Annotated in this window: 48 protein-coding genes and 1 tRNA gene (1 of these 49 cut by a window edge); 40 read left to right on the top strand and 9 right to left on the bottom strand. The window is 69.4% G+C overall.

What is annotated here, in order from left to right; translation table 11 throughout:
* The 17 genes from rpsE to VJ693_RS21935 all read left to right on the top strand — a co-directional run.
* Positions 1 to 480 (top strand): 30S ribosomal protein S5 (gene rpsE, locus VJ693_RS22015; protein ID WP_324157750.1); only part of this gene is annotated, 480 nt, incomplete at its 5' end.
* A 22-nt stretch (positions 481 to 502) separates the two neighbouring features.
* The gene (gene rpmD / locus VJ693_RS22010; protein ID WP_324157748.1) at positions 503 to 688 is read left to right on the top strand and encodes a 50S ribosomal protein L30; all 186 of its coding nucleotides are present in this window, start codon (positions 503 to 505) and stop codon (positions 686 to 688) included.
* A 25-nt stretch (positions 689 to 713) separates the two neighbouring features.
* Positions 714 to 1,145 carry a 50S ribosomal protein L15 gene (gene rplO / locus VJ693_RS22005; protein WP_324157747.1) on the top strand — a complete coding sequence of 144 codons (432 nt, stop codon included), beginning with the start codon at positions 714 to 716 and terminating at the stop codon, positions 1,143 to 1,145.
* A gap of 43 nt (positions 1,146 to 1,188) precedes the next feature.
* Complete coding sequence (gene secY / locus VJ693_RS22000; protein WP_324157745.1) at positions 1,189 to 2,499, top strand: preprotein translocase subunit SecY; 1,311 nt, start codon at positions 1,189 to 1,191, stop codon at positions 2,497 to 2,499.
* A gap of 32 nt (positions 2,500 to 2,531) precedes the next feature.
* Positions 2,532 to 2,750, top strand: a complete 219-nt coding sequence (gene infA, locus VJ693_RS21995; protein ID WP_089416251.1) for a translation initiation factor IF-1 — start codon at positions 2,532 to 2,534, stop codon at positions 2,748 to 2,750.
* Positions 2,751 to 2,791: 41 nt separating this feature from the next.
* A complete protein-coding gene (gene rpmJ / locus VJ693_RS21990) occupies positions 2,792 to 2,905 on the top strand; it encodes a 50S ribosomal protein L36 (RefSeq protein WP_058933616.1) in 114 nt (37 codons plus the stop codon).
* Positions 2,906 to 2,940: 35 nt separating this feature from the next.
* Positions 2,941 to 3,306, top strand: a complete 366-nt coding sequence (rpsM, locus tag VJ693_RS21985; RefSeq protein WP_324157741.1) for a 30S ribosomal protein S13 — start codon at positions 2,941 to 2,943, stop codon at positions 3,304 to 3,306.
* A gap of 35 nt (positions 3,307 to 3,341) precedes the next feature.
* Positions 3,342 to 3,746, top strand: coding sequence for a 30S ribosomal protein S11 (gene rpsK / locus VJ693_RS21980; protein ID WP_324157739.1), 405 nt, complete (start codon positions 3,342 to 3,344; stop codon positions 3,744 to 3,746).
* Between the two features lie 212 nt (positions 3,747 to 3,958).
* Positions 3,959 to 4,582 carry a 30S ribosomal protein S4 gene (gene rpsD / locus VJ693_RS21975; protein ID WP_324157737.1) on the top strand — a complete coding sequence of 208 codons (624 nt, stop codon included), beginning with the start codon at positions 3,959 to 3,961 and terminating at the stop codon, positions 4,580 to 4,582.
* A gap of 149 nt (positions 4,583 to 4,731) precedes the next feature.
* On the top strand, positions 4,732 to 5,718 hold the full coding sequence (locus tag VJ693_RS21970; protein WP_324157735.1) for a DNA-directed RNA polymerase subunit alpha: 987 nt from the start codon (positions 4,732 to 4,734) through the stop codon (positions 5,716 to 5,718).
* 71 nt (positions 5,719 to 5,789) lie between these two features.
* Positions 5,790 to 6,185 carry a 50S ribosomal protein L17 gene (gene rplQ / locus VJ693_RS21965; protein WP_324157734.1) on the top strand — a complete coding sequence of 132 codons (396 nt, stop codon included), beginning with the start codon at positions 5,790 to 5,792 and terminating at the stop codon, positions 6,183 to 6,185.
* Positions 6,186 to 6,348: 163 nt separating this feature from the next.
* The gene (gene dsbD, locus VJ693_RS21960; RefSeq protein WP_324157732.1) at positions 6,349 to 8,241 is read left to right on the top strand and encodes a protein-disulfide reductase DsbD; all 1,893 of its coding nucleotides are present in this window, start codon (positions 6,349 to 6,351) and stop codon (positions 8,239 to 8,241) included.
* A gap of 31 nt (positions 8,242 to 8,272) precedes the next feature.
* A tRNA-Met gene (locus VJ693_RS21955) sits at positions 8,273 to 8,349 on the top strand.
* 182 nt (positions 8,350 to 8,531) lie between these two features.
* Positions 8,532 to 8,855, top strand: a complete 324-nt coding sequence (gene yajC, locus VJ693_RS21950; RefSeq protein WP_324157730.1) for a preprotein translocase subunit YajC — start codon at positions 8,532 to 8,534, stop codon at positions 8,853 to 8,855.
* Between the two features lie 90 nt (positions 8,856 to 8,945).
* Positions 8,946 to 10,841 carry a protein translocase subunit SecD gene (secD, locus tag VJ693_RS21945; RefSeq protein WP_324157728.1) on the top strand — a complete coding sequence of 632 codons (1,896 nt, stop codon included), beginning with the start codon at positions 8,946 to 8,948 and terminating at the stop codon, positions 10,839 to 10,841.
* 36 nt (positions 10,842 to 10,877) lie between these two features.
* Positions 10,878 to 11,924, top strand: coding sequence for a protein translocase subunit SecF (secF, locus tag VJ693_RS21940; RefSeq protein ID WP_324157726.1), 1,047 nt, complete (start codon positions 10,878 to 10,880; stop codon positions 11,922 to 11,924).
* 45 nt (positions 11,925 to 11,969) lie between these two features.
* Entirely contained in the window at positions 11,970 to 14,549 is a 2,580-nt protein-coding gene (locus VJ693_RS21935) for a DUF1631 family protein (RefSeq protein WP_324157724.1), read from the top strand.
* Between the two features lie 4 nt (positions 14,550 to 14,553).
* On the opposite strand, the gene VJ693_RS21930 is transcribed toward VJ693_RS21935, so the two are convergent.
* The 3 genes from VJ693_RS21930 to VJ693_RS21920 all read right to left on the bottom strand — a co-directional run bounded on the left by VJ693_RS21930 (position 14,554) and on the right by VJ693_RS21920 (position 17,517).
* The gene (locus tag VJ693_RS21930; protein ID WP_324157722.1) at positions 14,554 to 15,033 is read right to left on the bottom strand and encodes a DUF494 domain-containing protein; all 480 of its coding nucleotides are present in this window, start codon (positions 15,031 to 15,033) and stop codon (positions 14,554 to 14,556) included.
* An 89-nt stretch (positions 15,034 to 15,122) separates the two neighbouring features.
* Positions 15,123 to 16,280 (bottom strand): DNA-processing protein DprA, encoded by a 1,158-nt coding sequence (gene dprA, locus VJ693_RS21925; protein ID WP_324157720.1) that lies wholly within the window; start codon positions 16,278 to 16,280, stop codon positions 15,123 to 15,125.
* 73 nt (positions 16,281 to 16,353) lie between these two features.
* Positions 16,354 to 17,517 carry a LysM peptidoglycan-binding domain-containing protein gene (locus VJ693_RS21920; RefSeq protein ID WP_414652342.1) on the bottom strand — a complete coding sequence of 388 codons (1,164 nt, stop codon included), beginning with the start codon at positions 17,515 to 17,517 and terminating at the stop codon, positions 16,354 to 16,356.
* A 292-nt stretch (positions 17,518 to 17,809) separates the two neighbouring features.
* Between VJ693_RS21920 and def the strand changes: the two genes are divergently transcribed.
* From def to pyk, 10 genes are all read left to right on the top strand, one after another.
* A complete protein-coding gene (def, locus tag VJ693_RS21915; RefSeq protein WP_324157717.1) occupies positions 17,810 to 18,325 on the top strand; it encodes a peptide deformylase in 516 nt (171 codons plus the stop codon).
* Positions 18,322 to 19,287: a methionyl-tRNA formyltransferase gene (gene fmt, locus VJ693_RS21910; protein WP_324157715.1), complete on the top strand. Its 966-nt coding sequence runs from the start codon at positions 18,322 to 18,324 to the stop codon at positions 19,285 to 19,287. The genes def and fmt overlap by 4 nt, the downstream gene beginning before the upstream one ends.
* A 79-nt stretch (positions 19,288 to 19,366) precedes the next feature.
* Positions 19,367 to 20,233: a zinc metalloprotease HtpX gene (gene htpX / locus VJ693_RS21905; RefSeq protein WP_324157713.1), complete on the top strand. Its 867-nt coding sequence runs from the start codon at positions 19,367 to 19,369 to the stop codon at positions 20,231 to 20,233.
* A 97-nt stretch (positions 20,234 to 20,330) separates the two neighbouring features.
* A complete protein-coding gene (locus tag VJ693_RS21900; RefSeq protein ID WP_324157711.1) occupies positions 20,331 to 20,735 on the top strand; it encodes a hypothetical protein in 405 nt (134 codons plus the stop codon).
* 141 nt (positions 20,736 to 20,876) lie between these two features.
* Positions 20,877 to 21,551: an AzlC family ABC transporter permease gene (locus VJ693_RS21895; RefSeq protein ID WP_324157709.1), complete on the top strand. Its 675-nt coding sequence runs from the start codon at positions 20,877 to 20,879 to the stop codon at positions 21,549 to 21,551.
* Positions 21,551 to 21,880: an AzlD domain-containing protein gene (locus VJ693_RS21890; protein ID WP_324157708.1), complete on the top strand. Its 330-nt coding sequence runs from the start codon at positions 21,551 to 21,553 to the stop codon at positions 21,878 to 21,880. The genes VJ693_RS21895 and VJ693_RS21890 overlap by 1 nt, the downstream gene beginning before the upstream one ends.
* Before the next feature lie 56 nt (positions 21,881 to 21,936).
* Positions 21,937 to 23,133 carry a phosphoglycerate kinase gene (locus VJ693_RS21885; protein WP_324157706.1) on the top strand — a complete coding sequence of 399 codons (1,197 nt, stop codon included), beginning with the start codon at positions 21,937 to 21,939 and terminating at the stop codon, positions 23,131 to 23,133.
* A 16-nt stretch (positions 23,134 to 23,149) separates the two neighbouring features.
* Positions 23,150 to 24,274, top strand: coding sequence for a glycoside hydrolase family 5 protein (locus VJ693_RS21880; protein ID WP_324157704.1), 1,125 nt, complete (start codon positions 23,150 to 23,152; stop codon positions 24,272 to 24,274).
* A gap of 123 nt (positions 24,275 to 24,397) precedes the next feature.
* Positions 24,398 to 26,701, top strand: coding sequence for an NADP-dependent malic enzyme (locus VJ693_RS21875; protein WP_324157702.1), 2,304 nt, complete (start codon positions 24,398 to 24,400; stop codon positions 26,699 to 26,701).
* Between the two features lie 102 nt (positions 26,702 to 26,803).
* A complete protein-coding gene (gene pyk, locus VJ693_RS21870) occupies positions 26,804 to 28,234 on the top strand; it encodes a pyruvate kinase (RefSeq protein ID WP_324157700.1) in 1,431 nt (476 codons plus the stop codon).
* On the opposite strand, the gene VJ693_RS21865 is transcribed toward pyk, so the two are convergent.
* On the bottom strand, positions 28,231 to 29,250 hold the full coding sequence (locus VJ693_RS21865; RefSeq protein ID WP_324157698.1) for an STAS-like domain-containing protein: 1,020 nt from the start codon (positions 29,248 to 29,250) through the stop codon (positions 28,231 to 28,233). The two genes, pyk and VJ693_RS21865, sit on opposite strands and share 4 nt — an antisense overlap.
* Before the next feature lie 243 nt (positions 29,251 to 29,493).
* Here VJ693_RS21865 and fba point away from each other — a divergent pair, with 243 nt between their 5' ends.
* The 3 genes from fba to VJ693_RS21850 are packed head-to-tail and all read left to right on the top strand — an operon-like array spanning position 29,494 to position 32,668.
* Positions 29,494 to 30,558, top strand: coding sequence for a class II fructose-bisphosphate aldolase (fba, locus tag VJ693_RS21860; RefSeq protein WP_324157696.1), 1,065 nt, complete (start codon positions 29,494 to 29,496; stop codon positions 30,556 to 30,558).
* A gap of 60 nt (positions 30,559 to 30,618) precedes the next feature.
* A complete protein-coding gene (locus VJ693_RS21855; RefSeq protein ID WP_324157694.1) occupies positions 30,619 to 31,530 on the top strand; it encodes a phosphoribosylaminoimidazolesuccinocarboxamide synthase in 912 nt (303 codons plus the stop codon).
* A gap of 19 nt (positions 31,531 to 31,549) precedes the next feature.
* On the top strand, positions 31,550 to 32,668 hold the full coding sequence (locus tag VJ693_RS21850) for a hypothetical protein (RefSeq protein ID WP_324157692.1): 1,119 nt from the start codon (positions 31,550 to 31,552) through the stop codon (positions 32,666 to 32,668).
* Positions 32,669 to 32,698: 30 nt separating this feature from the next.
* Here the strand turns inward: VJ693_RS21850 and VJ693_RS21845 are convergent, their stop codons facing one another.
* Positions 32,699 to 33,667: a tetratricopeptide repeat protein gene (locus tag VJ693_RS21845; RefSeq protein WP_324157690.1), complete on the bottom strand. Its 969-nt coding sequence runs from the start codon at positions 33,665 to 33,667 to the stop codon at positions 32,699 to 32,701.
* A 118-nt stretch (positions 33,668 to 33,785) separates the two neighbouring features.
* On the opposite strand from VJ693_RS21845, the gene purE reads away from it, so the two are divergent.
* The 6 genes from purE (at position 33,786) to VJ693_RS21815 (ending at position 39,513) form a co-directional block, all read left to right on the top strand.
* A complete protein-coding gene (gene purE, locus VJ693_RS21840; protein ID WP_324157758.1) occupies positions 33,786 to 34,250 on the top strand; it encodes a 5-(carboxyamino)imidazole ribonucleotide mutase in 465 nt (154 codons plus the stop codon).
* A gap of 44 nt (positions 34,251 to 34,294) precedes the next feature.
* Positions 34,295 to 35,431, top strand: coding sequence for a 5-(carboxyamino)imidazole ribonucleotide synthase (locus VJ693_RS21835; RefSeq protein ID WP_414652344.1), 1,137 nt, complete (start codon positions 34,295 to 34,297; stop codon positions 35,429 to 35,431).
* 7 nt (positions 35,432 to 35,438) lie between these two features.
* A complete protein-coding gene (locus tag VJ693_RS21830) occupies positions 35,439 to 36,437 on the top strand; it encodes an L-threonylcarbamoyladenylate synthase (protein ID WP_324157686.1) in 999 nt (332 codons plus the stop codon).
* A 47-nt stretch (positions 36,438 to 36,484) separates the two neighbouring features.
* Entirely contained in the window at positions 36,485 to 37,453 is a 969-nt protein-coding gene (locus tag VJ693_RS21825; protein ID WP_324157684.1) for an SGNH/GDSL hydrolase family protein, read from the top strand.
* 201 nt (positions 37,454 to 37,654) lie between these two features.
* Entirely contained in the window at positions 37,655 to 38,797 is a 1,143-nt protein-coding gene (locus tag VJ693_RS21820; protein WP_324157682.1) for an SGNH/GDSL hydrolase family protein, read from the top strand.
* A gap of 35 nt (positions 38,798 to 38,832) precedes the next feature.
* On the top strand, positions 38,833 to 39,513 hold the full coding sequence (locus tag VJ693_RS21815; protein ID WP_324157680.1) for an OmpW/AlkL family protein: 681 nt from the start codon (positions 38,833 to 38,835) through the stop codon (positions 39,511 to 39,513).
* 42 nt (positions 39,514 to 39,555) lie between these two features.
* On the opposite strand, the gene VJ693_RS21810 is transcribed toward VJ693_RS21815, so the two are convergent.
* On the bottom strand, positions 39,556 to 41,163 hold the full coding sequence (locus tag VJ693_RS21810) for a D-alanyl-D-alanine carboxypeptidase/D-alanyl-D-alanine-endopeptidase (RefSeq protein WP_414652341.1): 1,608 nt from the start codon (positions 41,161 to 41,163) through the stop codon (positions 39,556 to 39,558).
* 96 nt (positions 41,164 to 41,259) lie between these two features.
* Between VJ693_RS21810 and tsaB the strand changes: the two genes are divergently transcribed.
* Genes tsaB through VJ693_RS21795 form a run of 3 tightly spaced genes read left to right on the top strand, consistent with a single transcriptional unit; the run spans position 41,260 to position 43,317 of the window.
* Entirely contained in the window at positions 41,260 to 41,997 is a 738-nt protein-coding gene (tsaB, locus tag VJ693_RS21805) for a tRNA (adenosine(37)-N6)-threonylcarbamoyltransferase complex dimerization subunit type 1 TsaB (RefSeq protein ID WP_324157676.1), read from the top strand.
* Positions 41,994 to 42,518, top strand: a complete 525-nt coding sequence (gene rimI / locus VJ693_RS21800) for a ribosomal protein S18-alanine N-acetyltransferase (RefSeq protein ID WP_414652340.1) — start codon at positions 41,994 to 41,996, stop codon at positions 42,516 to 42,518. Before tsaB ends, rimI begins: the two co-directional genes overlap by 4 nt.
* Positions 42,505 to 43,317 carry a uracil-DNA glycosylase gene (locus tag VJ693_RS21795; RefSeq protein WP_324157674.1) on the top strand — a complete coding sequence of 271 codons (813 nt, stop codon included), beginning with the start codon at positions 42,505 to 42,507 and terminating at the stop codon, positions 43,315 to 43,317. Before rimI ends, VJ693_RS21795 begins: the two co-directional genes overlap by 14 nt.
* Here the strand turns inward: VJ693_RS21795 and VJ693_RS21790 are convergent.
* Together VJ693_RS21790 and VJ693_RS21785 are read right to left on the bottom strand one after the other, a co-directional pair.
* Positions 43,298 to 43,789, bottom strand: a complete 492-nt coding sequence (locus VJ693_RS21790) for a GNAT family N-acetyltransferase (RefSeq protein WP_324157672.1) — start codon at positions 43,787 to 43,789, stop codon at positions 43,298 to 43,300. The genes VJ693_RS21795 and VJ693_RS21790 overlap by 20 nt on opposite strands.
* 50 nt (positions 43,790 to 43,839) lie before the next feature.
* Complete coding sequence (locus VJ693_RS21785; RefSeq protein WP_324157671.1) at positions 43,840 to 44,532, bottom strand: cytochrome b/b6 domain-containing protein; 693 nt, start codon at positions 44,530 to 44,532, stop codon at positions 43,840 to 43,842.
* Positions 44,533 to 44,655: 123 nt separating this feature from the next.
* Between VJ693_RS21785 and VJ693_RS21780 the strand changes: the two genes are divergently transcribed.
* Positions 44,656 to 45,108, top strand: coding sequence for a cytochrome c (locus tag VJ693_RS21780; RefSeq protein ID WP_324157669.1), 453 nt, complete (start codon positions 44,656 to 44,658; stop codon positions 45,106 to 45,108).
* On the opposite strand, the gene egtD is transcribed toward VJ693_RS21780, so the two are convergent.
* A protein-coding gene (gene egtD, locus VJ693_RS21775; protein WP_324157667.1) for an L-histidine N(alpha)-methyltransferase crosses the window boundary here: on the bottom strand, positions 45,093 to 45,592 show its 3' portion. The gene runs 445 nt beyond the window's last position; the window shows 500 of its 945 coding nt (coding positions 446-945); its start codon lies off the right edge, out of view — the gene reads right to left on this strand; it ends in the stop codon at positions 45,093 to 45,095. The genes VJ693_RS21780 and egtD overlap by 16 nt on opposite strands.

The raw sequence follows: 45,592 nt of genomic DNA, 5'->3' as shown, positions 1-45,592 counted from the left end.
GACGACGGCCTGAAGGAAAAGATGATCGCGGTCAACCGCGTCACCAAGGTCGTCAAGGGCGGCCGCACGCTGAGCTTCGCGGCGCTGACCGTCGTCGGCGACGGCGACGGCCGCATCGGCATGGGCAAGGGCAAGGCCAAGGAAGTGCCGGTGTCGGTGCAGAAGGCCATGGAAGCGGCGCGCCGCAACATGGTCAAGGTCAGCCTGAAGAACGGCACCATCCACCACGTGGTGGAAGGCGAGCACGGTGCGGCCAAGGTGCTGATGGCGCCGGCGCCGGCCGGTACCGGCATCATCGCCGGCGGCCCGATGCGCGCGGTCTTCGAGGTGATGGGTGTGACCGACATCGTCGCCAAGAGCCACGGCTCGACCAACCCGTACAACATGGTGCGCGCCACGCTGGACGCGCTGAAGCGCTCGACCACGCCGGCCGAGGTCGCTGCCAAGCGCGGCAAGTCGGTTGAAGAGATCTTCAACTGATCGGCCACGCAGGAGAACTTCGATGACGGATGCCAAGAAGACCCTGAAGGTCAAGCTGGTCCGCAGCCCGATCGGCTGCAAGGCCTCGCACCGCGACACCGTGCGCGGCCTCGGCCTGCGCAAGCTCAACAGCGAGCGCGTGCTGGAGGACACCCCCGCGGTGCGCGGCATGATCAACAAGATTGCCTACCTGGTGCAGGTGCTGTAAGGCACCCACCGACGAGGAACAGCAAATGCAACTCAACTCGATCAAGCCGGCCACCGGCGCCAAGCACGCCAAGCGCCGTGTCGGCCGTGGCATCGGCTCGGGCCTGGGCAAGACGGCCGGTCGTGGCCACAAGGGCCAGAAATCCCGCGCCGGCGGCTTCCATAAGGTTGGCTTCGAAGGCGGCCAGATGCCGCTGCAGCGTCGCCTGCCCAAGCGCGGCTTCAAGTCAGCCCAACTGAAGTTCAACGCCGAAGTTACCTTGCAGGAACTGCAGGCGCTGGGCGCGGACGAGGTCGATCTGCTGACGCTCAAGCAAGCCGGCCTGGTCGGCGAACTGGTGAAGAACGTCAAGGTCATCAAGTCGGGCGAACTGAGCAAGAAGGTCACGCTCAAGGGCATCGGCGCGACCGCCGGCGCCAAGACGGCGATCGAAGCCGCCGGCGGCTCGCTGGCCTGAAGCGGCTGCAGCCTCGCTAACGACTCGAAGGACACCCACCCTCGTGGCAACCTCCCCGAATCAGCTGGCCAAGACGGGCAAGTTCGGCGACTTGCGTCGCCGGCTTGTCTTTCTGCTGCTGGCGCTCGTGGTCTACCGCCTTGGCGCGCACATTCCCGTACCGGGCATCAACCCGCAACAACTGCAGGCGCTGTTCCAGGGCCAGCAGGGCGGCATCCTGAACCTGTTCAACATGTTCTCGGGTGGTGCTCTGTCGCGGTTCACGGTGTTCGCGCTGGGGATCATGCCGTACATCTCGGCCTCGATCATCATGCAGCTGATGAGCTACGTGGTGCCGTCGCTCGAGGCGCTGAAGAAGGAAGGCGAGTCGGGCCGTCGCAAGATCACGCAGTACACGCGCTACGGCACGCTGCTGCTGGCCTTGTTCCAGTCGCTGGGCATCGCGCTGGCACTGGAAGGGTCGGCGGGCCTCGTGATCAACCCGGGCTTCGGCTTCCGCATCACCGCAGTCGTCAGCCTGGTGGCTGGCACGATGTTCCTGATGTGGCTGGGTGAGCAGATCACCGAGCGTGGCCTCGGCAACGGCATCTCGATCCTGATCTTCGGCGGTATCGCGGCGGGCTTGCCCAATGCGATCGGCGGCCTGTTCGAACTGGTGCGCACCGGCGCGATGAGCATCATCGCCTCGCTGTTCATCATCGCGATCGTGATCGGCGTGACCTTCGCTGTCGTGTTCGTCGAGCGGGGCCAGCGCAAGATCTTGGTCAACTATGCCAAGCGCCAGGTCGGCAACAAGGTGTATGGCGGCCAGTCGTCGCACCTGCCGCTGAAGCTGAACATGTCGGGGGTGATCCCGCCGATCTTCGCGTCGTCGATCATTTTGCTGCCGGCCACGATCGTCGGATGGTTTGCCACCGGCGAGGGCTTGCGCTGGCTGAAAGACATCTCGTCGGCGCTGTCGCCGGGGCAGCCGATCTACGTGATGCTGTATGCCGCGATGATCGTCTTCTTCTGCTTCTTCTACACGGCGCTGGTGTTCAACAGCCGTGAGACGGCGGACAACTTGAAGAAGAGCGGCGCGTTCATCCCCGGCATCCGCCCCGGTGAGCAGACCGCACGGCACATCGACAAGATCCTTTCGCGGCTGACGCTGGCGGGGGCCATCTACATCACGGCCGTGTGCCTGCTGCCTGAATTCCTGGTGCTGAAGTACAACGTACCGTTCTACTTCGGCGGAACCTCGCTGCTGATCATCGTGGTCGTCACGATGGACTTCTGGGCGCAGGTGCAGTCGTATGTGATGAGTCAGCAGTACGAGTCTCTGCTGAAGAAGGCGAATTTCAAGGCCAGCTGAACCGACTCGAACAGCTGCCAGCAAAAGAAACAATGGCGAAAGACGACGTCATCCAGATGCAGGGCGAGATCCTCGAGAACCTGCCCAATGCCACCTTCCGTGTGAAGCTGGAAAACGGGCATGTGGTCCTCGGGCACATCTCCGGCAAGATGCGCATGCACTACATCCGCATCCTCCCTGGTGACCGGGTGACTGTCGAGCTGACGCCATACGATTTGAGTCGCGCTCGGATCGTTTTCCGCGCAAAGTGATCAACGTTCCGTAAGCGTTTGGACCCCTCCAGGAGAAGACCATGAAAGTCTCGGCCTCGGTCAAGAAGATGTGCCGCAATTGCAAGATCATCCGCCGTAACGGCGTGGTTCGCGTGATCTGCACGGACCCCCGCCACAAGCAGCGTCAGGGTTGAGCCACGACGGCTGACAGCGAATCGAAGGAAGCACAATGGCACGTATTGCTGGTATCAACATCCCGCCGCACAAGCACGCGGAGATCGGCCTGACGCACATCTACGGCATCGGCCGCACGACGGCGCAGAAGATCTGCGACGCGGTCGGCATCGCCTACTCGAAGAAGGTCAAGGACCTGACCGACAACGACCTGGAGAAGATCCGGGAAGAGGTGGGCCGGCTGACGATCGAGGGCGACCTGCGCCGAGAGATCTCGATCAACATCAAGCGCCTGATGGACCTGGGCTGCTATCGCGGCTTCCGCCACCGCCGCGGCCTGCCGCTGCGCGGTCAGCGCACCCGCACCAACGCCCGGACCCGCAAGGGCCCGCGCAAGGGTGCTGCCGCGCTGAAGAAGTAAGCGTCGCCCCACGGACCTAGGAAAGAGAACACAACATGGCCAAAGCACCTGCCAACACCGCCGCGCGGCGTGTGAGCAAGAAGATCCGCAAGAACATCGCGGACGGCATTGCCCACGTGCATGCCTCGTTCAACAACACGATCATCACGATCACCGACCGCCAAGGCGGGGCGCTGTCGTGGGCCTCGTCGGGCGGTCAGGGCTTCAAGGGCTCGCGCAAGTCGACCCCGTTCGCTGCGCAGGTCGCCGCCGAAGTGGCCGGCCGTGCCGCGCAGGAACAAGGCATCAAGAACCTCGACGTCCGGATCAAGGGCCCCGGCCCCGGCCGCGAGTCGTCGGTGCGCGCGCTCGCTTCGCTGGGCATCCGCATTAACTCGATTTCGGACATCACCCCGATTCCGCACAACGGCTGCCGCCCGCAAAAGCGCCGCCGCATCTGATGCAGCGCGGGGTCGATGCGACCCTGCTACAATGGAGAGTTTCCCGAATGCCGACCGCGGATTGTCTCCGCGGTCGGCTTATTCACTCCGAAGACCACCGTCTGAGCGCATTCGACAACACCCGCCAGACTCGCGCGCCGGCCCGGCGGCACCCTCGTGGTGCCGCAACGAGCAAATGGGCGCGTCAGCAACACACCTAAGAAGGAAGCAACGTGGCACGTTACCTTGGACCCAAGGCCAAGCTGTCTCGCCGTGAAGGCACTGACCTGTTCCTGAAGAGCGCCCGCCGCGCCATCAGCGACAAGGCCAAGTTCGATTCGAAGCCCGGCCAGCACGGCCGCACTTCCGGCTCGCGCACCTCCGATTTCGGCCTGCAACTGCGCGAGAAGCAGAAGGTCAAGCGGATGTACGGCGTGCTCGAGCGCCAGTTCCGCCGCTACTTCGCCGAAGCCGACCGCCGCAAGGGCAACACCGGCGCCAACCTGCTGTTCCTGCTGGAATCGCGCCTGGACAACGTCGCCTACCGCATGGGCTTCGGATCGACCCGGGCCGAAGCGCGCCAGTTGGTGTCGCATAAGGCGCTGACGGTCAACGGCCAGGTCGTCAACATCCCGTCGTACCAGGTCAAGGCCGGCGATGTGGTTGCGATCCGCGAGAAATCGAAGAAGCAACTGCGCGTGGCTGACGCCCTGAAGCTGGCTGAGTCGATCGGCATGCCCGCCTGGGTGCAGGTCGATGCCTCCAAGATGGAAGGCGTGTTCAAGAAGGTGCCGGACCGCGATGAGTTCGGTGCCGAGATCAACGAATCGCTGATCGTCGAGTTGTACTCGCGTTGATGTCGTTTCGAGGCGCGTGCGCCCGTGTGGCGCGCGCGACCAACGCTGCCGCGGCAAGCCGGTCCCGCGGTGGCGCTTTCGCGCTCCGGTGTGGTCCGTCAGCCTTATCGGTGTAACGAGCCGAGGGTATTGAGAGGAACAGGACTTACATGCAAACCAATCTGCTGAAACCCAAAGCCATCGTTGCGGAGCCGCTTGGCGGCCATCGCGCCAAGGTCACGCTCGAGCCGTTCGAACGGGGCTACGGTCACACGCTCGGCAACGCGCTGCGTCGCGTGCTGCTGTCGTCGATGGTGGGTTACGCGCCGACGGAGGTCACGATCGCCGGCGTGCTGCACGAGTATTCGACGGTCGACGGCGTTGCCGAAGACGTCGTGCACATCATGCTGAACCTGAAGGGCGTGGTCTTCCGCCTGCACAACCGGGACGAAGTCACGCTGGTGCTGCGTAAGGAAGGCGAAGGCCCGGTTACCGCGGCCGACATCCAGACGCCGCACGACGTCGAGATCGTGAATCCCGAGCACGTCATCGCCAACCTGGCGCAAGGCGGCAAGCTCGACATGCAGATCAAGGTCGAGAAGGGCCGTGGCTACGTGCCGGGCAACCTGCGCCGCTACGGCGACGAGCCGACCAAGTCGATCGGCCGCATCGTGCTGGATGCCTCCTTCTCGCCGGTCAAGCGGGTCAGCTACGCGGTCGAGAATGCCCGCGTCGAGCAGCGCACCGACCTGGACAAGCTGGTGATGGAGATCGAGACCAACGGCGCCATTTCGCCGGAGGAAGCGATCCGCGCGTCGGCCAAGATTCTGGTCGAGCAACTCGCTGTCTTCGCCCAGCTGGACGTGGGCGACATCGCCACATTCGACCAGCCGGCCAAGAGCTCGGCGGTGTTCGACCCGATCCTGCTGCGTCCGGTCGACGAGCTCGAGCTGACGGTGCGTTCGGCCAACTGCCTGAAGGCCGAGAACATCTACTACATTGGCGACCTGATCCAGCGCACCGAGACCGAGCTGCTGAAGACGCCGAACTTGGGCCGCAAGTCGCTCAACGAAATCAAGGAAGTGCTTGCCTCGCGTGGTCTCACGCTGGGCGCACGCCTCGAGAACTGGCCCCCGCAGGGCCTGGACAAGCGCTGAGATTCACAGCGCGATGTGCAAGCCCCGGTACCTGACACGGCCGGGGTTCGATAAGGAAAGGAAAGCACACCATGCGTCACCGCAACGGACTTCGTAAACTCAACCGCACCAGCGAGCACCGCGCAGCGATGCTGCGCAACATGTGCGTCTCGCTGCTGCAGCACGAGGCCATCAAGACCACGGTCCCCAAGGCCAAGGAACTGCGCCGGGTCGTCGAGCCGCTGATCACGCTGGGCAAGCAGCCGACGGTGGCCAATCGCCGCCTGGCTTTCGCCCGCCTGCGCGACCGCGACGTCGTGACCAAGCTGTTCAATGAACTGGGCCCGCGTTACCAGGCCCGCCCGGGCGGCTACACGCGCATTCTGAAGATGGGCTTCCGCGTCGGCGACAATGCGCCGATGGCCTTTGTCGAGCTGGTCGATCGCCCCGAAGTGGCGGGCGAGCCTGCCGAAGCGGCGGTGGAATAAGCCGCATCAGCGGTTCCTCCTGCGAGGTACCAGCGAGACACGATCGAGAAAGAGGGCCGGCCATGCTGGCCCTTTCTGTTTTTTGCGCGGCCAGAGGCTCACGAGGCCGCTGCGGCGCCCAACGGCGCGGAACCCGCGCGGCGCTTGATTCTCTGAGAACGACATGAATGGATCGTTGAACCCGCTACGGCCTTGGTCCCCACCCCTGCCGGCCTGGTTGTTGGGCTGCCTGCTGGCGGTCTGGCTGGCGTTCGCCGCGGCGCCGGCACGCGCGGCCGACGAGTTCCTCGAGCCCGAGCAGGCCTTCCCGCTCGAGGTGCGCGCCGACGGCCCGAAGACGCTGGTGCTGAGCTTTCGCACTGTCCCGGGCTACTACCTCTACCGAGAGAAACTCCACTTCGCCACCCCCGGCGCGACGCTGGGCGAGCCGGAGTTGCCAGCCGGCCAGGTGAAGTTCGACGAGAACTTCCAGAAGAACGTCGAGACCTACCATGGCCCGCTCGACGTGCGCCTGCCGGTCAGCCAGGCAGGCGCCGATGGATTCACGCTCGACGTGGTCTCCCAAGGGTGCGCCGACGCCGGCCTGTGCTACCCCCCGCTGACCCGGCAGGTGCGTGTCTCGCTCGCCGGGTTCGGGGGCGACGGGTCGGTCGCGCTGCTCGGCGAAGGTGCCATGGCCAAGGTCGCAGGCCAGGTGCTCGGAGCCTCGCGGGCGCCGGCCGAGGCTTCGCCGGGCCTCACATCGGGTGACGCGCCGGGCGAGGGTGACCGGGTGCAGCGGGTGCTGCAAAGCGGTTCGTGGTGGACGGCCGTCGGAGCTTTCTGGCTGATGGGCTTGCTGCTCGCATTCACGCCTTGCGTACTGCCGATGCTGCCGATCCTGTCGTCGATCCTGACCGGCGGCGCCGAGGTCTCGCGCCGGCGCGGCTTCCTGCTCGCGGCCTCGTACTCGTTGGGCATGGCCCTGGTCTACACCGCGCTCGGCGTCGCTGCCGGCCTGGCCGGCGAGGGGCTGGCGGCGGCGCTGCAAAAGCCTGCGGTGCTTGCAGGCTTCGCGCTGCTGCTGGCGCTGTTCTCGCTGTCGATGTTCGATGTCTACGAACTGCGGCTGCCGCACGCCCTGTCGAACAAGCTCGACGGGGCTTCGCGTCGGCTGCCCGGGGGCCAACTGGCAGGCGTGTTCCTGATGGGTGGCTTGTCGGCGTTGATCGTCAGCCCCTGTGTCACCGCGCCGCTGGCTGGGGCGCTGCTGTTCCTCAGCCAGACTCGCGACGTGGCGTTGTCGGCGAGCGCCTTGTTCGCGCTGGCGGTCGGCATGAGTACTCCCCTGCTACTGCTCGGTGCGTCGGCCGGCGCATGGCTGCCGCGCTCGGGGGCCTGGATGCATGTGATCAAGCGCTTCTTCGGCCTGGTGCTGCTGGGGGTGGCGCTGTGGGTCGTACAGCCGGTGCTGCCGGCGCCTGTCGTTCTGGCCCTGTGGGGCGCCCTGCTGCTGATCAGCGGCTTCATGCTGCGTCCCTTCGATGCGAATCCGCACAGCGGTGCGCCCCGCGTCTGGCTGCAGCGCGCGGCCGGTGTCGCGGCGCTGGCCTGGGGCGTGATGATGCTCGGCGGTGCGGCGTCCGGCGGGCGCGACCCGTTGCAGCCGCTGGCCCACCTGGCGATGGCGGCCGATCACGGCGAAGTCGCGGTCGCCGCGCCCTTGCCGTTCGCGCCGGTGCGCAGCCTTGCCGAGCTCGATGCGCAGCTGCAGCGTGCCGGCCGCCCGGTGATGCTCGACTTCTACGCCGACTGGTGTGTCTCCTGCAAGGAGATGGAGCGCTTCACCTTCAGCGATCCCGACATCCGCGCCCGCTTGTCGAAGGCCCTGCTGCTCAAGGCCGACGTGACAGCCAACAGCGACGACGACCGCGCGCTGCTCAAGCGCTTCCAGCTCTTTGGCCCGCCGGGCACGATCTTCTTCGATGCACAGGGCAAGGAATTGCGCGAGCCGCGGGTGATTGGCTTCCAGAACAGCGCGCGTTTCGGGAAAAGCCTGAACGAGGCTGGCCTGTAGCCGAATTCCATGCTATAGTTCGTCTTTCTGTCGCGGGGTGGAGCAGTCTGGTAGCTCGTTGGGCTCATAACCCAAAGGTCGCAGGTTCAAATCCTGCCCCCGCAACCAGTCACCCAACCAGCGATTTCGAGATCGAGGTTCGGCCCGATCGAGGTTGACGCCAAGCCCTCCCTACCCGTGTGTAGCGAGGGCTTGTTTGTTTGTGGCCCGGCCTGGTTCGATGGCGCGGTGCCCCCAACTACAATGCCGCGCCGCCGACCGGCGCACTGTCACTGAAGAAGGACCCCTCCGTGTTCATTTCCAATGCCTACGCCCAGAGCACTGCCACCAATGGCGGCACCGCCGGCAGCCTGATGCAGTTCCTGCCGCTGGTGCTGATGTTCGTGGTGCTGTACTTCATCATGATCCGCCCGCAGATGAAGCGGCAGAAGGAGCACAAGGCGATGATCGACGCGCTGGCCAAGGGTGACGAAGTCGTCATCGGCGGCGGCGTGATCGGCCGGGTCGCCAAGCTGGGTGACAGCGTGCTGCACGTCGAGGTCGCAAAGGACGTCGAGATCCAGGTCCAGCGCTCGGCGGTGGTTCAGGTGCTGCCCAAGGGCAGCTACAAGTAAGCCGCTGCGCCTCGATCTGACGGTGCGCGTCACGCGCACCACGCCGGCGGCGCCGCGCTGCGCGTCCGGCCACCGGCACGAAAGCCCGACATGAACCGATATCCCCTGTGGAAGTACCTGCTGCTGGCCTTCGCGCTGGTGGTCGGCCTGGTCTACACGCTGCCCAATTTCTTCGGCGAAGCGCCGGCGGTGCAGGTCTCCAGCGGCAAGGCCACGCTGAAGATCGACGCGGCGATGGTCGAGCGGGTGCGGCAGGTGCTGCAAGGCGCCAGCATCCAGCCCGATTTCGTTCAGTTCGAGGGCAATTCGGTGAAGGCGCGGCTGGCCGACACCGACACGCAGATCAAGGCCAAGGACGCCCTGTCCAAGGCCTTGAATACCGACCCGGCCGATCCCTCGTACATCGTCGCGCTGAACCTGGTGTCGCGTTCGCCCCAGTGGCTGACGACGCTGCACGCCTTGCCGATGTACCTGGGTTTGGATTTGCGCGGCGGCGTGCACTTCCTGATGCAGGTCGACATGAAGGCCGCGCTGACGAAGAAGGCCGAATCGCTGACCGGCGACATCCGGACCACGCTGCGCGACAAGAACATCCGCCACTCGGGCATCACGCGCGAAGGCAACACCGTCGAACTGCGCTTTCGCGACGCCGCGGTGCGCGCGAGCGCCCAGGCCGTCCTTGCCGAGACCCAGCCCGACGTGCTCTGGGCCGAAGGCACGGCCGGCAACGGCGACCTGACGCTGACCGGCACGCTCAAGCCCGAGGCGATGCGCAAGGTGCAGGAAGCGGCGCTCAAGCAGAACATCACGACGCTGCACAACCGGGTCAACGAGCTCGGCGTGGCTGAGCCGGTGATCCAGCAGCAGGGGCTGGACCGCGTCGTCGTGCAGCTGCCCGGCGTGCAGGACACCGCCAAGGCCAAGGACATCATCGGCCGTACCGCGACCCTCGAACTGCGCATGGTCGACGACTCGGCCGAGGCCGCCGCGGCGGCCACCGGCGGCGGGCCGGTGCCCTTCGGCACCGAACGGTATGTCGAGCGTGGCGGTGGCCCGCTGATGGTCAAGCGCCAGGTCATCCTGACCGGCGACAGCCTGAGCGACGCACAACCCGGCTTCGACGATCACCAGCAACCGGCGGTGCACCTGACGGTCGATGCCAAGGGTGCGCGCATCATGCGCGACATCTCGCGCGAGAACATCGGCAAGCGCATGGCGATCCTGCTGTTCGAGAAGGGCAAGGGCGAGGTCGTGACCGCACCGGTGATCCGCGGAGAGCTGGGCGCGCGCTTCCAGATCTCGGGCCGGATGACGACGCAGGAGGCCAGCGACACCGCGCTGCTGCTGCGCGCCGGGTCGCTTGCCGCGCCAATGGAGATCATCGAGGAGCGCACGATCGGCCCGAGCCTCGGTGCCGACAACATCGCCAAGGGCTTCGCCAGCGTGACCTACGGCTTCGCTGCGATCGCCGTGTTCATGTGTCTGTACTACCTGTTGTTCGGGATGTTCTCGACGCTGGCGCTGGCCTTCAACCTGTTGATGCTGATCGCGGTGCTGTCGATGATGCAGGCCACCCTGTCGCTGCCGGGCATCGCGGCGATCGCGCTGGCGCTGGGCATGGCGATCGACTCGAACGTGCTGATCAACGAGCGGGTGCGCGAGGAATTGCGCGGCGGCGCGTCGCCCCAGGCCGCGATCAACGCGGGCTACGAGCGCGCCTGGGCGACCATCCTGGACTCCAACATCACCACGCTGATCGCCGGCCTCGCGCTGCTGGCCTTCGGCTCCGGCCCGATCCGCGGCTTCGCGGTCGTGCACTGCCTGGGCATCATGACCTCGATGTTCTCGGCGGTGATGTTCTCGCGCGGCCTGGTCAACCTCTGGTACGGCCGGCAGAAGAAACTGAAGTCGGTCTCGATCGGCCAGGTCTGGCGCCCTGAAGGCGCTGCCGTGCCGGCCACCTCCGACGCTGCCGACAAGGCCTGACCCGCGCCGTACGCGCCCATCCCCAAAGGTCACCTCATGGAATTCTTCAGAATCCGGCGCGACATCCCGTTCATGCGGCACGCGCTGGTGTTCAACATCATCTCGGCCGTCACCTTTCTCGCCGCCGTGTTCTTCCTCGCAACGCGGGGGCTGCACTTCTCGAACGAGTTCACCGGAGGCACCGTGCTCGAGGTCGAGTACGTCCAGCCGGCCGAGCTGGCCAAGGTGCGCGGCATTGTCGAAGGCATGGGGTCCGGCGAGGTGCAGGTGCAGAACTTCGGCACCTCGCATGACGTGATGATCCGTCTGCCGGTGCGCCGCGGCGAGAAGCAGGCCGAGCAGTCGAAGCTCGCCGAACAGGTGTTTGCGGCGCTGTGCAAGGCCGAGCAGGGCACTGTGTCGAGTCGCCAGTACACGACGCCCCAGGGCGAGGCGGTCAGCCGCCCGGCCTGCGACGCCGGCGGCGCCGAGCCGCTGAAGCTCTCGCGAACCGAGTTCGTCGGCCCATCGGTCGGCGCCGAGCTCGCCGAGGACGGCGCGAAGGCCCTGGCCTTCGTCGTCATCGGCATCATGATCTACCTGGCGATCCGCTTCGAGTGGAAGTTCTCGGTCGCCGCGATCATCGCCAACCTGCACGACGTGGTGATCATCCTGGGCTTCTTCGCCTACTTCCAATGGGAGTTCTCGTTGGCGGTGCTGGCGGCGGTGCTGGCGGTGCTGGGCTATTCGGTCAACGAATCGGTGGTGATCTTCGACCGGATCCGCGAGGCCTTCCGCCGGTTCCGCAAGATGAACACCCACGAGGTGATCGACCACGCGATCACCTCGACGATGAGCCGCACCATCATCACCCACGGCTGCACGCAGATGATGGTGCTGTCGATGCTGCTGTTCGGCGGACCGACCTTGCACTACTTCGCGGTCGCCTTGACGATCGGCATCCTGTTCGGCATCTACTCGTCGGTCTTCGTGGCCGCGGCCATTGCGATGTGGCTGGGCGTCAAGCGCGAGGATCTGATCAAGGGTGGCCCCGCCAAGGAGGGCGGCGACCCGAACGATCCGAACGCCGGGGCGGTGGTGTAGAGTCAAAGTTCACCACACGGCCTGCCTGCCGGACCTGACGCCCACATGCCTGCTTCTTCGGCCCAGACCAGCCTGCTCGACCAAGCCCGTCTCTACTTCGCCGAGCGCCTGGTCAAGGAGTTCCAGCCCTGGCTGGACGCCGCGTTGGCAGGGGCCCAGGCGCTGAACGAGAAACCGGCCGAACGCACGATCGCCCAGCAGCGGCGCGACATGCTGCAGGAGCTCATGCGCCACGGCAGCAAGTGGCCGGGGCAGCTGGCCGATCGTGTGCACCGGCAGATGTCGGCCGTGAGCGTGGCTGGTGCGGCGGCCGCGGCCAGCCCGGATCCATTCAGCATCAGCATCACCGGCGGCGGCCTGGACCTGAAGCTGGTCGACGACGACACGATCCAGCGCGAGATCCTCGTTTCGCGCCTGGCCCAAGGCATGCTCGACAAGGGCTTGTGGGAGTTCAACGACCTGCGCGCGCGCCTGACGGCGCTGTTGCGCCAGCCCGAGTTGGGTGACGAGGACCTGTTTCGGCCCCCGGTGCTTGCCGAGTGCGTCATCCAGGCCTGGACCGATGCCGGTCTGTCGCTCGACACCTGGCGGGGGCTGGAGGAGGTGCTGGTCAAGGCCTGCGCCAAACCGCTCGAGGGGGTCTGGAAAGAGACCAACAAGTGGCTGATCGACCGTGGCGTGATGCCGGAGGTCGACTTGCGTGGCGCGATCCGCCGCTCCGACGGGACCTCCACCTCGCCCGGCAAGCTCGGCGCGCCGGAGCCCGAGCCGACTCGTGGCGGAGCCAGCACGCGCTTTGCCGACACCTCGGTCGCCTCGGCGCCGATGCCGCCATCGGGCGGACGCTCCAGTGTCTATGGCAGCACCGGCTATGGGGCTGGCGGCGCGATGGGCGGTGGGGCCGGCGGTGCTGCTGCATCGGGCCCCGGCGCGCCCGGTGGAGGGGCGGGCGGCGGCATCGCGGGCGGCGGTGCCGGGTCGGCCGCGCCCGTCGGCGGCGGCGCCGGCCCGGCCGGTGCCCCGGGCCAGACGTTTGGCGGGCCACAGCCGCCTCAGAGCATCCTGCACGGGCACAGCGTCGACGACGAGACGCGCATGATGACGCGGCCGGTGTCCGGCGGCGGCTCGGCGCGGGCCGATTTCGTGCTGCAGCACTTTTCCGAGGTGATGGAGCGCCACCTGCCGGGTTTCCGCGACACGACGAACGCCCGTCCGGCGTCGGCGCGCCTGTCGGAGGCCATGGCCAAGGCTCAGCAGCGGCTGGTCGAGCAGGCCGGTGGCCCGGCCGGCGACGGTGCCGTGGCAGGCGGCGTCGGTGGGGCCGCCGCGCCCACGCCCGAGGTGCTGCTGCAGGAGCTGCGCGATCGCCAGACGGCACTGAAGGCGGCCGCGACCACGCCCGCTGAGCGGGCGACGGTCGAACTCGTCGCGCTGCTGTTCCAGGCCATCCTGACCGAAGAGCGGATCCCGGCACAACTGCGGGTGTGGTTCGCGCGGCTGCAGATGCCGACGCTGCGTGTCGCGATCGCCGAGCCGGATTTCTTCTCCACCGCGGATCACCCGGCGCGCCGGCTGATCGACCGCATGGGGGCCTGCGTGATGGGCTTCGAAGGCGGTGCCGAGGTGCTCGGCACGCCGCTCGAGGGCGAGATCAAGCGTGTCGTGCAGGTCGTCGAGGCCTTCCCCGACACCGGCCGGCGCGTGTTCCAGACCGTGCTCAACGAGTTCGAGAAATTTCTCGAAGGATACTTTCGCGAGCAGAACGAGAAGAGCCGTGCTGGTGTCTCGCTCGCGCAGCAGGTCGAGCAGCGGGAGACGCTGGCGATCCAGTACACGATCGAGCTGCGCAAGCTGCTCGGCGACGTGCCGGTGCACGAGGGCATCCGCGAATTCCTGTTCCACGTCTGGGCCGACGTGTTGGCCACCGCCGCGGTGCGGCACGGCCCGCACAGCCCCGAGGTCAAGACCGTGCGCGCGGCAGCCAGCGAGTTGCTGTGGACGGCCAGCGCCAAGACCAACCGCGAAGACCGTGCCGAGGTGATCCGTCGGCTGCCGCCGCTGTTGACCACCTTGCGCCAGGGCATGGCGTCGGTGGGCCTCGCCGCCGAGAAACAGGAAAATGCGATCAAGTCGCTGAATCTCGCTTTGACTGCGGCCTTCAGCGCGCGCGCCACCGCGATCAGCCCGCAGCAGCTCGATGAGCTGAAGGAGCGGCTCGAGATGCTCGAGGAGCTCTTGCCCGAAGAGGATGTCGAAATCGACGAGAGCTGGGTGCTCGACAGCAGCAGTCACCAGCAAGAAGGCCTGGAGATCGTCGCCGACGGGGGCTCGATGCCGGGCCCGGCGATGCTGCAGTGGGCGGCCGAGCTGCAACTGGGGGCCGCCTTCATGCTGGATTGGCGGGGTCGCCAGCAGTCGGTGCGTCTGGTCTGGCAGGGCATGAGCCGGCAGTTGTCGTTGTTCTCGGCGGCCGACGGCCGCTGCGTGCTGTTCCAGAAGGCGCGCCTGGCGGCCTTTCTTCAGGCCGGCTTGTTGGTGCCGCTGCAGGACGAGTCGCTCACGGTCGCCGCCACGCGCAACGCAATCGAGAAGATCAAGGCCGATCCGGCCCGGCTGCTGGCCTGACGGCTCAGTGGATCAGCCGGTCCTCCGGCGCGACGAAAAGCTCGTCGAGGATCAGCGCATCGGGCTCTTCGCCCAGGCTCCAGAAGACCATCAGCACGATGATCTTCAGGTCGTCCAGATCCAGCGGCCCGGCACCGACCGCGGTGGCGCGGTCGATCACCATCTCGCGCAGCGGCGCGGTCAGCACGCCAGCGGATTCGAGGAAGCTGATGAAGCCGATCGATTCGTCACCGAGCAGCTCCTGTTCTTCGCGCAGATATATCCGCACGCTGGCCGGGGATTGGGCCAGCGCCGCCACATTCGCCGGGGCCTCGGCGCTCAGCTCGTCGGTGCGCAGCGCCAGGCCGTCGAGCCAATGCAGGGCCTCCTGGATCTCGTCCGATTCGAAGCCGACGGCCGAGAGCTTGCGGGTCAGCTGCTCATGGTCGGGGCACGCGTCGGGCCGCCAGTAGTTTTCGTACAGGTAGACCAGAACGTCGAACATGGGACCACTATAACCGAGCGCCCATGACCCGGTTGGCCGCGTTTGACGGCGTTCGCGTGCGATGTTTCGCTGCTTGCCGTGCCTCAGAATCAGCCCGTGGCGCGGCGCTGGAACAGGCCCCCGGGCAGCCGCGCCACCCGGCCCTCGAGCTCGAGCGCCAACAGGTGCGCCTGCAATTCGGCCGCCGGCCAGCCCGTGCGGTCGGACAAGGCATCCAGCGTCATCGGGTCGTGGCCGAGGGCCGTCAGCAGCGGGTCCTCCTCGGCGGCCGGCTCGTGCCTGGCGAGGGGCGCGGCCTGCGGGGCGGGCGCGCCGATTGGCGGGGGCATCCGCAGCTCCTGCAGGATGTCGTCGGCTGTTTCCACCAGCTTGGCGCCTTCCTTGATCAGCCGGTGGCACCCCCGGGACTGCGGGTTGTGGATGGAACCTGGAATCGCAAACACCTCGCGCCCACATTCGGCCGCCAGGCGGGCGGTGATCAGCGAGCCCGACTGCACGGCGGCCTCGACCACCAGCGTGCCCAACGACAGGCCGGCGATGATGCGGTTGCGCCGCGGGAAATGCTCTGCCAGCGGCTCGGCGCCCAGGCAGAACTCGCTCAGGATCAGCCCGGCGCCGTCGATCATCCGGTGCGCCAGCGCGTGGTGCCGCTTCGGGTAGACGCGGTCCAGGCCGGTGCCCACGACGGCAATCGTCCCGCCCTGGCCGCTGGCCTCGGCGCCGGCCAGGGCCCCATCATGGGCGGCACCATCGATGCCGAGCGCGAGGCCCGAGACGATGACCAGGCCCGAGGCGCTCAGGTGGCGGGCAAAGGCCCTCGCGTTGTCCAGCCCGCCCGTCGTCGCGTGCCGGCTGCCGACGATGGCCAGTGAAGGCGGGGCCAGCAGAGACAGGCGTCCCTGGGCGTAGAGCAGCAGCGGTGGGTCGGCGATTTCCAGCAGCGCCGACGGGTACGCCGGATCGCCGAGCGTCAACAAGTGCCGGCGATCGGGGTCGGCCTCCAGCCAGGCCAGGGTGGTCGCGAACAAGGCTTCGTGGTCGAGCGCGGGCTGGATCAGGGCCTGGGCGGCCGCGCCGCCACCCACTTCCCGCCAGGCCGTGGGGCCGGCGGCCACGGCGTGTTGCGGTGAGCCGAAGGCAGCCAGCAGCCGCCGCGCGGCGCTCGGCCCCAGGCCGGGTGAATGGACCAGGCGCAGCCAGGCCCGCAGTTCATCGGCGGGCAGGGCGGGCGCGGTGGTGGGCAGCATGGGCTCGGGACGGCGCCCCGGTCGTCACTGGCCGTGACGCCTTGGCGGGCGCCGGGACGGGGGCGTCAGCGGCTCAAGGCTGGGTGAACAGGTCGCCGGCTGACACTGGATCCTGCACCTGCAGGATCAGCGCGTAGGACACACGCTCGAAGACGCGGAACACGAACAGCAGGCCGTGGCGCTCGTCGGGCAGGCGGATCGGTGTGCGCGCCTCATCGGTGCTGTCGACCCGCGCGGTGCCGGCGCGCCACAGCGCGAGCACATGGCCGCGCTCCATGCCGTCACGGGCGCCGCGGTTCAGCGCGACGATCTGGTTCTGGCCGGCATTCAGGCTGTCGCCGTACACCGAGACGATGCGGCCGCGCATCGGCGCGCCCGGCGCATGCGGTGCAAAAGCCTCCACGTCGCGCGCCGGCGCCGGCGCCAGGCGGTCGCCGACATTGGCTTCCTCGCGCAGGCTGGTGATCGTGATCGTGGCCGGCACCAGCTCGGTCTTGCCATCGGGCAGCTGGCGGACCTCACCGGGCCGCACGTACTCGGCCGCACCGACGAAGCGCGCCTCGAAGCCGAGCAACTCGCGCGTATCGGGGTCGATCAGCGGGCGAGGCTCGCGAAACAGCTGCCAATTGCGGGCAGGCGACAGGTCACCACGCACATACGCGTTCTCGCCCTTGGAGGCCATGACCCGGCCCTCCTGCGTGGCGACCACGCGGGGCGCGCTTTCCAGCGTGTTCGAATCGAGCACGATCGCGTCGTTGAGGAACGGCCCGATCAGGTGCATCGGCACCGAGGCGATGGCGTCGTCCGGCAGCGGCTCGGCCCGCACGCGCGGCGACAGCTTGCCCTCCTGGTTGGTCTCGACCGGCTTGGCGGTGCGCAGCCGCGCGCGGCCGCCGGTCTTGTCCAGGTACAGCATCTGGCCCGGGTAGATCAGGTGCGGGTTGCGGATCTCGTCGAGGTTCATGCCCCACAGCTCGGGCCAGCGCCAGGGGCTCTTGAGGAAGAGCTTGGAAATGTCCCACAGCGTGTCGCCGCGCTTGATCGTGTAGGTGTCGGGCGCGTTAGGCGCCAGCTCGGACAGCGGCACGCCGGCTTCGGCCACCTGCTGGGCGGTGGCGCGCTGGCCCGGCGTGACGGGCCATTGGGCCGCCGCTGCCGACATCGACGCCAGCCCCACGGTAACGGCCACGAACCAGGTAGAAGGTGGCAAAAGGGACTGGCGCACTGTTCGGCTCATGAATGGACACTCCCGGGCGATGAGCCGGAAATCTTTGGCGGTGCAACAATTCCGGTTGGGCACCGACTCATGGCAACGACCAAGCCACGACGGCCTGGGCTGCGAAAAACCCGGTCTCCCACCCGAACGCAAAGCTGAGAAAGCTCGGCAAATTCTGCCCCTAAACCATTGATGTCGCAAACAAACTGGCCGGCTCCGTGCAACCCTTTGTCACGAGAACCCGTTTCATTCGTTGCGCCACGTTGACAACCTGGGGCAAGCCCCAAGGTACCCCGCTGCTCCGTTTCCACCCATGGCCCTGCTTCCGATCCTGCGCTACCCGGACCCCCGTCTGCACACCGTCGCCGTCCCGGTGGACGAGGTCGACGACCAAGTGCGTCAACTCGTCGACGACATGCTGCAGACCATGTACGAGGCCGAAGGCGTGGGGCTCGCGGCGACCCAGGTCGACGTGCATCGCCGGGTGATCGTCATCGATACCTCCGAGCAGCGCGACGCCCCCCGCGTGCTGATCAACCCTGAACTGCTGGGGGTCAGCGAGGAGATGGTGGTCGGCGAGGAGGGCTGCCTGTCGGTGCCGACGATCTATGACGCCGTACCGCGCCACGCCCGCGTGACCGTGCGCGCGCTCGGGCGCGACGGTCGATCCTACGAGTTCGACGCCGAGGGGCTGGAGGCCGTCTGCGTGCAGCACGAGATGGATCACCTGCTGGGCAAGGTCTTCGTCGAGTACCTCAGCCCGCTCAAGCGTGAGCGCATCAAGACCAAGATGCTGAAGAAGACGCGCGACGAGCAGAAGCGGCGATGAGCCATCCCCTCAGGGTCGCCTTCGCCGGTACGCCGGAGTTCGCTGCCGCGGCGCTGGCGGCCATCCATGCCGCGGGCCATCTGGTTCCGTTGGTGCTGACCCAACCCGACCGCCCGGCGGGGCGCGGCATGAGGCTGTCACCATCGCCAGTCAAGCAGTTGGCGCTTGCTCACGGACTGGCGATTGCCCAGCCCCAAGGGCTGAGGCTGGACGGCAAGCATGCGGTTGACGCCGCGCAGGCCCGCGCCGCGCTGGAAGTCGCTGCGCCGGACGTGATGGTGGTCGCGGCCTACGGTCTGATCCTGCCGCAGTGGGTGCTCACCCTGCCTCGGATGGGCTGCCTGAACATCCACGCTTCGCTGCTGCCGCGCTGGCGCGGCGCGGCGCCGATCCACCGCGCGATCGAGGCGGGCGATGCCGAAACCGGCATCACGATCATGCAGATGGACGAGGGACTGGACACGGGCGGCATGCTGGCCGTCGGCCGCGAGGCGATTGCGCCGACGGACACCACCGGCCGCCTGCACGACCGCCTGGCGGCGCTCGGGGGCCGGATGATCGTGCAGGCCTTGGTCGACGCCGAAGCCGGCCGGCTTCGCGCGACGCCGCAGCCGGCCGAGGGGGTGAGCTATGCCCACAAGATCGCCAAGGCCGAGGCCGCGATCGACTGGACTCAGCCGGCGGCCGCGATCGAGCGGCGTGTGCGCGCCTTCGACCCCTTCCCCGGCGCCAGCTTCGAGCTCGACGGCGAGACCGTGAAGCTGTGGCAGGCCGCCGTGCGGCCCGAGGTGCGCGGCCCGGCCGGCCAGGTGGTCGAGGCCGACGGCCAGCGGCTGGTGGTGGCCTGTGGCGAAGGTGGGCTGGATCTGCTGCAACTGCAACGACCCGGCGGCAAGCGCCTGCCGGCCACGGCGTTCGTGCAGGCCAAGCCCGGCCTGCAGGGCGCCAAGCTCGGGCATTGAACTCGCCCGGCGCGGCCGCATCTGAACCGGTATCCTGACTTCATACGCGCCCGCCGAGCGGCGCGAGGACCCCACCGCCATGTTCAATCTGCTGAAGACCGCCGTCCTGATGGCGGCCATCACCGCGCTGTTCATGACCATCGGTCGCCTGCTGGGCGGCCAGCAGGGCATGGTGCTGGCGCTCGTGATCGCGCTGGGCATGAATTTCTTCAGCTACTGGTTCTCCGACAAGCTGGTGCTGCGCATGTACAACGCGCAGGAGGTCGATGCCCAGTCGGCGCCGCAGTTCTACCGGATGATCCAGGACCTGGCGCAGCGCGCACAGCTCCCGATGCCGCGCGTCTACCTGATCAACGAGGATGCGCCGAACGCCTTTGCCACCGGCCGCAACCCGGACCACGCCGCGGTTGCCGCCACGACCGGCATCCTGCGCACCCTGAGCGAGCGCGAGTTGCGCGGCGTGATGGCGCACGAACTGGCCCACGTCCGGCACCGCGACATCCTGATCTCGACGATCAGCGCGACGATGGCCGGCGCGATCTCGATGCTCGCCAACTTCGCGATGATCTTCGGTGGCCGCGATGACGAGGGGCGCCCGGTCAACCCGATCGTCTCGATCCTGGTGATGATCCTCGCCCCGCTGGCGGCCAGCCTGATCCAGATGGCGATCAGCCGCGCCCGCGAGTTCGAGGCCGACCGCGGCGGCGCCGAGATCTCGGGCGACCCGCAGGCGCTCGCCTCGGCGCTGCAGAAGATCCACCGCATCGCGCAGGGCGTGCCGCTCGAGACGGCCGAGCGCCACCCCGAGACGGCGCAGATGATGATCATGAACCCGCTGTCGGGCGGCGGCATCGCGGGGCTGTTCGCGACCCACCCGAGCACCGAAGAGCGCGTCGAACGCCTGCTCGAGATGGCCCGGACGGGGTCTTTCGCCCCGAGCCGCTGATACCGTCGCCGCGGCGGCAAAACGCCACTCAAGTCGCCGGGCGCGGCGGCCGATAAACCGGGCAATCCTGCGTCTTCGCCTGCCCGCCTTGAACCCGATGCGCCGCGCCCCCCTCGCCCTTGCCACCCTGGCCAGCCTCGCGCTGCTGGCGGGCTGCGACCTGCTCGGCATCGAAGGCGCCAGCGCCCTCGCCGAGCGCCGCGCCGCCGAAGGCAAGGCCATCGGTGCGGCCTGCCGCAATGCCGCCCGCGCGATCGAGGACTGCTACACGCTGAACAAGAAGTCCGACAAGGCGGCCATCTACGCCGGCTGGCGCGAGATGGACGACTACATGCGCGAGAACAAGCTCGAGCCGGTGCCGCCACAGCTCGGGCCGGAACCGGCCCGCACCGCCAAGGCCGACGGCGAGAGCGCCGACGAGCAGGTCGCGGCGGCGGACGGCAAACCCGACGCCAAGGCCGACGGCAAGCCGGCCCGCAACAAGAAGGCCGGCGCTCACTGACCTGCGCCGCTGCAAAGCTCGTGCGCAACCGTGCAGGCGAGATGGGTGGAAACCCCATAGGACAATGCCGGGATGCCCATTCCCGTGCCGCCTGCCTCACGCCCTTGGCATCACCCTGAGTTCCGCCGCGGCGCCCACGAGATGACCGGCATCGCCCTCGGCCTGGGCGCCTGGGGCTTGGTGACCGGCGTCGCGATGGTCAAGAGCGGGCTGACGATCCCGCTCGCGATGCTGATGTCCTTCGTCGTCTTCGCCGGCAGCGCGCAACTGGCCTCGCTGCCGCTGATCGCCGGCGGCGCACCGCTGTGGGTGGTCTGGGCGACGGCGGCCTGCGTCAACCTGCGCTTCGTGATCTTCAGTGCCGGCTGGCGGCCCTATTTCGGCCACCTGCCGCTGCGCCAGCGCCTGATGCACGGCTACTTCACCGCCGACCTGAACTACGTGATGTTCATGCGGCGCTTTCCCGAACCGACACCGTCGCCCGAGCAGGGTCCGTACTTCTGGGGCGGAGTGGCGGTGAACTGGGTCACCTGGCAGGGCATGTCGCTGCTGGGCATCGCGTTGGCCGACCGCATCCCGACCGAGTGGGGGCTGGGCTTTGCCGGCACGCTGGCCCTGCTGGGCCTGACCGGCTCGCTGCTGTCCGACCGCGCGACCTGGCTGGCTGCCGCGGTCGCCGGCTGCGCAGCCGTGGCCGCCTTCGCGCTGCCGTTCAAGCTCAACATCGTCGTCGCGATCGCGGCGGCGGTGGCCGTGGGCATCCTGCTCGACCATTTCGCGCCGCCGCCGGTGCCGGCCAAGGCGGGGAGCCGCTGATGGGTGCCGGGGAGGCCGTCGTCGCCATTCTCGGGCTGGGGCTGATCACCGTGGTGACCCGTGCCTTCTTCCTGCTGCCCGAGCGCGAGCTGCCGATTCCGGTGTGGCTGCGCGAGGCGCTGCGCTACGCGCCGTTGGCCGCGCTGGTGGCGGTGATCGTGCCCGAGGTCATCATGAGTAACGGGCACCTGATCCAGACGTGGCAGGATGCACGCCTGTACGCCGCTGCCGCCGGCGGGCTGTGGTACTGGTGGCGCCGAGGCATTCTCGGCACCATCGTCTGCGGCACCGCGGTGCTGCTGGCGTTGCGCTTCGGTCTGGGCTGGTGATCGCCGGCGGGCCGGGCGCACCCGGATTCCGCAACTGTCGAGAGACCCCGACCATGATGAAAGTGCTCCGATTCGCCGATCTCGCCGCCCAGGGCCAAGTGCAGGGCAAGCGTGTGTTCATCCGCGCCGACCTGAACGTGCCGCAGGACGACGCCGGCCGCATCACCGAAGACACCCGCATCCGCGCCTCGGTGCCGTGCATCAAGATGGCGCTGGACGCCGGTGCTGCCGTGATGGTGACCAGCCACCTCGGCCGCCCGACCGAGGGCGAGTTCAAGCCCGAGGATTCGCTCGCCCCCGTGGCCGCCCGGCTGGGCGAGTTGCTGGGCCGCGAGGTCAAGCTGGTCGCCAACTGGGTCGACGGCGTCGAGGTGGCGCCAGGCCAGGTGGTGCTGCTCGAGAACTGCCGCCTGAACAAGGGCGAGAAGAAGAACAACGAAGAGCTGGCCAGGAAGATGGCCAAGCTCTGCGACATCTTCGTGCACGACGCCTTCGGCACCGCGCACCGGGCCGAAGCCTCGACCTATGGCATTGCGCAGTTCGCGCCGGTGGCTTGCGCCGGCCCGCTGCTGGCGGCCGAGATCGATGCGATCGGCAAGGCGCTGGCCAACCCCAAGCGCCCGCTGGTGGCCATCGTCGCCGGCTCCAAGGTCTCGACCAAGCTGACCATCCTGCAATCGCTGGCGAAGAACGTCGACGGCCTGATCGTCGGCGGCGGCATCGCCAACACCTTCATGCTGGCCGCCGGCCTGAAGATCGGCAAGAGCCTGGCCGAGGCCGACCTGGTCAGTGAGGCCAGCGCGGTGATCGCGGCGATGAAGGCGCGCGGCGCCGAGGTGCCGATCCCCGAGGACGTGGTGACCGCCAAGGCCTTTGCCGCCGACGCGCCAGCCACCGTGAAGGCCGCCACCGACGTGGCCGACGACGACCTGATCCTCGACATCGGCCCGAAGACCGCGGCCCGGCTCGCCGCGCAGCTCAAGTCGGCCGGCACCATCGTCTGGAACGGCCCCGTCGGCGTGTTCGAGTTCGATGCCTTCGCCAAGGGCACCGAGGCGATCGCCCGCGCGATCGCCGACAGCGATGCCTTCAGCATCGCCGGCGGCGGCGACACGCTGGCCGCGATCGCCAAGTACGGCATCGAGAAGGACGTGGGCTACATCTCCACCGGCGGCGGCGCGTTCCTCGAGGTGCTCGAAGGCAAGACCCTGCCGGCCTTCGAGATCCTGGCCAGGCGCGCTGCCGGGGCCTGATGCCGCGAGGCTGACGATGGCCGCCCGCCGCTGGGCCCACGCGCTGCTGGCCGCCGGCGCGCTGGCGGCCGCGCTGGGCTCGGCTGCAAGGGCCGAGCCGGCGGCTGCCGGCATGCTGGGCGTACAGGCCGGCGGCAGCCAGCTGCTGCGCGACTGCAAGCCCTGGGTGCCGCGCGGCCTGTCCTTCTTCGGCCGGCTCGTGCCGCGCGGGCACCCCGCCGATCCGAGCACGGCTGCCGCGCAGGAGCGTTTCGACGCCGAGGCGTTGCGGCTGGCGCGCGCCGTCGGCGCGGATGTCGTGCGGCTGCAGATCGGCCAGCCCTTTCTCGACCCGCAGTCGCCGCAGCACGACCCCGCCTACCTCGGCGAAGTGAAGGACGCTGCGGCCCAGGCCCGCCGGGCCGGCTTCAGCGTCATCCTGTCGCTGCAGTGGGAGGGGCGCACTGGTGTCAAGCCGGTCGAGATGCTGCCGAAGGCCTCGGCGCTGCGGGCCTGGGCCGCGGTGGCGCCGGCCTTCGCCGACGATCTCGGCGTCGCGTTCGAGTTGTTCAACGAGCCGGCCAGCCCGCCAGACCCGGGGCCGGGCTTCTGGGAGGCCTGGCGCGCCGGCCACCAGGCGCTGATCGACACCTTGCGCCGCCAAGGCGTGCGCAACCTGCTGATCGTCGATGGCCTGCGCGGCGGCCAACGGCTCGACGGCGCACCGCCCTTGGCCGACCCCATCGGCCAGCTGGCCTATGCGGTGCACCCGTACTTCGGCAATGAAGACAACTCACCCGCCGGCTGGGACCAGCGCTTCGGTCGCTTCGCCTCGACCCATCCGGTGATCGCGACCGAGTGGGGCCACGCAGCGCAGCACTGCGAACGCGGTGGCGCCGACCGCGTCGAGCAGTTGATCGGCTACCTGGCCGAGCGCCACATCGGGCTCGTGGCCTACGGCAGCGACGAGCGGCACAGCCGCCTGCTGCACTGGGACGGCGAGCGGCCGGTCTGGTCGAGCTACCGGGGCCGGCCCTGCGCGGGCGCCCGGGCCGGGCCGGGCGAACTGCTGCAGGCGCTGTTCGAGCGCCAGGCCCGCGAGGCGGCGCGCGCCGAGGCGGTGGCACCGGCGCGCTGCGAACGCCCGCCGCTGCCGCACTGAGGCAGCGCAAGTGCGGGTCTGCCCCCGCTGGCATCGAGGCATGCCGATCGTGCATGCTGTGGGGACCACGGACGCGCAGGCGCCGGCTTGCCGCTACGCTGCGCGTCCCCTCAGGAGGCAGCCATGACCACCGATCTCAGCCCGGCCGAACAGGCTTTGTGCGACGCCGCACTCGATTACCACCGGATGCCGACGCGCGGCAAGATCGCCGTCACGCCGACCAAGCCGCTGTCGAACCAGCGCGACCTGTCGCTGGCTTACTCGCCCGGCGTGGCCTATGCCTGCCTGGCGATCGAGAAAGACCCCAAACTCGCGGCCGACTACACCTCGCGCGCCAACCTGGTCGGCGTGGTCACCAACGGCACGGCCGTGCTCGGCCTGGGGAACATCGGCCCGCTGGCGGGCAAGCCGGTGATGGAGGGCAAGGGCTGCCTGTTCAAGAAGTTCGCCGGCATCGACGTGTTCGACATCGAGCTGGCCGAGAACGACCCCGACAAGCTGGTCGAGATCATCGCGGCACTGGAGCCGACGCTGGGCGGCATCAACCTCGAGGACATCAAGGCGCCCGAGTGCTTCCATGTCGAGAAGAAGCTGCGCGAGCGGCTGAACATCCCCGTCTTCCACGACGACCAGCACGGCACGGCCATCATCTCGAGCGCCGCGCTGATCAACGGGCTGGAACTGGTCGGCAAGCAGATCGGCGAGGTCAAGCTCGCGGTGTCGGGCGCCGGCGCGGCGGCGATCGCCTGCCTGGACCTGATGGTCAGCCTGGGTGTGAAGCCGGCCAACATCTTCGTCTGCGACTCCAAGGGCGTGATCCGCGAGGGCCGCGGTGACAAGCTCGACGAATCGAAGCGCCGCTACTGCCAGCACACCGATGCGCGCACGCTGGCCGACGTGATCCAGGGGGCGGATGTCTTCCTCGGCTGCTCGGCCCCGGGCGTGCTGAACGCGGAGATGGTGAAGACGATGGCGCCGCAGCCGATCATCCTGGCGCTGGCGAACCCCGAGCCCGAGATCCGGCCCGAGATCGCCAAGGCCGCGCGGCCCGACTGCATCATCGCCACCGGCCGCTCGGATTACCCGAACCAGGTCAACAACGTCCTGTGCTTCCCGTACATCTTCCGCGGTGCACTGGATTGCGGCGCCACCCGCATCACCGAGGCGATGAAGCTGGCCTGCGTGCACGAGATCGCCGCGCTGGCCAAGGCCGAGACGAGCGACGAGGTGGCGGCCGCCTACGCCGGCAAGGAGCTGAAGTTCGGGCCGGAGTACCTGATCCCGACGCCGTTCGACGCGCGGCTGATCCTGCGCATCGCACCGGCGGTGGCCCGGGCCGCGGCGGAGTCGGGCGTGGCCACGCGGCCGATCACCGACCCCCAGGCCTACCGCGAGCAGCTCACCCGCTACGTCTACCAGACGGGGATGTTCATGCGCCCGGTCTTCATGGCCGCCAAGGCCAAGCCGGCGCGTGTCGTCTACGCCGAGGGCGAGGACGAGCGCGTGCTGCGCGCGGTGCAGGTCGTGAAGGACGACGGGCTCGCGTTGCCCGTGCTGATCGGCCGGCCGAACGTGATCGCGATGCGCATCGAGCGCGCCGGCCTGCGCCTGAAGCCGGGCGTCGACTTCGAGCTGGTCAACCCCGAGGATGACCCGCGCTACCGCGCCTGCTGGGAGGACTACCACCGCCTGATGGGCCGCGACGGCGTGTCGCCTGAGGCGGCCAAGGCGGCGCTGCGTCGCTCGAACACGCTGATCGGCGCGATGCTGGTGCGCCGCGGCGATGCCGATGCATTGCTGTGCGGCCTGGTCGGCCGCTTCGATCACCACTTCGAGCACGTGCGCACGGTGATCGGCCCCCGGCCCGGCACCGGCACGATGGCGACGATGAATGCGCTGATGCTGGAGCAGCACACGCTGTTCATCGCCGACACCTTCGTCAATGAAGAGCCCAGCGCCGAGCAGCTCGCCGAGATCGCCCAGATGGCGGCCGAGGAGGTGCAACGCTTCGGCATGCCGGCCAAGGTGGCCTTCCTGTCGCACTCGATGTACGGCTCGTCGACACGGGCCTCGGCCAGGCGCATGCGCGCGGCGCGTGAGCTGTTCGTGCAGCGGGCACCGCAGATCGAGTGCGACGGCGAGATGCAGGGCGATGCGGCGCTGTCGGAGACGATCCGCCGCGCGGTGCTGCCCGAGACCACGCTGACCGGCAGCGCGAACCTGCTGGTGCTGCCCAACATCGACGCCGCGAACATCCTGTTCAACGTGCTGAAGGTGACCGGCGGCCACGGCGTGACGGTCGGGCCGATCCTGCTCGGCGCGGCGGCGCCGGCGCACATCCTGACCCCGTCGGCGACGATGCGGCGGGTCGTCAACATGACGGCGCTGGCCGTGACCGACGTCGCGGCGGCGCGCGGCGCGCAGTGAGCCCGTGGGTGCCTGCCGCAGCACCCCGTAATCGCGCCGTAACCGGCCAGGCGCCGGCCTGCCGATAATCGGGGGCTGCACCGACCGGAGAAAGCACCCATCATGTCCCGCGCCACCAAGATCGTCGCCACCCTCGGCCCGTCCTCCAGCGACCGCGGGGTGCTCGAACGGCTGCTGCGCGCCGGCGTCGACGTGGTGCGGCTGAACTTCAGCCACGGCAAGGCCGAGGACCACATCGCCCGCGCGGAGCTGGTGCGCGAATGCGCCGCGCGCGTGGGCAAGCCGGTCGCACTGATGGCCGACCTGCAGGGCCCGAAGATCCGCGTCGGCAAGTTCGCCGAAGGCAAGGTCATGCTGGAAGCCGGGGCACCCTTCGTGCTCGACGCCGGCCGCACCGAGGCGGGTGACCTGATGGGCGTGGGGCTGGACTACAAGGAACTGCCGCGCGACGTGAAACCCGGCGACACCTTGCTGCTCAACGACGGCCTGATCGTGCTGACCGTCGACCGCGTGCTGGGCGAGAAGGTGCACACGCTGGTCAAGATCGGCGGCGAGCTGTCCAACAACAAGGGCATCAACAAGCAGGGTGGCGGGCTGACCGCACCGGCGCTGACCGCCAAGGACATGGAAGACATCAAGACCGCGATGAGCTTCCAGTGCGATTACCTGGCGGTGAGCTTCCCGAAGAACGCCACCGACATGGAGATGGCGCGCCAGCTGGCGAACGTGGCCGGCGAGCCCTGGCGCCACAAGCCGGCGATGATCGCCAAGATCGAGCGCAGCGAGGCCATCCCGCACCTCGAGGCGATCCTGAAGGCCAGCGACGGCATCATGGTCGCCCGCGGCGACCTGGCGGTCGAGGTCGGCAACGCGGCGGTGCCGGCGCTGCAGAAGAGGATGATCCGCATGGCGCGCGATCTCGACAAGATCGCGATCACCGCCACGCAGATGATGGAGAGCATGATCGTCAACCCGGTGCCCACGCGCGCCGAGGTGTCCGACGTGGCCAATGCGGTGCTGGATGGCACCGACGCCGTGATGCTCAGTGCCGAGACCGCCGCCGGCAAGTACCCGGTCGAGACGGTGGAGCAGATGGCGCAGATCGCCGAGGAAGCCGAGCGCGCCGAGGAGGTGACGCTGCGAGACGACTTCATGCAGCGCCACTTCGGCCGCATCGACCAGTCGATCGCGATGGGCGCGCTGTTCACCGCCCACCACCTGGGCTGCAAGGCCATCATCGCGCTGACCGAGAGCGGCTCGACCGCGCTGTGGATGAGCCGGCATTCGATCCGCGTGCCGATCTTCGGCCTCACCCACCAGCACACGTCCGAGCGCCGCATGGCGCTGTACCGCAACGTGCAGCCGATCCTGATGCCGGCGCACAACGAGCGTGACCAGGCGCTGGCCGAGGCCGAGGCCGTGCTGGTCGAGCGCGGCGTGCTCAGGCCCGGTGACACCTACGCGATCACCTGCGGGGAGCCGATGGGCTACCCGGGCGGCACCAACATGCTGAAAGTCTGTCGGGTGGCTTAGGCTGCCCGTGCCAGGTCGATCATCGCGTTGACGCGCGGGCTGGCGTTCCTGACCAGCAACTGCACAGCGGTCTGGTTGCGGCCGAAGACGCGGAACAGCTCGTCGGCGAAGCCTTGGCCGATGTGGTCGATGCCGGAGAAGTCCAGCTCGGCCTGCTTGAATTCGGTCAGGCGTGCGGCGACCCGGCGCGCCTGCGCGCGCGACTCCAGCGCCACGTCCTCGCTGGTGATCAGCCTCAGCGGCAGGGTCGTGCGGTCGATGCCGTAGCCCTGCGCATCGAGGCTCGCCGAGCGCATCACCTCGTCCAGCGTGCGCGCCGTGTCCAGCGCGATGGCGAGGTAGATTGCGCTGCCCTGCTGGCGCATCGCGCGGCCTTGTTTCCAGCTGCGCGCATCCCATTCGCGATGCTGGAAGGCGACCGTGTTGGCGTGCAGGTCGAACACGTCGGCCAGGCGCGAGGTGAAGTACAGGCCGCGGCCGGTGTGCCGATCGGGTGCGCTGGTCAGGCGGCCCTTGCTCAGCTCCAGCATCGCCATCGCCGGGTCGTCGATCTCGAAGCCCTCGCGAATCTTGTCGAACAGGCCGCGCCCGTCGTCCGACACCAGCAGCTGCAAATGCGCCGGCGTCTGGCGCATCGACACGGTGACGAACTGGCCCTCGCTGTGGTCGATCGCGTTGTTCAGCAGTTCGGTGAAGGCGTGCTGCATCATCTGCCGCACGTTCTTCGGCATCTCGAAATGCGGCGCGAAATCGCGCGCCCAGGGCAGGTCCTCGTTCAGGCCGGCCAGCGGGTAGCGCATCACGATCTGGCGCAACCGGCCGGGCACGTGACGGGTCTTGCGGCCCTCGCGGCTGGCCTGCAGCCAGCCCAGGTCGACCAGCTGCCGGACCAGGCTGCGCGCCTTGGCCATGCCGCAACCGGCACGTTCGGCCACCGCCTTCGCGAGGTCGGCGGGGCGCTCTTCGGCGGCACGGGTGATCCAGGTGGTCACGTGGGCGAGTTCAATGCGGGCCATGGTGTTGTGCGAGGGAGTCCAGGCTGACAGTGTTGTTTGATCGGGGGCAAACTGGAGACCGAAAAGCGGCCGCTTTCGGCCCCATTTCCGACGTGGCCGCCGCGCGGGGTGGCCGGCCGCCGGCACTTGGCATGCGGGCTGCTTGCGCCGGGGCGGGACACTAGAATCGGCCGCAGTTACGGCGTGATTACATCGCCCGCCGCCGGGGCCGGTTTCGTCAACTGATCACAAGCGAGGAACACCATGCCTCTCGTTTCCATGCGCCAACTGCTGGACCATGCCGCCGAAAACGGCTACGGCATCCCGGCCTTCAACGTCAACAACCTGGAGCAGGTGCAGGCCGTGATGACGGCCGCGGCCGAGGTCGGCGCGCCGGTCATCCTGCAGGCCAGCGCAGGCGCGCGCAAGTACGCCGGCGAGGCCTTCGTCAAGCACCTGATCCAGGCGGCGGTCGAGTCCTGGCCGCAGATCCCGCTGGTGATGCACCAGGACCATGGTCAGAGCCCGGATGTCTGCCGCGGCGCGATGGCGCTGGGCTTCGGCTCGGTGATGATGGATGGCTCGCTCGAAGCCGACGGCAAGACCATCGCCAGTTACGACTACAACGTCGACGTGACGAAGAAGGTCGTCGAGATGGCGCACCAGCAGGGCGTGACCGTCGAGGGCGAACTGGGCTGCCTCGGCTCGCTCGAAACGATGAAGGGCGACAAGGAAGACGGCCACGGCACCGATGCGACGATGACGCACGACCAGCTGCTGACCGACCCCGAGCAGGCCGCCGACTTCGTCAAGCGGACCCAGCTCGACGCGCTGGCGATCGCCATCGGCACCAGCCACGGCGCCTACAAGTTCACCCGCAAGCCCACCGGCGACATCCTGGCGATCGGCCGCGTGAAGGAGATCCACCAGCGCATCCCGAACACCCACCTGGTGATGCACGGCAGTTCCAGCGTGCCGCAGGATCTGCTGGCGATCATCAACCAGTACGGCGGCAAGATGAAGGAAACCTACGGCGTGCCGGTCGAGGAGATCCAGGAGGCCATCAAGCACGGCGTGCGCAAGATCAACATCGACACCGACATCCGCCTCGCGATGACCGGCGCGGTGCGCAAGTTCATGGCCGAGAATCCCGAGAAGTTCGATGCCCGCGAGTGGCTCAAGCCCGCGCGCGAGGCGGCGATGAAGATCTGCAAGCAGCGCTACCTCGAGTTCGGTTGCGAGGGCCAGGCCGGCAAGATCAAGGCGGTCACGATGAGCGACATGGCCGCGCGTTACGCCCGCGGCGAGCTCGCGCAGACGGTCGTCTGAGTGCGGAAGGGGCGCTCCAGGGGCGCCCTACAATCGGCGGGTCCCATTCCCCCCGGCGCCATGACATCTCCGCTGCTCCAGAGCTCGCTGCATTCCCTTCCCCTCCTGGCGCGCGGCAAGGTGCGCGACAACTATGCGGTCGGTGCCGATCGCATCCTGATGGTCGCGAGCGACCGCCTGTCGGCCTTCGATGTCGTGATGGGCGAGCCGATCCCGGGCAAGGGCGAGTTGCTGACTCGGATGGCGCTGTTCTGGTTCGAACGTCTGGCGCATGTGGTGCCCAACCACCTGACCGGCGATGCCCCGGAGTCGGTTGTCGCGCCGGACGAGGTCGAGCAGGTGCGCGGCCGCGCGATGCTGGTCAAGCGCCTGAAGCCGATCCCGATCGAGGCGGTCGTGCGCGGCTACCTGGCCGGCTCCGGCTGGGCCGAGTACAGGCAATCGCAGTCGGTCTGCGGCGTCGCGCTGCCGGCGGGCTTAAGCAATGCCGCCAAGCTGCCCGAGCCGATCTTCACGCCAGCCACCAAGGCCGAGATGGGCGAGCACGACGAGAACATCTCGTTCGAGCAGATGGCCGCCCAGATCGGCCGCCCGCTGGCTGAAGCCGTGCGTGACGTGGCCATCCGGCTGTACAAGGAAGCGGCGGCCTTCGCGCTGACCAAGGGCATCATCATCGCCGACACCAAGTTCGAGTTCGGCCTCGACGAGCAGGGCACGCTGACCGTGATGGACGAGGTGTTGACGCCCGATTCCTCACGCTACTGGCCGGTCGAGGGCTGGGCCGAGGCCGTCAAGACCGGCGCCAACCCGCCCAGCTACGACAAGCAGTTCGTGCGCGACTGGCTGGAGCAGGCGCAGGTCGACGGCCGGCCGTGGAACAAGAAGGCGCCCGCGCCCAGTCTGCCCCCGGAGGTCGTGCAGCGCACGGCCGCGAAGTACCACGAGGCTTTCGACCGCCTCGCGGCCGCCTGACCGCCACCGGCTCCCGACCGTGGTCGCCTCCCGCCTCATCGAGCGCCTGGACGGCGCGATCACCGCGTCGACCGAGCCGCTGCAGCGCGAGTACCTGAAGGCCGAGCGCGCCGGGGCCATGGCGCGCCTGGGCCTGCTGGCCGATGCGCGCTTCGCGCTGTCGGGCCTGCGCACGCAGAACCAGCGCCACAAGGACCCGCTGCTCACCGCCTGGATCCACCTCGTCGACGGGCAGATCGACCACTTCGATTCGATCGCGCCGCACGCGGTCGACAAGTTCCAGCGTGCCCATGACGCCGCCCAAGCCAGCGGCCATGCACCGATGCAGGCGCTGGCCTCGGCCTGGCTGGCGAATTGCGCGTTCAACGCCTCGGATCTGGCGGGTCTGACCCGCCACATTGCCAAGGCGCTAAGCCTGGCCGAGCCCGACCAGCATGCGGCCCGCGCCCGCGTCGGCCTGGTGCTGGCGGATGCCTACCGCTGCGCGGGCGACGACGCCAGCTCGCAGACCTGGTACCTGCGCGCCCGGGCCCATGCCAGCGCCGATGGCGACAGCTCGATGATCAGCGTGATGCTGCACAACATCTCGTCGATGCGCTCGGGCCAGATCGCGCTGGCCGACGCTTTCGGCCGCGCCGACACCGATCAGGCGCGCAAGGCGTTGCTCGAAGCCGAATCGACCGCGAACTACGACTGGGGCACGGGTGTCGCATCGCTGTCGACCTTCGTGCCGGTGATCCGAGCGCAGTTCCTGGTCGTGCTCGGGCGCTTCGACGAAGCCGCCCGCCTGCTCGACGACCACCTCGACCGGGCCCGCCAGGAGGGCATGGCGCACCGCGAGCCGCGCTTGCTGGCCGACCGCGCCTGGTGCCATGTGCGGCTGGGCCACGTCAGCCAGGCGCTGGCCGACACGCGTGCGGCCGAGGCGGGTGCACCTGGCCAGCGTGATGCCGACGACCGTGCGGCCACCTTCGCGCGCTTGGCGCGCATCCACCGCCACGGTGGCCGCGACGGCATCGCCGATACCTTGCAGCAACGGGCCGAGCAGGCCCTGGGCGAGCACGAGGCCGAGCAGGCCCGCACCCGCGAGGCCCTGGACCGCACGCTGGCCGAAGTGGCCGCGGCCGCAGCGCGCTGACGGGCCAGCGCCCAGTGCCGGGGCGCGCGGCTAGAACAGCGCCATGCTGAGCTTGCGCCGGTACTGGTCGAGCACCGGGTCGGCCGCCGGCGCGGTGGCGGCCTTGCCGGTGAGTTCCAGCGTTCCCTTGGCCGCGCCGGCGGCCGCGTCGGCCTTGGGCGCCGGCTTGGTCATCAGTTCGAGGATCGCGACATAGGTCTTGCGCGCGAGTTCCTGGTTCCAGGCCTTGTCGCGCATCAGGATCTCGAGCAGTTCGTCCATCGCCGCGGTGGGGTCGCCGTGTGCAAACAGAACCTGCGCACGTTCGAAGCGGGCTTCGAAGTCGCGCTTGTTGGCGGCGATCGCTGCGTCCAGCGTGGCCAGCGGACGCGCCTCGCGCAGCGCCTCGCAGGCCTTGAGCCAGTGCTCGATCGCGGCGAAGCGGCTGTCCAGCAGCACCTTGCTGGCCACCGGCTCGAAGGCCGCGCGGGCCTGCTCCGTGCGCGCCGGGTCGGCCGCGGCGTCGGACAGCAGCAGCTTCAGGTAATCAATGCGCGCAGCGTCGTTGGCGGGGTCGATCGCCACGGCCTCCTGTAGCTTGGCCAGCGCCGCGTCGAGGTCGCCGCCTTCGGCCAGCAGCACCTCGGCTTCGGCTGCCTCGGCATCGGATTCGAGCGCATCGACGCTCGGCACATGCTTGTCGAGGAACTTGCGGATCTCGCTCTCGGGCAGCGCGCCGACGAAGCCGTCGACCGGCTGGCCCTGCGAGAACAGCACGCAGAACGGGATCGAGCGCACCCCGAAAGCCTGGCTCAGCTGGCCGGCGATCTCGGGTTGCTCGTCGCTGTTGAGCTTGGCCAGCACGAAGCGGCCGCCGTAGGCCGCCTCGAGCTTTTCGAGCACCGGGCTCAGGCTCTTGCACGGGCCGCACCAGGGCGCCCAGATGTCCAGCAGCACGGGCTGGCGCAGCGAGGCGCCGATCAGCTCGGTCTCGAAATTCTGTATGGTGATATCGATCATGTCGGAACGTGAACTGAGGGCGAACGAGCGCGAAACAAGCGCCGCCTTAAAATCGCCGTTTTGCCGTGATCCGGAGCTGCAAGCCTTGAACGCTGCCTCGCCCGTGGTCGGCATCGTCATGGGGTCGTCCAGCGATTGGGACACCATGCAGGCCGCCGCGCAGATTCTCGCCGAGTTCGGCATCGCCCACGAGGCCCGCGTGGTGTCGGCCCATCGCATGCCGGACGACATGTTCGCCTACGCGGACGCCGCCGCCGGCCGGGGCCTGAAGGCCATCATCGCCGGCGCCGGCGGCGCGGCCCACCTGCCCGGCATGCTGGCTGCCAAGACGGTGGTGCCGGTGCTCGGCGTGCCGGTGGCGAGCCGACACCTGCAAGGCGTCGACTCGCTGCACTCGATCGTGCAGATGCCCAAGGGTATTCCGGTCGCGACCTTTGCGATCGGCACCGCCGGCGCCGCCAACGCGGCGCTGTTCGCGGTCGCGATGCTGGCCAACGAGGACGCGGCGCTGCGCGAGCGCCTCGTGGCCTACCGCGCGAAGCAGACCGAAGCGGCGCGGGCCATGACCCAGGACCTGAAGTGAGCCGGGCGCGAACGGTGCTGCTGCCCGGCGCGACGCTGGGCGTGATGGGCGGCGGCCAGCTCGGCCGCATGTTCGTCCACGCCGCGCAGGCCATGGGCTATGCGACGGCGGTGCTCGACGCCGACCCGATGAGCCCGGCCGGGCTCGTCTCGCATCACCACCTGCAGGCGGCGTACACGGATACCGCTGCACTGGCCGAGCTGGCCCGCGTGGCCGATGCGGTGACGACCGAGTTCGAGAACGTGCCGGCCGAGGCGCTGCGCCTGCTGGCCGCCTCGCGCCCGGTGGCGCCGGCCGCCGAGGCGGTGGCGATCTGCCAGGACCGCGCGGCCGAGAAGGCCCACTTCGCGCGTGCCGGCGTGCCTTGTGCGGCGCATGCCGTGATCGACTCCGAGGCCGCGCTGGCGGCGGTCGACGGGGCGTTGTTGCCCGGCATCCTGAAGACTGCGACGCTGGGCTACGACGGCAAGGGCCAGGCCCGCGTGGCCGACCGCGCCGAGCTCGCCGCCGCGTGGCAGAAGCTGGGCCGCGCGCGCTGCGTGCTGGAACAGCTGCTGCCGCTGCACCGCGAGCTGTCGGTGATCGTGGCGCGCGGCGCCGACGGTCAGGCGGTGAGCTTCCCGGTGCAGCAGAACCTGCACCGCGACGGCATCCTCGCCGTCACCCAGGTGCCAGCGCCCGACGTGCCCGAGGCGCTGGCCGACGAAGCGGCGCGCTGCGCGAAGGCGATCGCCGAGTCGATGGCCTATGTCGGCGTGCTGTGCGTCGAGTTCTTCGTCGTGCAGGGTGCCGGCGGCGCCTTGCGGCTGGTTGCCAACGAGATGGCGCCGCGGCCGCACAACTCCGGCCACTACACGATCGACGCCTGCGACCTGTCGCAGTTCGACCTGCAGGTGCGTTGCATGGCCGGCTTGCCGCTGGTCGCGCCGCGGTTGCACTCGGCGGCGGTGATGCTGAACCTGCTGGGCGACCTCTGGTTCACCGGCGCCGCCGACTTGCCGCGCACGCCGCCCTGGGGCGACGTGCTGGCCCTGCCCGGTGCCCACCTGCACCTGTACGGCAAGGCCGAGGCCCGCCCGGGCCGCAAGATGGGCCACCTGAGCTTCACCGGCGCGACGGCCGAAGACGCCCGGGCCATGGCGCTGCGCGCCTGCACGCTGCTGGGCCTGCCCGGCTTCTGAAGGCCGCATGCCGATCGTCAACGGTGCCGACCCCGGCGCGCTGAAGCAGGCCGCGCAGCGCCTGGCGGCCGGCGAGCTGGTCGCCTTCCCGACCGAGACCGTCTACGGCCTGGGCGCGCGCGCCGACGACGACGCCGCGGTGGCGCGCATCTTCGCCGCCAAGGGCCGGCCGTCGGATCATCCGCTGATCGTCCACGTGCCGGATGTCCAGGCGGCGCGCGCGTTTGCGGCCGAGTGGCCCGAGCGCGCCCAGCGCCTGTGCGACGCCTTCTGGCCGGGGCCGCTGACGGTGATCGTGCCACGCGCGCCCGGGCGCGCCGGCGCCGCGGCCGGTGGCCAGGCGACCATCGGCCTGCGCTGCCCGGCCCACCCGGTGGCGCACGCGTTGCTGGTCGAGGCTGCCGCGCTTGGCGTGCCGGGGGTCGCGGGGCCGAGCGCCAACCGCTTCGGTCGCGTCAGCCCGACCCTGGCGGCCCACGTGGCGGCCGAGTTCGACCCGGGGCTGTGGGTGGTCGATGGCGGCGCCTGCGAGGTTGGCATCGAGTCGGCCATCGTCGATTGCAGCCGCGACCGCGCGGTGCTGCTGCGCCCCGGCACGCTCACGCGCGAGCGCATCGAGGCCGCGCTCGGCGGCGAGACCCTGGCGGCGCGCGACCGCGATGCGCCGCGCGCCTCCGGGACGCTCGAGGCCCACTACGCGCCGCGCGCGAAGGTGCGGCTGATGGACCCGCCGGCGCTGCGCGCGGCGCTCGGCGTGCTGGGCACGACGGCGCCCGGGGCCACACCGCCGGTGGCGGTATATTCACGCACCGTGGGCCCGCTGCCGGCGGGCATCCCGGGGCGCGCGATGCCGGCTGACGCCGCTGCCGCCGCCCGGGCCCTGTTCAGCGCGTTGCGCGAGCTCGACGCTTGCGGCACGCCCCTGATCTGGATCGAGACCCCGCCCGCCGATTCCGCCTGGGACGGCGTGCGGGATCGCCTGCAACGTGCCGCGGCGGCGGGCTGAACCGGCCGGCCGCGCGCCCCGAACGAATCACCGAACTGGAACCGAGCATGATCCCGACCCCGAAGGCCCGCCGGGCTACCCGTACCACGCGCCTTGCTGCGGCCGCCGCGCTGGCGGCCGGCCTGCTCGCGGCCTGCGGCGGTGGCACCAGCACGGTCGACGCCTTTGTGCCCGGCCGCATCCTCGTCTTCGGCGACGAATTGAACGTGTTGACCACCGACGGCCGCAAGTACACCACCAATTCGGTCGACGAGAACGACGTGCTGCAGTGCAAGGCCAACCCGATCTGGGTGCAGGTCCTGGCGGCGCAGTACGGCATGGTGTTCGCCGAGTGCAACCCCGACGCGGTGGCGAACCCGAAGGCCAAGATGCTGGCGGCCGCCGGCGCCACCACCGACGAGCTGGCCACGCAGATCCGCACGTTCTCGTCCGGCGACAGCATCGAGACCGACGACATGGCGACGGTGCTGGTCGGGATGAACGACGTGCTGCAGGCGTATGCGTCCTATCCGGCCGAGAGCGAAGACGTCCTGATCGCTCGCGTGGAGGCCGCCGGCGAACGCGCGGCGGCCCAGGTCAACGAGCTCGCCGCGGCGGGCGCGCGCGTGCTCGTGGCCACGTCGCCCGACATGGGCCAGACGCCATTCGCCAAGGCCGAGAGCCTGGAAAAGGGCGACGTCGCGGCGGCCGTCCTTTCGCGCCTGAGCGCGGCCTTCAACCGCAGCCTGCGGCTCAGCCTGACGAACGATGGCAGCAAGATCGGCCTGCTGTTGATGGACGACCTGATGCACGGCATGGTGCGCGTGCCGGCGGCCTACGGGATGGTGAATACCGACACGGCGGTCTGCGCTGCAGAGGCTCCGCTGCCCGACTGCAACAACAACACGCTCATCACCGCCGACCCCACCCCCACCGTCTCGAGCTACCTCTGGGCCGACGCCACCCACCCGACCGCGGTGGTGCACAACTACCTCGGGGTGCAAGCCATCACCCGGGCGCGCAACAACCCGTTCTAGGCACACCCGGTGCCGGAAATACCGGCACACCCTCCGGGAGGGTGCGCGGCCGCTTGGGAGCGGCCCGGCGCTGACCGCGCGGCACCTGTCAGCCCGTCGCCACACAGAGGGTTTGCCCCGGCGCGAGCGCCAAAATCCGCCTCGTATAGTTTCTCCACTAAATCGAACGGTCGTTCGATTTTTTTCGTCAACGAGGTGGGCATGAAGAGATTTCATCCGTCATGGGTGGCGGCGGCTGCGGCTGCCCTGTTGGTGGCGTGCAGCGGCGGCGGGGCGGGCGACCAGTCCGTGCGCGTCGCGTACGGCAAGCTGGTCACGTTCGGCGACAGCCTGAGCGACGTGGGCAGCTACAACGTCGCGCCCGGAATCGTGGCCGCGATGGGCGGTGGCCGCTATACGGTCAACACCGGCGACGCGGTGAACTGGACCGAGCTTCTGGCCAGCACGGCCGGCGTCGACGCGCTGTGTCCGGCGCAGACCGGCCTGAACACCGTCCAGGAACTGGTCGGCTTCCCGCCGGTGCCCGAAGTCAATCATGCAGGCTGCTACAGCTATGCCCAAGGCGGCGCACGGGTCACCGACCCGGTCGGTCCGGGCAATGTGGCGCTGCTGGCGCTGGGTGATCCGTCTGGGGCGCTGGGCCAGCTGACCAAGCCGATCGTCGAGCAGATCGCCCGCCATCTGGCAACTACCGCCAACGGCACTTTCGAGGCCGGCGACTTGGTGACCGTGATGGCCGGCGGCAATGACGCCATCATGCAGGACGCAACCTTCAAGGGCATGCTGGCGGGAGGGCTCGATGTCGCCACCGCGACGGCGGCGGTGAATGCCTCCATGCAGGCTGCGGGCACGGAACTGGCTGGCTACATCAAGGACCAGATCGTCGCCAAGGGTGCTCAGCGCGTGGTGGTCGTCAACCTGCCCGACCTCAGCAGCACGCCGCGCTACCTGGGTGCCGATGCCGATACCGGCACCGAGACCGACGATCACGTTACCCGCGCGCTGATCCAGGGCCTGGTCACCAAGTTCAACGACGCGCTCGCCGAGGGCCTGACGGGCACCGAAGACCATGTGCTGCTCGTCGACGCCTACACCGTTAGCCGTGATCAAGGGGCGCACCCCACCCAGTATGGCCTGACCAACGTGACCAACTACGCCTGCGACGTCGGCGAGAACGGCGTGTTGAAAGGTCTGCCGACCTCGCTGGTCTGCAGCACCGATACGCTGGTGACCGGCGCCGGCGAGACTTGGTTTTACGCCGACGAGGTGCACCCCACCCCCTACGGCTACAAGCTGCTCGCCCAGCTGGTGACGACCGAGATGGCCAAGAAGGGCTGGCTGTGAGCCCAGCGCACCCGAGCAACAAGGACATTGCCACCATGAAGAAATCCACGACTGCGGCGCTCGTGTCGGCCGCCTTCGGCGGCCTGGCCCTGGCCGCAACCCCCGCGATGGCGCAGGACGCCGGCACCGTGCTGGTCAAGATCGGCTACAACCAGATCATCCCGGAAGTCAGCAGCGGCGACCTGTCGGCGCCCAGCATTCCGGGCACCAGGATCGACGTCAAGGAAGCCGGCGCGCCCATCCTGACGCTGACCTACATGTACACGTCGAACATCTCGTTCGAGCTGTACGCGGGCCTGCCGTACGAGCACGACATCGTTGGTGATGGCGCGATCAAGGGCGTGGGCAAGATCGGCAGCACCAAGCAGGTCTCGCCGACGCTGTTCGCGCAGTACCGCTTCCTCGAGAAGGAGTCGATGGTGCGTCCGTACGTCGGCCTCGGCCTGACCTACGGCTACTTCTACGGCGAAGAAGGCAGCGCCGCGTTGACGGCGCTGACCAACCCGGGCGGCGACCCGACGCTGGTCGAGGTCGACGACGCCTGGGGCATCACGCCGCAGATCGGCGCGACGGTCAAGATCGACCGCAACTGGTTCGCCGACCTGACGGTCGCGAAGTCCTTCATCAAGACCACCTCGCACCTGTCGACCGGCCAGTCGATCGAGACCAAGCTCGACCCGCTGGCGGTCAGCGTGGCGGTCGGCTACCGGTTCTGACCCCTTCCGGGCCGGGGCCCGGCTCCTGCACGGCGGCGCCGGTCACGGTGCCGCCGTTTGCTTTTGGGCGCGCCGGCAACAGCCCTGGCCGCCCGGTGCATCGCGGATCGCCCATTGCACCAGCGCGTCGAGCGCCGGCCGCGCGGCCCCGGCCTGCGGATGGTTGACGATCGCGACCAGCACGTAGCGTTTGCCGCTGTCCGACAGCACGTAGCCGGCCAATGCCGCCACGTCGCGCAGCGAGCCGGTTTTCAGGTGCGCGCGGCCCGGTGTCGCGGTCGATCGCTTCAGCGTGCCGTCGGTGCCGGTGATCGGCAGCGAGCTGATCAACTCGGGCATCACGCCGGCGGCCCAGGCCGCCTGCAGCAGCCGGGCCAGCAGCGCGGCGCTAAGGCGGGTGTCGCGTGACAGGCCCGAGCCGTTGTCGATCACGGTCTGCTCGGCGGCCGTCTCGCCGAAGCGGCCGGCCAGCCAGCGGCGCAGCGCGGCGCGGGCACCGTCGGGGGAGATCGCAGCCGGCAGCGGCACCACCGCGGCGGGCGACAACGCGGCGGCCTCGGGCGCGGAGGCCGCCGGCGGCACCGCGGATGCGGGGGGCGACGCCGGCACCGCAGAGGCCGCCGCCGCCGGTGCGGCCAGGCTCAGGAACAACTGCTCGGCCATCACGTTGTTGCTGAACTTGTTGATGTCGCGCACCACCTCGGCCAGCGGCGGCGACGTGAGTTCGAAAGCGAGCCGGGCGCCGGCCGGCGTCGGGCCGTCGCGCACGCTGCCGCCGAGTTGCCCGCCGAGCTCGCGCCACAGCTGCGCGACCAGCCGCACGCCATAGCCCGCCGCGTCGGCGGCCGCCAGGGGCCAGACACGCTCCCCGCAGGCCAGTGGGTAGCGGCCGGCAAAGTGCACCCGCGTCGGCTCGGCGAACTCCGGTTTCAGCGCGTCGCGCCAGTCGTTGCAGGGCCCGTCGGCCAGCGGCACCTGCGCGTCGACGCGCAGGCCGGCAAGCACCGGCTCGGTGCCGATGCGCGCGACGCCCGCGGCCGGCTCGGGCACGAAGCGGTAGGCGACCGACTTGAAGTTCAGCAGCAGCGCGTCGGGCTGCACGTTCTGCGGCTTGTACGGCTCGTTGTCGAAGTCGCCCGGCGCGCGCGACGGCGGGGCGAAGAACGAATGGTCCAGCACGATGTCGCCGCGGATCTCGCGCACGCCCGACTGCTGCAGCCGGCGCAGCAGCAGCCACACACGCTCCAGCACCAGTTTCGGGTCGCCGCGGCCCTGGATCACGACCGAGCCGTCGAGCACGCCATCGTGCAGCGCCCCGGTGAAGTACACCGGCGTGCTCCAGGCCCAGGCGGGGCCGAGCTGGTCCAGCGCGGCAAAGGTCGTCACGAGCTTGAACAGCGAGGCCGGGTTGACCGGCTGTTGCTCGTTCCAGGCCAGCAGACCCGGCCCGGGGGTGCCGACCTCCTGCACCACCGCGGCCAGCGCCGATGCCGGCAGCCTGGCCTGGCGCAAGGCGGCCTCGACCTCGGCCGGCAGCGGCTGTGCCCCGGCGCAGGCCGCGGCCAGCCAGGACAGGGCCCCGAACGCCACCCCGCGCGCAGTTCGCCACGGGGTGCGCAGGCCGCGACGGCAGGCAGGCAAGCTTCCCATGGGTGGATGTTCGCACGGCTACACTTGGCCGATGCCCGCCTGCGCCCGTCCTGCTGCCCGGTGCCCTGCCGTCGTGCGGCAGGGTGCGCTGCCGGCATGAAGCTGCTGGCGCTCGACACCGCCACCGAGTCGATGGCGGTGGGCCTGGCCGACGGCGCGGTCCATTCGGTGGTCAACGCCGAGGGCGGCGCGCTGGCTTCGGAACGGCTGATTCCGACCGCGCTGGAGCTGCTGGCGCAGCGCGGGCTGGTACCGTCGGCGCTCGATGCAGTCGCGTTCGGCCAGGGGCCGGGCGCGTTCACCGGGCTGCGCACTGCGGTCGCGGTGGCCCAGGGCCTGGCCTTCGGCATCGGCTGCCCGGTGCTGCCGATCGACAGCCTGGCCATCGTCGCCGAGGATGCACGCGCCCAGGCGCTCGGGCCCGATGCGGGGGAAGCCTTCGAGCTGTGGGTCGTGATGGACGCGCGCATGGACGAGGCCTATGCGGCCGCATACCGCCACGACGGCCGCGCCTGGCAGGTGCGCCGGGCGCCGGCGCTGTACACGCTCGAGGCGCTCGCCGCATGCTGGCAGGCCGAGGGTGGTCCGGGCCAGGTGGCGGGCAGCGCGGTCGAGGCCTTCGCCGCGCGCCTGCCCTGGGGCGCCGCTCGCCTGTGGCCGCGCACCGCCGACCGTGCCGCCGCACTGCTGCGCCTGGCTTGCAGCGCCTGGGCCGCCGGGCGCGGCGTGCCCGCGGCGGCGGCGCTGCCGGTCTACTTGCGCGACAAGGTCGCGTCGACGACGGCAGAGCGCGAGGCAGCGAAGGCCGCGGCGGCCGGCGGGGCCGGGCGATGAAGGCGGCCGCCGCACCCGCAGCACCCGTGACGCCGGCATGGGCCTGGCGCGCGATGACGGTCAACGACCTGGACCGCGTGATGGCGGTCGAGATGCAGGCCTACCCCTTTCCCTGGACGCGCGGCCACTTCATCGATTCGCTGGCCGCGGGCTACCTGGCCCAGTTGCTGGTGGCCGGGGACGCGTTGGTCGGCTATTACGTGGCGATGCCCGGTGTCGACGAGCTGCACCTGTTGAACCTGACCGTCGCGCCGGCGCACCAGCAGCGCGGCCACGCGCGGGCGCTGCTGTCCCATCTGGCCCAGACCGCGCGCGCCGCGGGGGCGGCGCAGATCTGGCTCGAGGTGCGCGAAAGCAACGAGCGCGCGCGCCGACTCTACGAGCGGTGGGGCTTCGAGCGTGTCGGTCTGCGCAAGGGCTACTACCCGGCGGCGCGGGGCCAGCGCGAAGATGCGCTGGTGATGCGCTGGGCCGTGCCGACCGACGGCACCACGGAGCGGGCGGGCGATGGGCTGGTCTGAACGCCAGCGCGCGATGCTGCGCGCGATGGGCCTGAGCGTCTGGGCGCCGCCGGCCGGCGAGCCGGAGGCCGTGGCGCCCGTTGCCGAGACCGTGGCGCCGCGTGACACACCGCCCGCACCGGCCGCACCTATCGTTTCGGCCGTTTCGGTCCCCCACGGGCCAGCCCCAGCCCCGGCCGCGCATGCCATCGACGTGCTGAGCGAGGCCGCCGGCGAGGTGGCGACGATGGACTGGCCGGCGCTGCGCGCCGCCGTCGGCACCTGCCGGGCCTGCGCACTGTGCGAGAGCCGCACGCAGACGGTGTTCGGCGTCGGCAACCCGCGCGCGCACTGGATGATCGTCGGCGAGGCGCCGGGCGAGCAGGAAGACCGCCAGGGCGAGCCCTTCGTCGGCCCGGCCGGGCAGTTGCTTGACGCGATGCTGCGCGCTGTCGGCCTGTCGCGCGCCGAAGGCCCGCCCGAGCGGCAGGTGTACATCGCCAACACGCTGAAGTGCCGCCCGCCGCGCAACCGCAACCCCGAGCCCGCCGAGCTGGCGAAGTGCGAGCCCTTCCTGCAGCGCCAGCTCGCGTTGGTGCAGCCGCGGGTCATCGTGGCGATGGGGCGGTTCGCGGTGCAGGCCTTGCTGCGCTCGGACGAGGCGATCGGCCGGCTGCGCGGCCGCGTGCATCACTACCAGGGCGTGCCGCTGGTCGTGACCTACCACCCCGCCTACCTGCTGCGCCAGCCGATGGACAAGGCCAAGGCCTGGGAGGATCTGTGCCTCGCGGCCAGTCTGCTCAGCCCAGGTCAGCCTTGAGGTAGTGCGCCCCCGCAATGGGGTTGTAGTAGTACGGCGGGATCTCTTCGAAGCCCAGCGAGGCGTAGAGCTCGCGCGCGGCTTCCATGTCGTCCAGCGTGTCGAGCAGCATCACCGAGTAGCCCGCCTGCACGGCCGCGTCGAGCAGGGCCTGGGCCAGCAGCCGGCCCAGGCCGAAGCGCCGAAAGGCCCGCCGAACGTACAGCCGCTTCATCTCGCAGGCGTTCGCATAGTCCGCGTCGGCCAGCGGCCGCATCGCGCCGCAGCCGGCCAACTCGCCATCGACGAAGGCCAGCAGCAGCGTGCCGGCGGGGGCCGCGTAGTCGCCCGGCAGCGTATCCAGCTCGGCCTCGAAGCCCTGGAAACCCAGGTCGATGCCGAGCGACTCGGCGTACTCGCGCAGGATGGCGCGCGCGGCATCGAGCGTCTCGGGGGTGTCCGGCGTCAGCAGCCGTATCTCGGGGGTGGGCATGCCGGGGTGGGCAGGCAGGGTGCGCAGGAATCAGTGGCGGGGAACCGAGTCTAGCCAAGCCGGCCGACCCACACCGCCAGCCCCCCACACACGGCAGCCAGCAATGCCGCCAGCGCGCGCGTGCCGCCGGTGTCGGCGCTGGCGGGCGTGCCGGGCGGCAGCGGCTTGTCGCCCTGCCACATCGGGCGCAGCAGCGCCTGCTTCTTGCGGCCGACGTACCAGGCGATCGCGGCCAGGTGCAGTGCGACCAGACTGATGACCAGGCCCTGGCCGTAACCTTTGTGCCAGCCGGTGGCCAGGCTCGCGGTGGCGCTGCTGACGAAGCGGTTCAGCGGCCCGGTGGTGGCGATCTCGTCGTCGGCGACGAGCCCGGTCGTGACCTGCAGCGCGAGCACCGTCAGCAGCGCGAGGACCGACAGACTGCCCAGCGGGTTGTGGCCCGCGTCGAAGTGCTCGTGCGGCTGCGGCACCCCGCGCAGATAGCGAAGCACGGCCGGCGGTGAATACACGAAATTCGCAAAACGCGACCAGTGGCCGCCGATCAGGCCCCACAGCAGGCGGAAGGCGAGCAGCGCGCCGACCGTCAGCCCGAACCGCATGTGCCAGGCCAGCGCATTGCCGCCGAGCTTGCCGGTGATCACCAGCCCGATCACGCAGGCCGCGAGCAGCGTGTGGAACACCCGTGTCGGCAGGTCCCAGACGCGGGTCGGGACGAGCGCAGGCGAAGCGGTGATGGCAGGCATGGCCCGCCACCATACCCGCACGCCGCCGGCGAATCCAGACCGCCCGGGGTTTCCACCGGCGGTGGAATAGGCGCGGCAAGTGCACCGTACACGGGGGCCACTTCAACCCGCTGGAGGATCTGCATGAAACGTCTCGCCCTGGTCACCGTCGCGGCCGCCGGCCTGGCCACCGCCTTGCCCGCCGCCGCCCAGTTCCAGAAACCCGAAGACGCGATCAAGTACCGCAAAGCCGCGATGACGGTGATGGCCAACCACTTCGGCCGCATCGCCGCGATGGCCAACGGCAAGGCGCCGTTCGACGCCACCGCCGCGCAGGGCAACGCCGACATCGTCGTGATGATGTCCAAGCTGCCCTTCGCGGGCTTCGTCGAAGGCACGGCCAGCGGCGAGACCAAGGCCAAGCCCGAGATCTGGAGCGAGCCGGACAAGTTCAAGAACGCGACGACCAGGATGCAGGACGAGGTCGTCAAGCTCAACGCCGCGGCCAGGACCGGCAGCCTGGATCAGATCAAGATCGCCGTCGGCGACGTCGGCAAGAGCTGCAAGGCCTGCCACGACAACTATCGCAAGGAGTGAGCCGGGCGCAGCCAGTGCAGCGCGAACCAGCGCCGCGCGTCGACCCAGACCGCCTCGGGGTGGAAGCCGGCCCGCTGCGCCAGGCGCTGGAAGCCGGCCACGGTGTACTTGTAGGAGTTCTCGGTGTGCAGGCTCTCGCCCTCGGCCACCGGGAAGGACTGGCCGCACAACTGCACCACCTGATCGCAGCGGCTGATGAGGTGCATCTCGATGCGCTGCAGCGGCGGGTGGTAGAAGGCGCTGTGGGCCCAGCGCGCCAGCTGGAAATTGGCGCCCAGCTCGGCGTTGGCGCGCGCCAGCAGGTTCAGGTTGAAGCGCGCGGTGACGCCGCGCGCATCGTTGTAGGCCGCATGCAGCAGGTCGGGGTCCTTGACCAGGTCGACGCCGATCAGCAGGCCGCCGTCGAGCCAGTGCACCATGCGCGCCAGCAGCGCACCCGCTTCGCCCGGCTCGAAGTTGCCGATCGAACTGCCGGGAAAGAAGC

The sequence above is a fragment of the Ideonella sp. genome, from assembly GCF_035254525.1.
In the GTDB taxonomy this organism is placed as follows: Bacteria; Pseudomonadota; Gammaproteobacteria; order Burkholderiales; family Burkholderiaceae_C; genus Ideonella.
Note: the sequence above shows the minus strand (reverse complement) of the source record. Positions and strands in the feature narration are given on the sequence as shown.

Coding starts and splice junctions, on each gene's coding strand:
- VJ693_RS21825 (WP_324157684.1), top strand. CDS start 36,485: ATGATCCCGACCCCGAAGGCCCGCCGGGCTACCCGTACCACGCGCCTT.
- VJ693_RS21930 (WP_324157722.1), bottom strand. CDS start 15,033: ATGTTCGACGTTCTGGTCTACCTGTACGAAAACTACTGGCGGCCCGAC.
- VJ693_RS21795 (WP_324157674.1), top strand. CDS start 42,505: ATGGGCTGGTCTGAACGCCAGCGCGCGATGCTGCGCGCGATGGGCCTG.
- VJ693_RS21810 (WP_414652341.1), bottom strand. CDS start 41,163: ATGGGAAGCTTGCCTGCCTGCCGTCGCGGCCTGCGCACCCCGTGGCGA.
- VJ693_RS21835 (WP_414652344.1), top strand. CDS start 34,295: ATGGGCGGCGGCCAGCTCGGCCGCATGTTCGTCCACGCCGCGCAGGCC.
- VJ693_RS21820 (WP_324157682.1), top strand. CDS start 37,655: ATGAAGAGATTTCATCCGTCATGGGTGGCGGCGGCTGCGGCTGCCCTG.
- fmt (WP_324157715.1), top strand. CDS start 18,322: ATGAGCCATCCCCTCAGGGTCGCCTTCGCCGGTACGCCGGAGTTCGCT.
- def (WP_324157717.1), top strand. CDS start 17,810: ATGGCCCTGCTTCCGATCCTGCGCTACCCGGACCCCCGTCTGCACACC.
- rpsM (WP_324157741.1), top strand. CDS start 2,941: ATGGCACGTATTGCTGGTATCAACATCCCGCCGCACAAGCACGCGGAG.
- VJ693_RS21830 (WP_324157686.1), top strand. CDS start 35,439: ATGCCGATCGTCAACGGTGCCGACCCCGGCGCGCTGAAGCAGGCCGCG.
- VJ693_RS21890 (WP_324157708.1), top strand. CDS start 21,551: ATGGGTGCCGGGGAGGCCGTCGTCGCCATTCTCGGGCTGGGGCTGATC.
- VJ693_RS21815 (WP_324157680.1), top strand. CDS start 38,833: ATGAAGAAATCCACGACTGCGGCGCTCGTGTCGGCCGCCTTCGGCGGC.
- VJ693_RS21785 (WP_324157671.1), bottom strand. CDS start 44,532: ATGCCTGCCATCACCGCTTCGCCTGCGCTCGTCCCGACCCGCGTCTGG.
- rpsK (WP_324157739.1), top strand. CDS start 3,342: ATGGCCAAAGCACCTGCCAACACCGCCGCGCGGCGTGTGAGCAAGAAG.
- tsaB (WP_324157676.1), top strand. CDS start 41,260: ATGAAGCTGCTGGCGCTCGACACCGCCACCGAGTCGATGGCGGTGGGC.
- VJ693_RS21880 (WP_324157704.1), top strand. CDS start 23,150: ATGGCCGCCCGCCGCTGGGCCCACGCGCTGCTGGCCGCCGGCGCGCTG.
- rpmJ (WP_058933616.1), top strand. CDS start 2,792: ATGAAAGTCTCGGCCTCGGTCAAGAAGATGTGCCGCAATTGCAAGATC.
- dsbD (WP_324157732.1), top strand. CDS start 6,349: ATGAATGGATCGTTGAACCCGCTACGGCCTTGGTCCCCACCCCTGCCG.
- dprA (WP_324157720.1), bottom strand. CDS start 16,280: ATGCTGCCCACCACCGCGCCCGCCCTGCCCGCCGATGAACTGCGGGCC.
- VJ693_RS21875 (WP_324157702.1), top strand. CDS start 24,398: ATGACCACCGATCTCAGCCCGGCCGAACAGGCTTTGTGCGACGCCGCA.
- VJ693_RS21845 (WP_324157690.1), bottom strand. CDS start 33,667: ATGATCGATATCACCATACAGAATTTCGAGACCGAGCTGATCGGCGCC.
- VJ693_RS21855 (WP_324157694.1), top strand. CDS start 30,619: ATGACATCTCCGCTGCTCCAGAGCTCGCTGCATTCCCTTCCCCTCCTG.
- purE (WP_324157758.1), top strand. CDS start 33,786: ATGGGGTCGTCCAGCGATTGGGACACCATGCAGGCCGCCGCGCAGATT.
- VJ693_RS21920 (WP_414652342.1), bottom strand. CDS start 17,517: ATGAGCCGAACAGTGCGCCAGTCCCTTTTGCCACCTTCTACCTGGTTC.
- htpX (WP_324157713.1), top strand. CDS start 19,367: ATGTTCAATCTGCTGAAGACCGCCGTCCTGATGGCGGCCATCACCGCG.
- rplO (WP_324157747.1), top strand. CDS start 714: ATGCAACTCAACTCGATCAAGCCGGCCACCGGCGCCAAGCACGCCAAG.
- secF (WP_324157726.1), top strand. CDS start 10,878: ATGGAATTCTTCAGAATCCGGCGCGACATCCCGTTCATGCGGCACGCG.
- VJ693_RS21885 (WP_324157706.1), top strand. CDS start 21,937: ATGAAAGTGCTCCGATTCGCCGATCTCGCCGCCCAGGGCCAAGTGCAG.
- infA (WP_089416251.1), top strand. CDS start 2,532: ATGGCGAAAGACGACGTCATCCAGATGCAGGGCGAGATCCTCGAGAAC.
- VJ693_RS21970 (WP_324157735.1), top strand. CDS start 4,732: ATGCAAACCAATCTGCTGAAACCCAAAGCCATCGTTGCGGAGCCGCTT.
- VJ693_RS21780 (WP_324157669.1), top strand. CDS start 44,656: ATGAAACGTCTCGCCCTGGTCACCGTCGCGGCCGCCGGCCTGGCCACC.
- rimI (WP_414652340.1), top strand. CDS start 41,994: ATGAAGGCGGCCGCCGCACCCGCAGCACCCGTGACGCCGGCATGGGCC.
- pyk (WP_324157700.1), top strand. CDS start 26,804: ATGTCCCGCGCCACCAAGATCGTCGCCACCCTCGGCCCGTCCTCCAGC.
- rplQ (WP_324157734.1), top strand. CDS start 5,790: ATGCGTCACCGCAACGGACTTCGTAAACTCAACCGCACCAGCGAGCAC.
- secD (WP_324157728.1), top strand. CDS start 8,946: ATGAACCGATATCCCCTGTGGAAGTACCTGCTGCTGGCCTTCGCGCTG.
- VJ693_RS21895 (WP_324157709.1), top strand. CDS start 20,877: ATGACCGGCATCGCCCTCGGCCTGGGCGCCTGGGGCTTGGTGACCGGC.
- VJ693_RS21935 (WP_324157724.1), top strand. CDS start 11,970: ATGCCTGCTTCTTCGGCCCAGACCAGCCTGCTCGACCAAGCCCGTCTC.
- VJ693_RS21900 (WP_324157711.1), top strand. CDS start 20,331: ATGCGCCGCGCCCCCCTCGCCCTTGCCACCCTGGCCAGCCTCGCGCTG.
- VJ693_RS21790 (WP_324157672.1), bottom strand. CDS start 43,789: ATGCCCACCCCCGAGATACGGCTGCTGACGCCGGACACCCCCGAGACG.
- fba (WP_324157696.1), top strand. CDS start 29,494: ATGCCTCTCGTTTCCATGCGCCAACTGCTGGACCATGCCGCCGAAAAC.
- rpmD (WP_324157748.1), top strand. CDS start 503: ATGACGGATGCCAAGAAGACCCTGAAGGTCAAGCTGGTCCGCAGCCCG.
- VJ693_RS21865 (WP_324157698.1), bottom strand. CDS start 29,250: ATGGCCCGCATTGAACTCGCCCACGTGACCACCTGGATCACCCGTGCC.